The organism is Paenibacillus sp. IITD108 (assembly GCF_036541265.1).
Classification (GTDB): Bacteria; Bacillota; Bacilli; order Paenibacillales; family Paenibacillaceae; genus Pristimantibacillus.
Window position 1 is genome coordinate 57,672 of record NZ_JAZHCT010000006.1, and the last position, 57,671, is coordinate 115,342.

The following is a 57,671-nucleotide window of genomic DNA, read 5'->3' on the forward strand; positions in this document are numbered from 1 at the left end:
GCAGCGATACTGTACCGCTAGTCAACTTACCGAGATTCGCCTTCAACAACTCTGCGCCGTCTTTCGCTTTTGTTGTGCCGTCTGCAATTTTGCCTGCGCCGTCGCTGGCTTGGACAATGCCGTCCGCCGCCGATTCCAGCTTCTCGAATACGGTCCGAGTGTAAACTTCCGTTACTTCCTTGTTCAGCATCGCTTTCATTTGCTCTACAGCCGTGTTGCCGATTTGGGCGGCCAGGAAGTTATAGCTTTCATTCGGAAGAAATAAAAGCTTTGCTGCCTCCGGCTTATCTGATGTCAGCGACGTTGTTTTTTCTGAAAAATCCTCCGGAATTTCAATCGCCATATAATATTTGTTGTCTTTCATACCTTGAACCGCTTCTTCCTTGCTTACAAAGGACCATTGAAACTTCGGATTTTCCTTTAATTTTTCCTCGAAGTCGTCTCCGATATGCATGACTTTGCCTTGAAACTCAGTGCCCTGATCCGAATTTATAACCGCAACAGGCAGCTCTTCCATTTTTGCATATGGATCCCAGAACGCTCCCAAAAACATCGCGGTATACATAACCGGCACGGTCAAAACAGCGATAACCGGAATTAGCACCTTTTTATTGCGTGCAATTGCCGACAATTCTTTGCCAAATTGCCGCAAGCCTTTCATTTTCATAGTTATCCACTCCTTAATATTGTTTGTTTCTTCATCAGCTTGCTTATTCAGTCCGCTCCTCAAAAACGACAATAAAACCGATTGACCAGAACGGACAACTGGTCATTTTAAGCCGTAAAAAAAGGCATCCCGCTTACGCTGGCGCCAATCCTTGTTCCAGATAAAACCTCAGTTTTTCCGCAACCTGGTCTTTTTCCAAAGGCTTATGAATCTTTTGCCACTCGACGGTGAGCGCCATGTACAGCTTTAACATAACAAAAGCCGTCAATTCCGGTTCGCATGGCTTGATTTCGCCTTTATCCACCGAGATTTTCACCAGATTCGCAATATAGCCAACTACGGCCCGCTCCAACTGCTGCAAACCTTCAACCGCCATCGGAGTTCCGATTTCCCGCACTTCCTGGGATAGCTTGAGCGCCAGCTCATGCTCCTCGCGGAAATCAAGCAGCAGTTCCAAGGCCGCGTTCAGATTATCGAAAAACGTTCTGTCCGGATCGATTACTTTCTCCACCAGCCGCTTCACATCGCCGATCATCCGATTCATAATTTCCTGGAACAGCTCTTCCTTGTTCGTAAAAAACGTATATATCGTGCCCTTGCCGACATTCGCGATCTTGGCTACTCCATCCATGGTCGTCGCCTTGTAACCGAACAACGAAAAAGACTTTGCCGCCGCCTCAACGATAAGCTGCCGCCGATCAATGGCCATTTCTAACGCCTCCTTCTTGTGAAAAGTTCGACTTTTTGACCGATTGACCAATATAAGAAAACGGTCAATTCGTTAATGGAAAAATAATATCATGCTGAAATGAAAAGTTCAACCCTATTTTGCTAAATTTTTTTTTGACAATGAAAAATATCATTGCTGCCTATCTGACTAACTCTAAAAAGTCTCTACTTTACACTCTTGCTGCAAAACTCAGGTTGTCGAAAAACTTGTTTGGAAACTTTAACGAATGCTGGTAGCGCGCGCTATTATGCCGAAAAAGCTTGTTTAATATTTGTAACGAATCGTAGTAGGCTTATTAGCTGTAAAACACTGCCAAATAAGCATTTTGTTCACTAATAGCGTCTCTACGATGCGTTAGATTTTCGAAAAGGCCTTTTTCTGCGAAATAGCGCCTTCAGAGAGACTGTCGATTCATTGTGGATAGTTGCAACAAGCAATAGAAAGGGGTATCACTGCAATCAAGATTGGGATTCCGACCGCTGTTGTAGTCTAATTTTTATGAATAAATAAACCCCTGTAAAGGAAAAAATTAGCCTACAAAGGCGGACGCTGCCGCTTCTCCATTCCCATTCTTGCTCTCCGTTTCCCCTTTCTCATTGCTTATCAATAGTTGCCCACAAGTAATCGACAGTCTCTCAGAATTCGATACAAAATCGACATGGTCACACGTTCCGTTATTTGCTTTAAAACCGCCATTTACTTCATTTCTCGGTCACACGTTCCGCTATTCGGCACCAAAAGGGACTTTTTCCTCGATTTGTTGGTCAATAGCGGAACGTGTGTCACTTTGCCACCTCAAAACTGCCATTTCGGACGAAATAACGGAACGGCTGACCAGCTAGAAGCGGTTGGGCCAAGGATTGGGCAACAAGCACCCCATTAGAGAACCTTCGGAACAAACGAAACGGTTGCCAAAGGCAACCGCTGCTCATGTTTATCCAACTATAATGTTTATCCAACTACATTTTAATATCAGCCTCAGCATGCTTGATCCGGTATTCTGATGGCGTCATGCCCGTATATTTCTGGAACACTTTCGTAAAATATCTGCGCTCGATATATCCCACCTGTGTGCCGATTTGCGTAATCGTTTTGTCGCTGTTCATTAACAGCGATTTGGCGATTTCCATACGCTGCCTAGTCAAATATTCAACAAAGGTTTCTCCGAAATGCTGCTTGAACAAAAAGCAAAAATAGCTGCAGCTGATGCCCAAGTGCTGAGCGATATCGTCAATGCCGAAATCTTTGTCCAGCTGCTGCTGGATATAGTTTTCAGCGGAAAACATCAGTACCTCCGAGCTTTTTTTCGTCGACAGCGAGCTGCGCGCCTGTGAAATAAGCGAGAGGACAAGCGCCTGCAGCTCCTTTACATTCATGCTCTCCTGCAGCTGGTTCCATATTTGCTCTTCCTGCTCCTGCCCCAGCATTTGCTGCTCCCGCATTTCACGAAGCAAATAGATAAGCAAATAATGAAGCAGCTTCTCTGTTCTTGCAACACTCAACAGGCATAGCTGCGGCAACCGCTCCTTCATACTGTTGATCACTTGGCCGAGCAGCTCAGCGCTGCCGTTGCGCAAGCCCTTGCTAAGCTCCTCAATCCATTGCCACTTTACATCGACATCAGCATGAACCGTTCGCGCCAGATCAATAGCAGCCTGATCGGCAATGACGATTGCTTCGTCTGAATTATGATAAGTCAGCTGCTGCTGCATTTGTTTGTATACAACCGCCAGTTCCGCCACCGAGCAAGGAATTTGCTTGACGCACATCCGAAAATGCACATGCTCATTCGCACGTTCTTCATCCTGCAGCTGGAACAGCATACGATTCAGCTGTTTGGACTCCATGACGCTTTCATTCGTCGTATTTGGAATGATAATGCACCATTCTCCTTCGCGAATTTGCAGCACAGCTGCCTCTTTTGCCTGCCGTTCTTCAAGCATCGTTTTAAGCTTTTTTCTAATTTTTTTATTCCAATCCTTGCGATCAGCAACAGTCCACTGGACCGAGGCATAGGCGTATTCATTAACATCTACCAAATACATAAAATAGCTGAGCTCATCCACCCATTCTTCATCCTCGCTCCAAAGCGGATGCTCTTCCTTGTAGCTTTGACCCAGCAATGATTGCAATAAGTAATTTTTATTGGCCAAGTAAGCAATGCGGTCAAATTTCTGCTCCTTCGATTGCAGCAGCTGCTTCTCACGAATATTTTTCGCAACTTCCTTAACGGATTGCTCAAGCTCCTCGTAATTAATCGGCTTGCAGATATACTCCTGCACACCATAATGAATAGCAGCCTGCGCATATTCAAACTGCTGATAGCCGGTAAGCAGCAATACCTCGCTTTCCATGCCAAGCTGACGAATTTCTTTCAGCAAAGCCATGCCATCCATGACCGGCATGCGAATATCGGTCAATATCAAGTCAGGCCGATGCTTCTTAGCTGCAGCCAGCGCTTCAACGCCATTGCGGGCCAGGCTAACAATTTCAATATCCATATCATTCCAAGGCAGCACCTTAGATAAATTGTTCAAAATATGAATTTCATCATCAACAAGCATCGCCTTTATTTTCATGCCGTCACCTCAATCCTTGTACGGAATCATACATTGGACAATCGTCCCTTTACCTGGCTCTGAGCAAATAAACAACGCGCCATTGCTGCCATATTGATAGCGCAAACGATGAACGACACTGCGCAGCCCCAAGCCGCGCTGCTCCTGATTGTCATTTTGCTGCTCAATGATATGCTTGGAATAGTCTGCCTCGGTCTGCTGAATACGCAGCAGCTGCTCAGTCGTAAGACCAATCCCATTATCCTCTACCGTAAGCACCATATGATCATTGCTCATGCGGCCCGACACTTTAATCTTTCCTATATAGCTTATCCCTTCAAAGCCATGCTGTATGCTATTTTCAACAAGCGGCTGCAGCGTAAGTTTCAATAAAATACCATTCATCATTTCTTCAGGAATATCGATTTCATATTCAAATAAATCCTCAAATCGGAATTTCTGAATTTCCAAATAGCTGCGCAAATGCTCTACTTCCAGCTTCAATCTAATTTCTTCACTGCCTTGAATGCTGATTCGCAAAATTCTTGCAAGCAGCAGCACCATTTTGCTCACTTTTTTACCTTCATTTTGCACGGCCAAAACGTTAATGGATTCCAATGTATTGAATAAAAAATGCGGCTTAATTTGCGCTTGCAGCACTCTTAGCTCTGCACTTGATTTATTGCGCTGCTCGTGTTTGACTTCCTCGAAAAGTTCATTGATTTTGTTCATCTGATTATTAAAGCCCTGCTGCAGCAATAGGAGCTCATCATCACCTTTTTCCTCCACACGAACAGAGAAGTCACCATCCTCAACCTTGCGCATAAACCTTACAATAATGCCGATCGTTCCCGTAATCCGATTCATAAAGAGCAAGCTAAACATCATTGCAGTTATTAAACATAAGCCAATAATAAGCACAAACCATTTGCCAAAGGTTAACAGCTCTTTAGACAGATAGCTCCATGATGTAACAGAAACAAGACTCCAGGAATAATCCTCAATCCGGTGAATCGAAATAATACTTTCTTCCCCGTTGAATTTTCCTTTAAAGCTAGTGGACGCATCAGCCGGCCTCAAATTGTTGGACATAAACTTTTGAAGCCTTTCACCATCCAGCTCCGATTTGTAATCGTATACAATAAGCCCGTCATCATTTACAAGCAAAAACCGCGTATCTCTCGAGCTGCTTCCAAGCTCCAAGCTGTGGAAGATGCTTTCAAACTCCCAGTCTTTAATTTGAACGACAAGAACACCGACCTTATCAAGCTTGGTTAGCTCTTTAATTAATCGGATTTGAGTAAATACCCGGTTCTTGCCGGTCAATTCAGGGTATTCATACGGAGCTATCCACTTGGGCAATCCATTTCTGGCCATAACCTCGCCATATAACTCATGCTCCTTGAACCGCTCATATGGCATCGCTATAAAATCCTCTTTATTAAATATAGATATAATCCGAGACCGCTCAACATCCTGCAAATTATACAAGAAAGCATATTCGATTGCAGGATGATTGTACAACAACGAACGGAAATGCTTCTGTGTCGCATTCAAAACAAGCTGCGTAGAGCCGGATAAATTTTGCGAATTAGGGTCCTTGGCTTTAAGCGCTTCCTGAAAAACGCCCGTAGCAATCCCGTTATCCGTAACATTATCAATTTCCTTGAACACATTTTTTATGCTATAGCTGATCGCCTTCAGAGAGTATTGCGCCTCCTGGCTATGCTTTTCTTCGATCGATTTGAAGGTTACGGAAAAAGTAATCACTCCAAGAATGATTAACGGCATAATAACAAGCCCTATAAAAGCCAGAAACAGCTTATTTCGCAAATTCATAGTAATGGCAGCTCCTAATAAGCAACTTTCTGCCTAGCCCTTCACACTGCCTGCTGTTACGCCTTCAATAATTTTTTCTTGCAAAATTCCGTATATGATCATAACAGGCAGTATGCTGAATACGATTCCGGCAGACATTTGCGCATAGTTAGTATTATAAGCATCTCTAAAGCCGACCATGCCTACAGGCAATGTTCTAAGCTCTTCGCTGGACAAGAAATAATTCGCAAGCAGGAACTCATTCCAGTTGCCTAAGAAATTGACGATAAAGACCGTTACAATCGCTGGGACAGTAAGAGGGAGTATCATTTTGAAAAATAGCCCCGTCGGTCCTAAGCCGTCCATTACTGCAGCTTCTTCAATCTCTCCAGGCAAAGAACGCATAAAAGCAGCCAATATAATAACCGAAAACGGGATGGCATTGGCAACATACGGAAGAATAAGCGACATATGCGTATCAAGAATGTCCAGTCTTCTCATTATGCCATAAATCGGAAGCAACAAGGAATTATTTGGGATGAGCATGCCAATTAAAATTAATTGGAATACAATCAAGCTGATTTTGTTAAACCGCAATCGAGTAACGGAAAAAGCTAACATGGCAGCAAATAATATAGATAGACAGGCAGCAAGCACGCCAATATATAAGCTGTTCAAAAAATAAGTGCTGATTTTCGCATTTACCCATGCATTCACATAGTTGTCCAGCTGAAAGGAGCTAGGCAAGCCAAACGGATTTGCTGCAATCGCTTGATTATCCGTTTTTACTGAAGAAAATAGCACGAACAGAAATGGATACAAAATGATTAGCAAATAGCCCATTAGAAAAACATGCGGTATCGACTTTTTTAGCGATCTCATCAGTATTCAATCCTTTCGTTGCTTCTTGCAAACAATAGCTGATAGACAAGTGTAATGATCATAGTGAATACAAATATTAATACGGCAATCGTATTGCCGAAGCCATGCTTGAAGCTGGTAATTGCGTAACGGATCATATAGGTCGCCATAACATCAGTTGAACCGGCTGGACCGCCTTTCGTCATAACAAGCACGATATCCGCCGCTTTCATCGCACCTGCAATGGAAAGCATTATAACTACAGAAACGATTGGCTTAATAAGCGGCAGCGTAATACGCATCGCTCTTTGTACGCCTGTTGCCCCATCAATGGCAGCTGCTTCGTCAAGCTCCTTAGGGATGGAGATGATCGCCGCCAGCACCATAATAATGTAGAATCCTGTCCACTGCCAAGCATTCGTGATCAGAATGGAGATCATCGCCCATTTTTTCTCGGACAACCAATAGATCGCATCGATGCCGAACAAGCCCAGCACTTTGTTGAGCAAGCCATAGTCAGGGTTATAAATAAATTGCCACAGAATCCCAATAACAGCTGTGGACATAATTGACGGCATAAAAACCGCTGTTTTGTAAAGCCCTTTAAGCTTTCTCACATTTGCAATCAGCAAAGAAAAAATTACAATTAACGGTACCTGAATCAAACAAGAAAAAAGAATAAAATAAACATTATTTAAAACTGCTCGACCAAAAGCAGGGTCCTTCAATGCAAATTTGTAATTATCCATGCCAATATAATTCATATTCTGTGAAATGCCATTCCAGCTTGTAAAGCTGTTGTTAATTGCCGTAAATATCGGATAAATAAAAAAGGCAAGAAATAATATAAAAGCCGGCAGCACGAATATTAAATAAGTGAGCGGTTTTTTTAGCGCTTTATCCATAGTGACCTCCATTGTTATGCCTTGGTTGCAGGCTCTATCTGCTATGTTACCTGCTCTTTATATATAGAAAGGGCGCTCCTACACCTTATAGCGAAAGAGGCACCCTTTCTTGGAAGGCTGCAATCTATTCATAAATGATTGCAGCCTCATCATTGGATTACTGTTGAATTACTGTTCCATTGCGTTTGCTGCATCTTGCGCTGCTTGAACGCTTTCCAGCATTTTCGCCGGATCAAGGCCTTCGCCGATTACCTGTTGAATACCAATGCTCAGCGCTGTATTTACATCAGCTTGCACTAGCGCATCAAAAGCCGGATATGAAGTTCCGATTTCACTTACCGCTCTGAAAATATCCTGCATTAGCGGATCGTCAGATGTTGTTTTCATTTGCTCCAAATCCATTTTCATTGCTGGCAGCAAACCGTCTTCCTTCAAACCGCGCAGCTGCATTTCGTCTGTCCACATATTTTTGATGAACTCTTTAACAGCCGCATGCTTACGGGGGTCCTTCGCAACCGCACTGGAGAAGCCGTAACCGTTGTTAGCATCCTGCATCACTATAATTGGATCACCTGCATTTACAGGAGGCATATTGAAATACCCGATTTTCCCTACCAGGTCACCTGCTTGAGCAGGATCTCTAAATACGGAGTTAGCCCATGAACCGTCCATCATCATAATCGCTTCGCCAGTGATAACCTGGTTTCTCATGTCTGCATAGTCAAAACCAAGCTCACCTTTTTTGAAATAGCCTTTGTTTACCCAATCTTGATGCTTCGCAACAGCGCTGACCATTTTTTCGTCCGTCCACTTTGTAGCACCCGTTTTGAAGCCGTACGTAATATCTACACCTGCATAGTAGGACCATAGATTGTTAGTCGTCATCAAAGGTATCCAAGCATCTTTGGAGGATTGCGCAAATGGAATTTTACCATCCGCTTTAATAGCGGCTGCGATTTCCTCCAGCTCTGCAATCGTTACAGGAATCTTCAGGTTTTTCTGTTCAAAGTACTCTTTATTGTAAAAATATCCTTCGATTGAACCGCCAATTGGCAATCCGTATATGCCGCCTTCGTACGTGAATGGCGCCAAAATATTAAATTTTTCTTTAATGCCAAGTTCATTTAGAATATCGGTAAGATCAAGCATTAAGCCTTCTTTGGCATAAAGCGCTGCGTCCGGGCTGCCGAATACGTCAAAAATTTCTGGCGGCTTGCCCGCAGCCATCTCGCCTCTAAGCTTTTCTTTACGATTCACTTCGGAATCAACAGGGTCAAGCTTGATTTTTAGTCCAGGTACTGCTGCTTCTGTTTTCTTCACTACTTCTTCCAATAGTGCCAAACGGAATTTTTTTGATTCGCCGACTTGAGTATGTCTGATTGTAATTTCGAAAGGATCATTATTAGGTGTCGGTTCCTGTGATGGCTGAGAAGTGGTTTGAGCTGGCTTTTCAGATTCTTTCCCAGATGCCGGAGGATTGTTGGTTGTCTTGCCGCAGCCTGCTGCAAAAACGGATACGGCCGTGAGTACAGATAAAAATAATGTTAATCTTTTTTTCATCTTTGTTTCCCCTTTCAAAATTTTTATTAACGTTTACATCTTTATTATAAAAGCGCATTCATTTCCTGTAAGGAGCACAAATTTCTAGAAAGGGGATAATATTGTCTAGCTGTAAAAATAAAATATCCCTCTGACAAGCCTTATCCAGTCATAAGCCTGTATAGCATAGTATAATATGTTTTAGAAATATTATGGAGGAATCAGGAGGCGTTGCAAACAGATGAAAACAGAGCTGCGCTATACTGCGCCCAAAACACTGCTTAACAAAGGCACTGGCTTTTTGTCTGGCTACAGCCACTCCCTTAACCCCTATACGGGCTGCACGTTTGGCTGCTCATACTGTTATGTTCGGCAAATGCCGGTTTCACTTTTTCGCGATGCTGATTGGGGGCAATGGGTTGATATTAAAAGGGATGCAGCTGCCATTGTGTCAAAGCAATTAGAACGCGCAAAAAAGAAAGGGCCTGTTACCATATTTATGTCCTCCAGCACAGACCCTTATCAGCCAATTGAATATAAAGAGCGGATTACCCGATCAATATTGGAGGCAATGGTCGATCAACCGCCTGACTTCCTGCTGCTGCAGACGAGAAGTCCGCTAGTTGTTAGAGATATCGACCTGCTGTCACAGCTTGGCAAGAGCGTGCGCGTCAGCATGACGGTGGAGACGGATCGCGAGGATATAAGAAAGCATTTCACGCCTTCAGCCCCTCCTATTCCAGCCAGATTAAAGGCGCTTAAACAATTAAACGAAGCTAATATACCCGCTCAAGCTTCTATTGCCCCGATGCTTCCGAGCAGTGAGCAATTTGCGGCTCTATTGCGCCCGTTAGTTCGAAGAGTATGTATTGATGATTATTTTATGGGCGACGGCAGCGGCGGCAAACGAACGAAAAACTTAAAAATCCAAGCCCTTTATGAAGAGCTTGGATTGGAAGAGTGGTATCAGCCTGGCGCCTACAAAATGGTTTACGAGCGAATGAAAGCTATATTTGCTGAAAATGAACTGTTCATTAGTCAAAAAGGGTTTGAGCCTTAAGAAACAAGCAGCACCTCTTTGCCCATATAGAAACCGAGACCATTGCTCACAAGGATAAACGGCTCCGCCGTCCTTTGGACAGGCGCGTTTACCGATAAAATATAAGAACAGATATAAGGTAGCAATAACTTATACTATCTTTTATATTTTGAAAATAAACGCTGTCTCGGTTATTTTTCAACTATTCTTCTTCCCAGTCAAGCAGAAGGGGCTGACTCTTCTTTTTACGTCGGGGCGTGCCAAGTAAATGCCGGGCTATCGTGTAACCTATAAGGTAAGCTGCTGCAGAAGTATTGCCATCCACCGTAAAAGGAATAATAGAAGCATCAGCTACAATCAAATTTTTCACTCCGTGAACCTTTCCAAAGCGGTCAACAACACCCCCTTTACTTAAAGGGGCCATGCGGAGAAAGCTTTGTTGATGATGGTTGTGATCGAAATTTTCTTTAATAAAAGCTTCAAGCCGTTCCTCATTTTCAATAGTAGCTAAATCTGGCGATACAAGCTGGTACGAGGAATCGATTTTGGCAAGCTCGGCAGCAATATCCTTAATATATATTGTGAAAATATTTTTTACAGCTTCCATATCCTCCAGGTATTGCAGAAATCCTTCATCAGCTAATACAATATTAAGCGGGTCTTTACTCTGGATTACAATATTACCTGCACTTTTCGGCCTTAAGTAAATGACAGCTATGTTCAACTGATCATCAGAACCGATACCAATTAGCTGTACTGCGCGTCTATGCGGGTCTTTACCGGTGGGGTCGGGCAAAAAAGCCCCGCCTGTGTATAAAGCATTTGGATCATCAGCCGGTAACGCACGGTCTTTTTTATTAATAGAAAATGAAGCGGAATTTAATGTGTGATTTTTCAATCTTTTCCCGACGTTTGGATTATTAAATATAAGGGGAATACCGGCTTTTCTTATCGTAAAAGCAGGTCCGATTCCAGAGAGCATCAAAAGTTGAGCGCTGTTTATTCCTGCTGATACAATAACCTTCTTGCGCGCTAATGCTTTAACGCATTTCCCTTCCTCCAAAAATTGTACTCCTATAGCGGATCGATTATCAAAAAGAATTCGGACAACAGTCGTGTTATATAAGACGGTCAGCTTGCGCCCAAAAACACCATGTCCTTTAGGCGTCACGATATCCGAAGAGAGAAATGCTGTTGAGGCACTAACCCTTTGACCGTTTCTTTTTTGATATAATTGCCAACGTGTGAACGGCCCCAGTGGAGTGTCAGGATCATTATAGTCATCAATTTTTGGAAATCCAGTAGCCCGTTCCATAGCAGTGGTTAGCTTTTCAGCCATTGTGGTCGGATTTTTCGGAGCCTGCCTAATGTCTATTCTGCCATGATAACCGCGCGCGCTTTTATTCGTTGTCTCGCCATTATATCTTTCCAATCGTTTGAACCGCTTTGTTTCATTCTCAGGCGACCACAATATACCAAGCAATGTTTCCCAATTTCGCATTACTTCCTGTGTTGGACGTACATATTGTTCCCCATTAATGGAAGAGCCTCCGCCTGCTAGGCGGCCAGTCGTCCATTCAAATGAGCGATCATCAAGCCCAGTTTGCGGTATCCCTTTCCCTTGCCAAAAATATTGGGGAGAAAAGTTTTCCTCGAGTTCAGGAGCAAAGGTCGAATTACTAATCGGTATATCTTTATCATGATTATTACCCGCCTCCAAAACAAGTACAGACGTTCTTTTATTATCAGAAAGCTCCTTAGCAAGAACAGCCCCTGCTGGACCTGTACCGACAATAATGTAGTCAAAAGTCATGTTCGTTTTCATTTAATATCTCCTTTATGATTAACTAATTCAGGGTATTACCTTGCGCGGTCAGTTGTTCCAATTACTTTAGCGACCCAACAGATATTCTGAATTAGACTCATTAAAGGAGCATTTACTTGCGTTACATGCTATTATTTAGCTGCTTTGTTTACGCTTCATGCTTCTAATCAGCTGCTTCGTTTCCTTATCAATTTGCAGCGATTCTATAATTTTTTGCAGCGCCTTGTTGTAAGTGAAATCATCGAGCTTGCTGGACTGCAAATAATGCATTGTCGGCTCAGGAAGCTTTATATAGCAAATAGAAAGCGCCCATGCTGCTGCCATTTTCACATAGTACCCTTTGTGGTCCACCTCATCGATCAGCCGCAGTACACGTTCGATATAGTCAGCTTCAATATAATAGTTGAGCAGCATCACTATTCCAAAGCGTAAATCATATTCTTGATCCGATGCAAAATAGGGAAGCAAAAATCCCCATACATGTTCCTTATTTGCTTTCGTCATTTTTAATCCTGCACAAAAGCTGTCGCACACGGACCAGTTATTTATTTTCGGCACAAAATCAGCTGCTGCTTCCAGCACCTCTTCAATATCAGCTTTCAGATAACCGATAACCATACCCTGCAGCATCACTTCTTCAAAATATTCATTGTCCGCTTTAGCCAAGTACGAACGCCAATCCTGCTTGGCTAGCTGTTGGGCAAGCTTGCGCAGCTTCGGCAGGCGAACACCCAGCATGTTATCGATATTGGGAATTAAAGCTGACGCGAATTTCTTGTAATCCTGGTCTGCCATCTGTATAAGCTGTTCTTTAATTGAGTTGTTCACATCATCACCGCTTTTAATTTGTTTGAATAGAGTCGACTACATGATTTTATTATCAAGAAAGATGCTCTGTTTGTAAACGGACAGCGAAATAAGACAGCAAGATAAAGAATTAGCAGCTATTAGCATCAAAAAGTTCAATTTACGTACAACAGCTGCCCTCCACCCAAACTTGATCGCAGTAACATCTCTTTCGGTTTGCTTGTAGCCCAATCCATGGCCCAACAGCTTCTAGCCGGTCAGTCGTTCCGCTATTACTCCCAAAATCGCAGTTTTGAGGCAGCAAAGTGGCAGACGTTTCGCTATTGATCAATAAATCTCAGAAAAAGTCTCATTTAGAGCCTCATAGCGGAATGTATGTCCGCGAAATTAAAAAAATGGCGGTTTTAGAGCAAATAACGGAACGTGTGGCCATGTCGATTCATTTAGGCATCCTTCGGCAAAGACAGACACTCCGCTATTCATCAAGAAATTACAGAAGCTCCTTCGTCCCCTGCCAGCAGGAAACGAAGGAGCTTCATTTTGAAATCTAGAAGCATCTCTTCTTCTTTTACTTTATGACATTGCGGATGAACTGCTCCAAAGGCTCTACATTTGTAATATTGCTGTTGCAAGCGCTGCTGTCCATACACATGTAATTGCCGATCGCTTTGTAGTAATCCGGTGACGCATTGGCAGGACGCGACTTCGTAATCGCCGTGAATAGCGCTACTTCCTCGTGCCGGTTACACAAGAAGCAGACACCTTTCTTAGCAGGCGTAAATCTGCCTTCAATGCCAACCGTCTCACCCTGCATAGAATAAACGATAAACAGCTTATTTTGCGCAATATCCGTCCAGCCAAGATAGGTTATGCTGTCAAGATCAACAGCAGCTGTGTCAGGCGCCTTCAGCTTCTTCACCTTTGGAAAGAGCTTCACAAGCTGCTTGCCAGTAATTGCTGGAAACGCAAGCAGATAAGGCTTGAATGAAAGCAAATACTGCTCCAGATCCTCTACTGTATCCAGCTCAACGATTCGTACGAGCATTTGCTTTTGCTCTTCAGCAAGCTCTCCAAACGCATCCGTAATTTTAATCAGCGCGCTATGCTTGACAGCCTCAATGATTTTGAGATCAGATACTGTTTTATAGGTGTTCTGCAAATGCTTGACTTGTTTTTTAATTACATTATATTGATGGTTTCTAATAAATGGCGTTGTCATTATTACCCGCTCCTTATTTCATTTAATTAAACATAAGGTGCGAAGCCTCTTATTAGAAACGATATTCTTATTAATTGGGCGAATGTGCTACCTGCTTCATCGGCCCATGCAAAGAATCGCCCTAATCGTGGCTTCGCATGAGCAGGTTCGAGCCTCGGCAAAGTGATTTGCCATTTTTACCAACCCCCATTCATTATGTTTATTATAAAATAATTGATCGCAATATGACAAATGATTATATCTAATTGAAACAGCGGTTTGCAAAATCGTTTACATAATCTTTAAATAAACGGGCTCTTAAACGCTGTCGTTTCGTTTGCAATCTCATATAGCATCCTCCATAATGTTCCTTAAACCGCCTGGCGATCGTTACAAAAAACAAGAATAAGGAGCTTGGATATGGGAAACAATCATACATTCGGAATTGTGGACATTGGCTCCAATTCGATTCGGGTAGCTGTCTATGAAATGACCTCGGCCGGAGAATATCGGCTAATTCATGAAAATAAAGAATCTGCACGGCTTAGTCAAAAAATAAACGCTGATGGCAAGCTGTATCGTGAAGATCTAATAAGCATCATGCCCATCCTGCAGCAATTCCATCATATTTGCCTGCAATATAAATGCCGTGACATACGAGTTGCTGCCACAGCAGCAATACGGAATGCTTCAAATTCGCAAGAAATTGCGAATAGCATCCTTAAGCATACTGGACTGCAAGTACAAATATTATCAGGCGAGCAGGAAGCCTATTACGGATTTCTTGGAGTTGTCAGCAATATAGAGTACGAGGACGGATTTATTATTGATATTGGCGGAGGCAGCACAGAAGTTACTTTATTCCGAGGCAGAAGGCTGCTGCATAGCATTTCCTTGCCGATAGGAGCCGTGAATGGCCATGCCAGCTGCGGCAAATCGCCTGAAGCGTGGACAGAACACGATATTTCAAGCTTAACGAAGAAGTTGGAGCAATTATTGGCTCAGCACAGCTGGATTATGAGCTCGCCCGGCTTGCCCTTGATTGGTTTGGGCGGCACGATCCGCGCGCTAAGCAAATTAGATCAGCACAGGGCAAACTATCCATTAAAAACTGCCCACCATTACAAGCTCGATCCGAATGAGATTCAATATTTTGCGCAGCTGCTGCCTTCCCTGCCTTTGGCAAAACGCAAGCAATTGGATGGGCTGTCAAAATCACGCTCTGATATTATCGCACCAGGAGTCATTATTTTAAATACAATAATGGCATACATACAAGCTTCATCGGTTGTCGTCAGCGGCACTGGTTTACGAGAAGGAATGCTGATTGAGGCTGCCGGACTAGGCGTTCCGGCTGCAGTAGAAGTTATCCCAAGGCAAACGCGCTCTCTGCTTGCCTTTCATTCTACGGCAAGGCTTGATCATCTGCTTCATGTCTACAAGCTTGCGATTCGCTTACTGGATGCATTCGCTCAATATGCAGCGTATCCCCAGGAGTATAAGCAGCAGGCTGAGAAGCTGCTCTATGTATCAGCCATGCTGTATAAAATTGGCGGGAGTATTCACTATCACCAATACGACAAGCATACTTTATATTGGTTGACGAATGCTCCCATTGCTGGTTTAACGCACCGCGAAGCTTTGCTATGCGCTAATATTGCAGCAGCTGCCTTAGGAAAAGCAAAAGCGTCCTCCTTGGCTCCTTACCGCAACCTGCTCGAGCCCGCAGATGCTGAGCTGATTGCCCAAATAGGGTCGCTGCTGCATATTGCCATTGCGCTTAACATTAGCGAGACGGGGGCTGTGGAAGATATTGTTGCAGAAATAAAAGCAGATGCCTTGCAGCTTGAGCTGTTTTGCAGCAAACAAGCCCTGCTGGAAACTAGAGGGCTTGAAGCTGCGGTAAAGCCATTCAAAAAAGCATGGAAACTTGGCTTAAAATGGAATCTGCACCTTTCAAGATAATACTAGCTGCCGATCCTTCGTTTTCTTTTTCCAGGAATGAATGTGCAGCGCTTCGAACTGGCTTCTGCAAGGCGGAAGATCGTTTGTGATCGGCTCGTACTTGCCATTTTGAATAAGCCGCTGCGCCTTTACATTATCCTTAAGCGACAGCATCAAAATTTGAATGAGCGTATCGCGTGTGTCTTGTTTGTAGATGGGACACATAAGCTCCAAGCGGCGTGTTAAATTTCTGGTCATCCAGTCCGCACTCGAGATCCAAACTTCCGGATTGCCGCCATTTTCAAAATAATAAATTCGCGAGTGCTCGAGAAAGCGATCGACGATGCTTCTGACCGTAATTCGCTCGCTAAGTCCTTTAATGCCCGGGCGCAGACAACATATGCCGCGTACAATGAGCTCAATATGCACGCCTGCCTGAGAGGCTGCGTATAGTTCATCGATCATTTCCTGATGCGATAAAGAATTCATCTTGGCGATGATTTTGGAAGGTCGTCCTGCTGCGGCATGCTCCGCCTCCCGGCGGATCAAAGAGAATAATTTATCCTTCATATCAGCCGGAGCAGGTGTAAAGGCACGCCACTTTTCCAGCGAAGAATAGCCGGTTATTAAATTAAACAAATCAGAGGCATCCTCGCCGATTGCGGCATCTGTTGTGAAAAAGCCGATATCCGTATAGAGCCTTGCCGTAATGTCGTTGTAATTCCCCGTCCCGACATGAACGTATCTTTTCAAGTCCGCCCCTTCTTGCCGTACAACAAGCAAAATTTTGGCATGAGTTTTAAGGCCGACGAGCCCATATACAACATGGCAGCCTGCTTTTTCCAGTGTTCTCGCCCATGCAATATTGCGCTCCTCATCAAATCTCGCCTTTAATTCTACTACGACGGTTACCTGTTTGCCTGATTCGGCTGCGTGCGCAAGGGCTTTAATAAGCGGAGAATTGCCGCTCACCCGATACAAAGTCATTTTAATAGCCATAACAGCATGGTCTTGAGAAGCTTGAATAATAAAATCCGTCACGGCTTCAAAGCTTTCGTAAGGGTGATAGACGAGCACATCACGCTGGCTTAAAACATGGAAGAAATTATCGTGCTTTTCGAATTCCATCGGATAGACCGGTTCTATATGAGGATAGCGCAGTTTTGCATTCCCTTTAATGGCCGAGGTAAGCTTCCCTAAAAAGCTAAGATCAATAGGACCATCAATTTCGAAAATGGTCTCTTTAATCTCAAATTCATCCTCTAAAATCTCTAGAGCAAAAGGGTGGAAGCCCTTTTGTATTTCGAGCCTGACCGGAGAGCCCCAGCGGCGCTTGCGCAGCTCCTTCTCAATCTCCTCCAGCAGATCCTCAGCTCCGTCTTCATCAATCATTAAATCTGCATTGCGTGTCAGCCGAAATTCGTCTACAGCAACCGGGGTATATCCGCTAAACAATGTATGGACATGATGCCTGATGACATCTTCAATAAGAATAAAGGATTGCTTCTTGCTATTAGAATGTTGAGGCAAAGCAATAAATCTGGATAAATTAGACGGTATTTGGACAATCGCAAACCGCAGCTCCTCCGAGATGCTTGCCTCACGCTGTAATACGACTGACAAATAGACAAACCCTGTATGAACGAGCGGAAACGGCCTGCTCTGATCAACTGCCATCGGCGTTAAAACAGGAAAAATAATATCGTGATAATAATCCTCCATCGCTTTGCGTTGTTTTAAAGAGAGCTCCTCGTATTTAAGAAACATAATATGCTCCTTGCCCAGCTGCCTGACAAGATCGCGGTACGTGCGATACTGCTCTGATACCATGCCTGATATGCGCGAATGGAGCCTTTTATAAATCCCAGAGGGTGTATAGCCGGTAAAATCCTTCTTGGCATAGCCTGCACGAATCTGGTCTTGAATGCCGGCAAGGCGAACACTAATAAACTCATCCAAATTACTGGATACGATTGATAAAAATTTCACGCGCTCAAGCAGCGGCGTGTTTGGGTCCTTAGCTTCCTGAAGCACCCGCTTGTTAAATTCGACCCAGCTTAAATCCCGATTTAAATATCGCGAACCAATTGTCTCCATATCATGTCATCCTTTAGCCATATTTACCCTTATAGTACCTCTTTCTGCTGCTTCATCATGTTGCTTCATGTAAAAATAACGTAAATTGTATGTAAAATAATTTTGAATACAAAACTTCATTCTGTATGTTTCTTGGTATCATTGTATTAGGGAGTGAGACGATGAAAAGTAGATGGTTCTTTGTAATTAGTGTTTGTTTAATTGTATCGTTTGTTCTAATTGCACTTTTCTCTAACTATAACTATCCTTCAAAAAAAGCAATAAAAAATGGAGATATTGTAGTTACTCATAGTGGTAAATATCATTTAAACAATTTTTTTGAATTTCTTGAAAAGAAGAGAAATGAGATTAGAATAGTCGTTTACACTGACGAGGGCGATCCAATTATCAAAGATCTCACACGTGGTCAAAATGATGAAATCTTTTATAAAATAGATAACTCCAGGGATAAATTTTCTGCTAGGGATATCAAAAAAGGGGTTTGCAGCAATATAAGACAAGAGCCTTTCTCTAATGAAAACATGAATGGAGTATTTTATAAATTAGATGGTTGTGAAGGCAGCCGTTCAAATCATATTCCTTTGATTTTTTTAGAAAATAGTGAAAAATAATAAACAGCTATTAACTCTTATTACCCTTTCTTTTCGCCGATTGCAGCTTGATCCATAAACATAACAACACCGTACGCTAGGAAAGCGTACGGTGCTGTTGTCACATAAAAATCCTAAATTAGCTTTTAGACATCGCGAGCGTAATAATATCATGCGCCTGGATCAAGTCAGTGCTGATGCGAGCCTTTACCAGCTCATGAAGATGCTTATCCTTGTTCAAATCCTTCTTAAATTTATCAATCTCTTTCAGTAATTTATCGAGCTTCGATTTCTTTTTACCTTTATTCCAGTTTTTGTCGACATTTTGCATCATCTTATTCAGCTCTTTTTTATATTTTTCAGCATCCTTTACCCTCATGCCTTGACCTGGAACATACAGACTATCTATTTTGCGAATAATTTCGCTGTAGATTAATTTCACTGCCTTATCCGGTTCACGCCCTATCGTAACAGCGGCGTCTTTAAATACGCCTTCGCGAAGCGCTTCGTCGTAGCCGATTTTAAACAAGGTTTCGTATTCAAAAATAGCTACTCCATTAGCCGGATGTACAAAGCCGTCAGCATCCGCAGCTTCTCGTACCGCATCGATCTGCTCTACCAGCATCTCCTTGGATGAACCGATATAGGCAGCAAGGCCGGTCATAACAGCTGCTTTGCCCTTGGCGAATTTGAGCGCATCAATCGTATCCTTGACCGGCAGCTCCGTGCCCGGATTGTAGGTCATAATGCCAATATTATCAAGGCAACTCCGCTCTATCCAGTTAATGGCATCCTGATAAAGCTCGGACTTGGCACGCGGATAATTCGGCCATACAGCAGCCGAGAACTCTAGATCAGCGTTCCCTTCTTTAACAGCATCTGCGATATTGTACAGCACCTGATTAATTAAATTCACACGGAATTCATTCCATTTTTTATATAAGGGATCATCAGCCGCCAGAACCAGCGGATCTTTTCCAGTTTGCTGCTTGAATAAGTCGCGGCTGATTGACTCATAACCCGGATCCTGCCCTGGATAATACGGGTCTTCAGATGGATAGCGTACATAGTCAACCTGAATACCGTCCACATCATACTTTTCAGCGATTTCACGATAAACACCGGCTAACCAGCTCATCGCTTCCGGATGGGACGGACTTAAGAAATAAAAATGCACGTATGCACTGTCGCGGAACAAATGCTTGCCTTGCTTATTGGCCATTAGCCAGCCGTTCTTATACATATCCCATGTCTCCGCGTAAGATGAATCATCTGTCGCTTCTTGCTCGCGCGGCAGAGCCATATGCTGCGGAGGACGGACAAACAACGTTTTGCCCCAAGCATGAATCTCGATATTCCGCTTCTTCCCTTCCTCAACATACGTTCCCAGCACGTCCAGTCCATTGAAAGCCGGATTTAACGTAACGAGTCCATTGCTGCTTGGAAAAATAAAATGACCATCATAGTCGATTTCAACATATAGCTTATTGATGTTTACGGACAGCAAATCATCCAGAACCTTCTCAATCTCGGCACGCGACTTCTCCACTGGGCGAATCCAAGCAGCCCGATCCTCCACCCGTCGCGATTCAAATGTTCGATAATAAGCAATCTGGCTTGCTGCTTCTGCCTCTCGCAATAGCACCATGCCGGCCCGGAATTGCTTTGCTTCCATCAAACTTGCCGCTACTGAAATTTTCTGCTCAGCTTCTGAAATTTTCTCTCGCACAGCAGCTTTATCCATATCTCTGAACTGCTGATTGGCTGTCTCTAAAGCCTGCTCAGCAGCATGAACGCGGTGCTGTTCCCGTGCAACGAAAGCATCCGGCTTATACTGTACAGTTACGCTGCCGAGCTCGCCATCCCAGTGAGCATACCCTCCGATTTTCCCTAGACGCTGCAGAAAGTCTGCTTTCACGCCATGTCCCGACAGCACAAAGCCATTATCCGGTATGACCGAATTGTTGCCGCCGGCAGACATAATCCGACCGGTATGATCAACGGCAATCTCATAGCCGTATGGGTTCGTGCCAGTAGCAGGCTGGCCATAGGCTGAAGTATATACAATGAGCTGATCAGCACCGCGAAAACCAGGATAGGGGGCATTATTCGCATAATCCCATCCGGAAGGATTGTCTTCGTGCTTCGTTGGATTGACCGCATCCGTAGCGATGCGGCCTGCACCATACATAGGCACATTATCTAGCACGATATCCACGACGCTTTGACTCTCCATCGCTTCCCTGGCAGCCGTACGAACAGCTTGCAAATAGGGGCTGTCAATGTGAATTGAAAGTACTACTCCATTGCTTGGAATTGGCGAATTATTGCCTTGCGGCTGACTTGGATTATAGTCATCAAAACGAGTAATCAGCCCGTCAATGACAGTCAGCTCGATTCCATACGGATTCGTGCCAGTCTCCTTCCACGGAAATTGATTGTTGAACAACGCAACAGCTGCTGCTGTCCGGACAGCAGGATTTACAGCAGTTATAGGAATGGTCACATTTTGAATCGTAAAATATTGCTCTGGATAATAGACAGGCTCATAGCCCGTCAATACTAAAGACTGACCAATGGTGAATGCTTCGAGCTCGGAACGCGCTGAGCCCATAGCAGAAATAACATAGCCATTAGGCGGAATATAGCTGCCGTTAGCATCCTCCTCGACTATATCCACAATCGTTCCATTTGCGACAATCAATTCGAGCAGCTGATCCTCCAAGCCAAAAGGAGCGGTGCTTTCGCCAAAATCTCTGCTGAACAAGCCGATACTTCCATCGGCCCTTGCTTCATTTATATAATCGATGACGATTGATGCTCCGTCCGGCGCGCTTATAACAACTTTATTTTGCTGCGCGTAGCCCTCCATTGACCCTATTAGTGAAAATAGCAATACAAATATCATAGTGAGCGCAATGCTTTTCTTCATCATAAATAAAGCCCCTTTCTAATCTTATAATAACCAATCTTCCAATAAAGTTAATCCTGCTATTTTATTGCTAATACTGGAAATATACAATAGAATGGTAGAAACTACAGATCATAGCTAAAGGTGAGCAGATATATGGAACAAGTGAAATGGAAGGAAACCGATGTTATCTATTATTCTTCTCGCAAATATCTAGATCAAAATGAACACTGTAAACTGTACAAAATCGATCATACCTGGGGCAGCATACAAAATCATATTCATGACTATTTTCAAATTTGGTTTGTTAAAAAAGGCGAATTTATGCATGCGATTGAAAACCAGCCATTATATAAAATGGTAAAAGGAAATATCTTTCTTATTCCTCCCTATACGATGCACCGCGTGGAGATTGAAGCTGGAGGCATATTTGAAATTATCGGCTGTGAATTTATGCCTGAAGCGATTACTGAGCATCAACCAGGTATTGAAAGCGATTACAATATTTCTATGCTTTCCTATTTAAAACCTTTCTGGATGGAGGTTAAGCAGCTAAAGACTAAAATTCCGCTTATTGGAAAATCAGATAAATGGGCTGAAACGATGCTGGAAGAAATGTTCGCAGAATTTGCGGCCAAGCCCCCATTTTACAATGTGTATTTAAAGGGCTGTCTGCTGCAGCTGTTCCCGTGCTGGGTGAAAGAAAGGTTAGCACCATGCCGCAAATGACTACGGTTGAAATAAAATAAGGCAAATAGCTGATGGTTTGCGTGACCTTTTTAAAGGTTAATTGTTTGATCTCATTAAACAGCAGGGCAAGAATGATAGGCACCGGAAAGCCAAAAATAAGACTGTAGATGTTTAGCAGCAGCGTATTTCGCAGAATGCGAGGAAAATAAGGATCATTAAACAGCAGCATGAAGTTTTTAACGCCGACCCAGTCGCTTCCTGCCATTCCTTTGACGATATTGAATTTTTGAAACGCAATTAAAATACCGTACATGGGCCAGTAAGCAAAAATGGCATACCAAATCAGCACTGGAAGAAACATAAGATAAATCCACTTGTTTTTGGAAAGCTCGGCTGCCCTTTCTTTCCATTTGCTCGTCCTGCGCAGCAGATTATTGTTCAAACCAATCCCCCCAAATTGTTATCAGCTAAAGTGAAAGCGGATACATCAATTATAGTAATTGGCTATCTTGAAAAATATTAATTTAGTCCATTCCTATTGGATAATTGTTCAATCGTTCATACCATTAAGTTGTAAGCTGCATAAAAATAAAAAAGGTGACTTTTCATTCTATTCAGAATGAAAAATCTCCTTTTAGCGTCCATTTCCAGTCACTCAATAATTTTCAAAATATCATTTAACTTATAGATTTCATAGGTCGGCTTTATACCAGTATCGTTTTCCTTACGCAGTGGATTGTACCAGCAGGTATCGATTCCATAATTTATACCTCCCTGAATATCAGAAGTTAAAGAATCACCTACAATTAAAACCTTCTCTTTATCTGTTATCTTGAGTTTGGAAAATGCGTAATCAAAAATTCTAGTATCTGGCTTTTGAAAGCCTGCTTCTTCCGATATAATCAACTGCTCAAAAGTGTTATGAAGAGGAGAGCTGCCGATTCTTGCTCTCTGAACATTCGCATATCCATTTGTAATTACAGCAAGCCGGCACCCGGCAAGATTGCCGCATATTTCAACAGCTCCTTGCATCAGATACGCTTGCCTGCCCAAATTTTCAAGGTATGCGCTGCTGAACTTATCAGCATCGATCTCAAGCTTAGACTCAAGAAACAGTCTTCGGAATCTCTCTACGCCCAGTGCAGACAGAGTCGTAAGCCCCTGCTCCAAATCACCCCAAAGCACTTTGCTGATCTCTTTATATTTGGCTTCATAATCCGCCAATCCCGTAGGTATTCCGAACGCTACAAAGGTGTTATGCAAGGCATTTTTTTGTGACATGCTAAAATCGAACAATGTATCATCAACGTCAAACAATATAATTTCGTATTTCATGATTGCCTCCAATTTTTCAAGTTCCGCACAATACTATTTTAGCGTTACCGATGAAATATAGGAACAGACTGCTCAAAATGCTGAATGACGAGCCTGTTGACAAAGAGCGAATATATGTCACGCTTGTGAAAGGGGAATCCGTGGGAAGAAAAGCTTGATCAGCAGGAGGAGAGGCAATCTTCTCTTGTACTGTTATGCTGCGGCAACTCTAAGGTTGCCCAAATGAATCGACATGGTCACACATTCCGCTATTCGGCTCCAAGTAGGGCTTTTTCTGCGATTTATGGATCAATAACGGAACGTCTGTCACTTTACCTCCTCAAAACTGCGATTTTGGACGTATTAGCGGAACGTCTGACCAGCTAGAGAAACAGGCGGCAATCCGAGGCAAGCGTTTAGAACCTTATAGGTCAGCTTTAGCCTAAAACATAAGTTTCACTACATCCAAACAATCAATGGCCAATATTACTCTACAAATTGTAGGTTTCTCTACAAACATTACTCTAAATACACAGGTTTCACTAGAAGAGCCAGCAGCATAGCACCGCCGGCTTCTTAAATTTATAATACCAATGTCTTAAGCACCGGCTCGAGTGCATTAGCCATTCTAAGAAAGCCCAGATCTGTTGGATGCGAGCCGTCTACCGTGCTTTCGAAGAAATCGTCATCACCCAGCGATTTGGAGCCCTCAAAAAAGTAAATATTCAAGTCGCCCTGCTCACGCCGTTCCTTGACGAGCTCCTTCTCGAACTGCATGCGCTCCATTCTCATTTCATTTAAATGAGGAGTGAGCTGTTCACGCGCGTAAGGTATCCGAGAAACGATCAAAATCGGTGTCAACGGATGAGCCTCTCTATAAATTTTTATAAATTCAGGAAGCGTTTGACGAAATAGCTCCGTGCTTACACAGTTCCCCTCGTAGTCAACGACCAAACATGCCGGATTATCAATTTGGGCAATGATTTCTGCTACCTCCGGCTCCCCCTTGCCATTGCCTGAAAAGCCAAGATTGAGAAACTCGAGCGGAATTCTGCGGCTTAGTATGTTGGTGTACATCATTCCAGGCCGTGATGCGCAGCCCCCTTGTGTAATGGACGTGCCATAGACGATTACTTTTTTATCGGAAACATAGCTTGGAGCAGCAAGCAATGTCGCATTTTCATCCAAACCTATTGATATTTCCTCGACTCCTTGATAGAGCGGCAAGCTTAGGCATACGTTACGCATCGTTGCGGTCCAGTTGGAAAAAAAGGCGCACTCATACTCAGTCTGCGTGTGATCATATATGGTTGTATTGCCATATTTTCGTGGAATGATAGTATCCGGGGAATCGACATAGCAATCAACGCCGCATTGCCCTGTCGCTGGCATATGGGCCATATCTGCTTTCCCTGTCAATTTCACTCTTATCGATATGGACGTCGAATCCGTCTGAAAACGAATTTGTCCCCCTGCAGTATGATTAGCCAGATGCTCTACAGCTTCTGGAACTGCGCCAGGCGGCAGCGTCGGCAGTCTGCGATACTTTCTTTCCTGAGCAAACCAGGCAAAGCCTGCAATTTGAAACGGCTCATCCATAGGCGAATACCAGCGAATATTACCTTCCAGCTTTGCTTTCGGACGCATTTTTCTATCATATTGCTGGAGCAATTTCTCTTTCCTTGTTTCCACGTCTCTCATCCTTCCAAAAAATAATAAACCCCACAAATTAATCAATTTAATTGATTAATTGAACGATAATATATCTATAATAGCACAAATATTTGAAATAGTGTTTATTAGACTATATAAAGACATAGAAATTATCGTCAAATTAAATAGTCAATTCATTTTACAATTCAAATATGAAGTATTTAATACAGGCTGGATCGCTTTGAACAATAAAAAGAAGCCTTTCCTTGGCTGAATAAAACTGCGGGCATTCATTCAAGGAAGGCTTCTTCTGTTCTTTTATACTAAGTTCTGCGCATATATGCCCGCACCGTCAGCGGAGCGAATACAGCAACGATAACAGCAGCGCCGATTAATGAAATAACAAGATCGCTGCCGACTGTTCCATTGTTGGCCAGCTCCCTTACTGCAGTGACCAAATGCGAAATTGGGTTAATGTTTACAAACCACTGCAACCATTTCGGCATTGTTTCTACAGGGACGTAAGCATTCGATAAAAAGGTCAACGGGAATAATATGATCATGGATATCCCTTGAACGCTTGATGCTGTTCGCGCAATCACGCCAAAAAAGGCAAAAATCCAGCTGACAGCCCAGGAACAAATGATGACAAGCAGCCCCGATATTGCAACGAAACCAATTCCGCTCTCCGGACGATAGCCCATTACATAGCCCATAACAAGCGTAAGCACTGTTGCAATCGCATAACGGACTGTATCGGCCAGCAATGCTCCGGCTAATGGAGAGATCCGGGCGATCGGCAATGACTTGAATCGGTCAAATACCCCTTTGTCCATATCCTCGCGCAGCTGTACGCCAGTAACGATTGATGTTGTAATAACGGTTTGCACCAAAATGCCGGGAATAATAATCGGCAAGTACGCTTGCACATTTCCGGATATCGCACCGCCAAAAATATACGTAAACATAAGCGTAAAAATGATCGGCTGAAATGTAACGTCAAACAATTGCTCGGGCGTGCGCTTAATTTTGAGCAATCCACGGTAAGCCATCGTAAACGAATTGCGCACTGACTGACTAAAACTTGTTCTTTTTCGTAATGAATATAAGGCTTCTTGCTTCACTGATGAGCTGCTCATACCCGCACCTCCTCTAGGACTGAATGTCCGGACACAGCCGGCTCCTCCTCTTTTACACCCTGGCCTGTAATGGATAAAAACACTTCATCCAGTGTCGGCTTTTGCACACTGATCTCCGCAAGCTGAATGCCCTTCGCACGAAGCGCCACTAGCAGATCAGTAACAAGGTCAGCATCAGCCATTGGCGCAGTAATCCTGCCTGCTTCCGAAGAAACATTTGCACGAACGTTAAGCACCTTCTCTACCAGCTGCCTGGCACCTGCAATATCAAGCGGATTTAATGTTCTTAGATGCAGCGACGAGCTGCCGACCGAGGCTTTCAACTCATCTACCGTGCCTTCAGCCACAACCTTACCGCGATCAATAACGGCTATTCGGTCTGCCAGTTGGTCAGCCTCATCCAAATATTGCGTTGTCAAAAGCACCGTTGATCCTGACTTTACCAGCTTGCGGATTGTTTCCCACATCTGAGCCCGCGTGCGCGGATCAAGCCCTGTCGTCGGTTCGTCCAGAAAAATTAACGGCGGCTGAGCGATTAGACTTGCAGCCAAATCCAACCTGCGGCGCATACCCCCGGAAAAGTTTTTCAATGGACGCTTGGCTGCCTCAGATAAGCCGAATTCCTCCAGCAGATCAGCTGCTTTCCGCTTTGCATCGGTACGGCTAAGTCCAAGTAAACGGGAAAAAATAATTAAATTTTCCGTTGCACTAAGCGACTCGTCAACAGACGCGTATTGCCCAGTTACTCCAATTAACTGGCGCACGATCTGCGCTTCTTTTACAGCATCATATCCAAATATACGGGCTGAGCCGGCATCTGCTCGCAATAAGGTCGCCAGCATGCGAATAGTCGTCGTCTTGCCTGCTCCATTCGGACCAAGCACGCCATAAATCGATCCCGTCCGAACCTGTAAGTCTACACCGTCTACCGCACGGTTATCACCAAAATGTTTAACAAGTCCACGGGCATCAACTGCCCATTCACATCGATCAGCAATTGATTTTCTAAATTTACTGTCCACTTCCATTCCTCCTTACATAGAGATGAACCATAGTACATTCATTTGTATTGTAAATAAATTCAAAATGCGATTAAACCTTCTGAGGAACGGAATCTGTTCCGTCTTGAGACTGAGTAAGCTCCATTTTTAGTGCTAATCTAAAACTTCCTCAATATAATGTATCGATCGATATGTATCTAACGTTATATTTTGGTGCGGATTGTAAAAGGTCAGTCAGTGCAGCCACTATTTTGAGAGGAGACGTTTATCTTGGATAAAATAAATCAATATTTTTTAGATGAGCTAGTAAAAAAGGCAGTTAAAAAGGAAAACATTTGGGGGTTTGTCATTCGCGTTGAAAATACTGATCTTTCATTATCGCTAATGAGCAGCGGCGGAAATATCCAATCGGAGGATTATTACTTTATAGCTAGCGTTACGAAATTGTATGTGACAACTATTATATTGCAGCTGCGTGCTGCTGGCCGGCTCCAGCTTGACTATCCCATTAAGCAGTATCTTTCCTCAGATATTATGAGCGGGCTTCATATTAGAAAAGGTATTGACTATTCCAGCGATATTACGATCAGGCATCTCATGTCGAACACGACAGGCATTCGAAGCTATTTTACATTTGACATTATTGATCAGCTGGCAAGCGGCCATGATCAAATCTGGCCTCTCGAAAAAACACTGGATGCTATTAAACAAACAAAGCCCAGGTTCAAGCCTGGGCAAAAAGGTAGAGCGCTATATTCTGATACGAACTATCAATTGCTCGGAAAAATTATTGAAAATATTACAAATAAGCCTATTGGGGAAATGTTTAAACATAATATATTTGATCCCCTGCAATTGGAGAAAACTTATGTATACGAAAACATGCAAGACACGCGTCCCGTACCTTTATATTTTCAAAACCAGAAGGTCCACATTCCAAAGTATATGACCTCCGTAACCTCGGAAGGAGGCATTGTGTCCACTGCTCGTGATACGATGATATTTCTGAAAGCTTTTTTTAATGGACAGCTATTTTCTAAAAATGATCTTTCAGAATTGACCGCTCGCTGGAATTTGCTATTTGGGCCAGGTCTATTCTTCTATGGAACGGGCATTTCCAAGCAGCCTATTACTGCTTTCGATTTGAAGGACGGTCTGCTTGGCCATTGGGGCCAATCAGGCGCCTTTGCATTTTATCATCCTAAATCGGACTTATATTTTACAGGCACCGTCAATCAATTTTCTGGACATTCAACAGCAGCCCGTATGATGATTAAATTAATTAAGCAACAGCTAACATAACATCGGCGTAGTTGCAAGCTTTTATCTATCGAACAAGACGGTTTTTAACCGCATCCGGCTCCTCCATTTTGGACCAAAACAATTTCAGTTCACTATGCAAATGCTCCAATTCATGGATCGAAATATTCAAATCTTTATAATTCCGAAGCACAGGCAGTATGTCCAAATAACCGTTAAAGCCGGCAGGACGGTGTGCATGCTCCTCTCCTGCCCGCTCTGCCGCCTGCTGATGTGCCGGGATGCTAAGCGTCTGGTTGCTAATAAGCAATTGGCTTTTTTCCGATGCTAGAAAATCTACCAGCAGCTTGGCAGCATCCTTTTGCTTGGAATGCCGGCTGACAGCTAGCCCGGTAGCCAGCACAAAGGTGCTCGGCTCCGATTCATGCGGGATTGGAGCAATGCCATAAGCAAATGCAGCTTCCTTAAGCGCATGAAGAGCATAATAAGACGTAATGATCATCGCTGTTTTTTCATTTAGAAACATTTTCTCCGTATCCAGGTCTGCTTCGCTTAAAAACGCGGGAGACTCCCCCTGATTGTAAAATAAATCGCGAAAAGCCAACAAATGCTCCCACAGTAATTCACCGTTATAGCTATCTTTCGGATCATCCTCAAACGTAAAGCCGTTTTGCAGCAAATATATCGGAAAACGGTTGAGTGATGCAATATCGAGATAAAAACCGAGTGTATCAAGCTTTTTTTTAGTCATTCGCGCCGCATTGGACAAGTCTATCCATGTCCAGCTGCTATCGGGCTCAGCGATGCCGCTTCTAGCAAACATACCCTTGTTATAGCACAAAATGATAGGAGAAAAAATAAACGGCTTTACGTATAATTGCTCTTTTTCGGTAAACAGCGATGTTAAAAAAGAATAATGCTCCAATTGAGAAAACTGCGGTTCAAACAACTCCAGTTCCCCGCTTTCCGCCGCATGCAAAAAATCTTTATTGTTAATTGAAACGGCATCAACCCATCCGTTATGAATAAAATCACGTACTGTTTCCACATAATTGCGGTAAGGAAGCGATAACATTTCCACCTTGATGTGCGGATAGTGGCGGCGAAACAAATCGATTAAATCCAGCAGCGCGGCCTCATTTTCAAGCGAGGGATAATAGCCAAGCCTTATCGTAATGGTTTGAAATTCCTCAACAGCATTGACCATATTGCCAACTCTGGGAACCTTGGTCAGCAGCCCGTCTGCCACTAAAATATCAAGCGCCTTGCGCACTGACTTTCTGCTTATTTGATACTGCTCTGACAACGCAAGCTCTGACGGTATATATTCTCCGGCGGGCCGGATAGAAGTTAGTATCTCATGACGCAATGTGTCCAGCATATCATTATATCGCGTTTGGAAGGTAATGCGATCCGACTTATTACTCATGATTTTACTCCTTATCTAAATTATGTAATGTCCTTAAGAAGTGATTATATCATGATTAGCAAGCCGAAACGACTAGCTTATCACAGCACCTGTTACAGCATCAATATGTCGTTATTTCTGCTATCCCCCAAATGACATGATGTGGAAAATGATAAATTGACACTTCGTAAGAAAGCGGTTACGCTATGTTTGGATACCACAAGGATACCACATCATAAAAGTGTCTGGCTACAACAAAATGAAAGGAGAAGTCATTAGCTCTCTAATAACCTGAATCGAAAGGGGTATATTGCTATGAAATGGATGAAAAAAACAGCTTTTTTTATGTTATGTCTAAGTCTAATCCTGTCTGCCAGCATATTATCAAGCACTGTTCATGCGACAGATGACGCCGTACAGGAAATTGTAGAAGTAGAAACTGGAGAGACACCTGAAACTGAAGCTACAGAATCTGAAGTTATAGAAACTGAACTTATAGAAGCTGAAGTTACAGAAACAGAAACTACAGAAACAAACACTGCGGAATTCTTTTCTGCTGCCATGGAAACCGTCTTTCCTGTACCTAATAGCAGTTTTGAGGATAACGGACCAGGGACTGCTGTGCCAAGCAGCTGGACTCTGGTTACGTCGAGTACTGGAGAAGGGTTTTCATTCGAGGTTAGCGATAAGCAAAAATATGAAGGCAGTCATAGCTTGAAAATTATTGATCATTTTAACAATAAAACAATTGCTCTGCGCAGCAGCCCGGTTCCGATAACACCAGGACAATCATATAACGCTTCTGCGTTCATGTACTTTGAAGATGCCGGCTTTACAAACAACATGGCCAGCATCAGAATTCTTTTTAGTGACGAGAATAAAGTATTAATCAATATGCCTGAACAAGTCACTCACAATGAATCAAAACATGGAATACCCATTGGCGAATGGGTAAAAGTCGCATCGCCATCTATAGCTGCTCCTGCTAATGCAAGATATGCTCACGTACAGCTAAGCACAACAAACAGCGCAACTGCTGTTGTCTATTTTGACAACACTTCCATCGAACTGGCTGAACCTATAGGAACAAGCTTAAGAAACCCAGGCTTTGATCAAGGTATAGTCAATAATAAAATTCCTAATTGGTCTGATATTTCCCTGCCATCCGGAGATGAGCATTATGCTGCTGTTTCCGATAAAAATTATTATTCGGCTCCATACAGCTTGAAGATTTACGACCAGTTAAGAGATAAATCAGTCATAATGATAAGTGACCCTATAACCGTTACGCCTGGCGATTTCTATACAGGTGCCGGCAAGGTCTATCTCAATAACGATAGTACGGCAAGCATTACGGTGCGCTTCTATGATCAAAGCAATACACAACTCGATGTAGGTTCTCCTGAAATACATTATGAAACCGGTAAAGGCTTTCCTGTAGAGAAATGGACAGATATTACGACTCATCAGGTTACTGCGCCGGACAATGCAGCTTATGCAAGGCTGCTTGTGTATACGACTTCTTATGCAATTGCTGAAGCGTACTACGACGATTTGCAAATTTTGCACGCGCCCAACCCTTCACCCGCAAAGCTTATGCTTGCCGCTCCGAGTCAGTTAAATGCTGGAGATAGCTTTACAGTCACTCTCTCAGCCTCAAGAATTAAATCGCTGCAAAAGCTGGATGCAAGCTTGCACTATGACAGCCAGCTTCTGCAATATGAAGGCTTTACGCCGGAGCCTTACTTTGAGACAGAAGGCGCTTCATTAGAGGCTGCTAATTCTCCAGGCAAAGTAAACATATTAGCTTCTGCCAACGCAAGCCAGCCGCTGCCTGCCAGCTCGGATATTGTACAGCTTCAATTCAAGGCCGTTGGCGACACTGGGCAGGCCTGGATGGTGCTGGGTACGGATACGATGATGAATGACGTGCATCCGCTTCTGCAAAGCCAAACAATTCTCGTAAACATCGGCGATATCAGCTCAGGAAAGCTGGACAATAAACGATTCGGCAGCTATGAAGATCTGGGAGCTCCAATTGCAGATACAGTTGGCTTGTTTGACGGACGTACAGGTGTTGAGGATGGCATTAATGTCATGTATACAACGGTAAAAGGCATTCCGCCTATATTCCATGTTATTAATTTGGACAATAACACGCTTATTCGAAGTCTTCCGCTTGAAGGCGGCGGAGATGTTTGGAGTCATACTGTTGCGCCTAACGGTACCGTTTACATTGCTGCTGGCGACCAGCTTTGGGCATACTCTCCGAGCACGAAGCAAGTCGAAAAAGTATTTACGTTTAGCGGAGAAAAAGTATTCTGGGCACTCGATCATGATGAACACGGCAATATTTATATCGCCACCGGTCCCGGCGGCAAAATTATTAAGTATGATCCTGTTAACGATACAAGCCGCGATTATGGCCGATTGATGGGACGCATCAGCGAAGAATATGTACGTTCTATCGCTTATAGCAAAGGCTATATATATGGCGGGACGTCTGTGAACGAAATCCATAAAATAAATGTCGACACTGGCGAAAAGCAAGAGATTGCTGCACCGCTAAACGAAAAGGCTTATGTGTATGATTTAGATATCGTTGATGACAAGTACTTGATTGCCCGCTTCGACACTTCGCAAACGAGATATATTTACGATTTGGATAAGAATAAATGGCTGGATGTTAAAATTGAAAACAGCTCCTCCGGCTTGCATTTAACTAAAACATCTTTAAACGGTAAGATTTATATGCCGGTGAATGGGCAAATCCAAGCCTTCAACCTCAATACGCTTCAATTAGAGGAGCTGGGAACGCCGTACGGAACAGGCTTCCGAGGGGCAGATTGGGTAGAAATTGATGACCCCGACCTGCCTGGAGTCAGTCTTGTTACGATGAATTTCAGCGGCGGCTACACGTACTATAACGTGCAGACAAATAAAGTCAAGCAAATTGCCAACTTCCTTCCGCCTGCCCCGTCCATCACTCATATATTTGCGAAAGGAAACAACGGGAAAATTTATATTACAGGCATGCAGGCTTCAAAAGCAGCAGAATATGATGTTTTCAATCATGCCTTTAAATTAATTCCCATGGGGCAGGCAGGAAGCGTTACGCCATTTGAGGATAAAGTTTATTTTGGCGTTTACCCCCATGCGGAATTCGAAGTGTATGAGCCGGCAAACGGAAATAATCCAAAAAAGCTGTTTAACATCGGCGATGAACAGGATCGTCCGATACGCGGCATCGTTGGGGACGGGAAAATATTCGTTGCAAATATACCGGATTACTTAAAGCTGGGCGGAGCGATGATGGTATACGATCCAAAAGGGGAAGAGCCCGCTCAATCCTTCAAGGTTTATCGTAATATTGTCCAGGATCAGAGTATTATTTCACTCGCCTATAAAAACGGAATTATTTATGGATCCACGAACATTAATGGCGGGCTGAGCTCGCAAACTGTAGCTAAAGAAGCTAAAATCTTCGCTTGGGACGTAGAGAAAGAGCAAAAAATCGCAGAAATCTCCATTAACATTCCCGGGCTGAACAATCCCCCGTCTATTGGCGGGCTTAGTATTGGACCTGACGGCTTGCTTTGGGGCGGCGTGAATGGCTATGTATTTGCGATTGATCCTGCTTCAATGGCAATGGTTAAGTACAAAAATCTGTACCCGAGCGATAGCTCATGGGGACAATGGGGCTCCTTCCATGCAGAATGGTCGGATGGCGTTTTGTATATGCATTTGGGACGGAGACTGACAGCAATTGATCCAGTAACCTTAAATCATGTGAAGCTTGCTGATTCAGAAGCCTTTACGATTGGAGAGGACGGTCATATTTACTTCTCGCCGCATGCCGGTGTAACCCCAACTTCTAATCGTACACTTATGTATCGTATGAAAATTACCGATTTGACTCACCCGGGCAAGCTTAATATAAGCGCGCCGCTAAGCGTGAAGTCAGGCGAAACATTCGAGCTGTCTTTGTATGCCAATCAAGTAGTAAACTTGAATAGCGTAAAAGCTGATTTGAGCTATGATCCTGCCAAGCTGCAATTACTGTCTGTAACAGCAGATGCTCCGTTTTCTGATGAAGCTGCTCATTTTAATGCAGTCAATAATAACGGCTCTATCGCTATCACGGCTTCACTAGCTGAAGGCAATGTCATTACTGCAGATACTATAGTAGCGAAGCTGTCTTTTAAAGCGATTGCTGCCGCGCCTGCGACGAGCATTGTGCTGAAGGAAAGTTCTGCAAGTGCATTTGCCGGCGGTTCGGACATTGCACTTGGTGAAAATAAAGAAATAACAGTAGCCATTCAAGCTTCAACTGGGCCTGTTGATCCCGACCCTGGCAATCCTGATCCTGAAAATCCTAGTACGGCAGCTCCAAACATACCTGTAACTAAAGAGTATATTCAAATCGTTAGCAGCAACGATCTAAAAGCTTCCGGCGGCAAAGCTTCTATAGCGGTCGACGACGATAAAAATGAAGTTTGGCTGCCAGCTAATGCCTATGATCTGATTGGAGATGCCTTTGTCGAGTTAATCAGCAGCGCTATAACGGCCCGCATCGCGCCTGATACGCTCAAACAGCTGCAAGGCAAAATTGCAAATGAGCAGCTTGCTCAAGCACAAATTGCTTTTGCATTTCATCCTTTAGACAAGAAAAGCCAACAGCAAGCTGCAGCCAAAGCAGCAGCTGCCAATCAGAAGCTTAAAGTAAAGGAAGCAGGTCATGCTTATAAAATCGACTTATCTATCGTAACGAAAGATGGAAAACCTGCAGATACAACCGCATTTCATGCACAGCTGCAGCTTAGCTTCCCGATAGACGAACAAAATAACCGCAAATTGCTTGGCGTATATGCCATTGCAGAAGATGGAACATTAACGTACATTGGCGGCAAATTAGAAGGCGATATGATTACTGTTATATCAGTAAGCCAGGAACCTATGGCGTATTTGAATGGGATAAATCGTTCTCAGACATTGCAGCAGGCAGCTGGGCAGAAGCAGCGATCAAGCAAATGGCCGCCAGACATGTCGTTCAAGGCGTGAGCGAAACAAGCTTCGCACCGAACCAATCGATTACGAGAGCAGAATTTGCTGCATGGATCGTACGCGCCTTCCAGCTGCAGGCAACAACCGGCAATCCATTTACAGACGTCGCTCCCGGCGTATGGTATGAATCAGCCGTAACGGCTGCATACGAAGCCGGTATTATTAACGGCAAGGGCAATGGCAAATTTGCTCCAACACAATCAATCTCGAGAGAAGAAATGGCTGTTATGATTATAAGAGCCTACGAGCTGCAGTCTGGACAAAAAGCTGGTTCCAGCGATCATGCCGGCTTCTCGGATCAAGCTTCTATAAGTTCATGGGCAAGCAATTCCGCACGGGCTGCTCATGAGCTTGGATTGCTGCAGGGCCGCGGCAACAATACGTTTGTGCCAAAAGGATTGCTCACTAGAGCAGAGGGCATTCAAGTCATTGCTAATCTTATCAACCATTAAATAATCGATAATGCGAGAAAGGGATTGAGCCTATGCTCAACCCCTTAGCAAGCAAGCTATTCCGGAAATTAAATCTGGAATAGCTTGTTTTTTCAATTAACTTTGTTGTTCTCTTTTTCTAATAATGTCATCTATCTCTGATTTTAACAAAAGGTATCTATGGGTATTTCTATTGATCCGCACCTTCGTTAAATTATTTTTCTCCACAAAAACTTTCATTGAATCTTTGGATAATCCTAATTTTTCTCCAGATTCCTTAACGGTCAATACAACCAATGGGTTTGTGGCGTTAAAGGTTTCCTTTAACTTCAAATTCCAATCAGCAAAATTTTGCATGTATAACAGCCTCTTTTCTTCCATTCAAACGAACTAATTGAATCGGATATAACCATTATACCACAACAAAGCACTTCTCCGGCGTCCTTCATGAGGAATGCGCATAGCCGGATAACAAACCTGGACGGTGCTCGAGAAGTCATTCATTTTTCAACGAATCCTGAAGGCGCTATTTTGCATAAAATGCCCCTTTTGAAATCTAACGCATCACATTAGGATGTCGATTAATTGTGAATAGGGCAATAAGCAATCGCAAGGGATATTACTACAATCAAGTTTGGGATTCCGACCGCTGTTGTAGTCCAATTTTTTGATGAAATAACCCCTGTAAAGGATAAAATTGGCCTACAAAGGCGGTCGCTGCCGCTTCTCCATTCCCAATCTTGCTCTTCGTTCCCCTTCTTTTTGCATGCCAATCTCACAATTAATCGACGCACTTCGTAGAGTCGCTATTTGTGAACAAATGCTCATTTGGGCAGCGTTTTACTACCATTAAGCATGCTACGATTCGTTACAAATTTAAAACAAGCTTTTTTGGCACAATAGCACTACCCGTATTCGTTAGATTTTCCAGACGAGTTTTGCAACCACCTGTTAAAAACATATAGTTTCATCAATAAAAAAAGACGCCTGTGCTCTGCAGAAATGCAAAGCCTGACGTCTTTTATTTTATTTCATCAATTACATGCTAGGCGCGTTCAACGCTTCTTCTGGTACAACGATTTCTTCGATTTCATTGTACTTGCTGATTACACTCTTCATATCCATGTCGATTGTAATTTTTTGTCCTTCTTGCTCCATTTCAGCTGACATCACAACATCAGATCTGGTCGGATAGTAAGTTTCTTTGTTCATCGCCGTTACAACCTTGATGCTAGTAATGTTCATTGCATCCAGCATAGCTGCCATCTCTTCATTTTGGCCGCCTTGATTCATGAACGATTTAGCAAGCTCCTTCACATTGTCGCCAGACAAGCTTGCAGTCAATACATAGTCATTGCCTTCTTCAGTAACAACAGTATCCTTAGCAATTGCTTTGAAGTTTTCAAGTTGTTTTTCTGGCTTGGATGACTCTTCTAGAGTAGCCATCAATTCTTTAGTAGTCTCTTCAGGCATTTTCACCCAGTTGCCTTCAATCTGTGCAAACATGCCATCTTTCGTAATATATTGCACCATTTTTTGGCTGCCTAGCTCTCCCATGTTCATATCTAGATCTTGAAACATTGTCAATGGCTCTTTAACAAAATCAGATGTTGATTTCATTTCTACCTTTTGTTCTTGCTTTTGCTCTCCAGCAGTAATGTTGATATTTTGCTTCATATCTAAAGTCATGGAGAAGCTTTTAAGATCAGCACTTGCTGCAGTAGACTTCTCGATTAGCTCTTCGACGGTAGGTAAAGCATTATTTTGATTATTGCCAGAACCTTGATTTTGTTCAGTTTGGTTTGTTGGCGGCGTGCTGCTGTTTCCACCGTTTGAAGGACCGTTATCCTTCCCTCCACATGCTGTCAAACCTAATGCCAATGCTGCTGATACTACAAAAATTGCCAGTTTTTTCATTTCCTGTTCCCCCTAAAATTTTCAGTCCCTAGTAGGATACCCAAGAACTGTATTGCGGCGACAGAGTACATAGTCCTAAAAAGGCATACAAAAAATTCCATACACATCCTATTTCATTAGGGAAGTATGCCCAGTTTCATGCGAATGCGTTTCCAATGTTACAAAAATTTGAACAATATTGTCAAAAAAGCAGCATGTTTTCACTATTAACTCATGCAGTTTGCATAACTGATTCATTGTTTCTCTGCGATTTTAAGTCTCCCTTGCCAATCTATTTTCCGCAAAACTAGTCGGGTTAGTACTGTAACGAATCGAGCGGGTAACGAACAATTAAATGGAGCGGCACTGGGCACGCTCGATAGCCTCACAACTGTAACGGTTATGAGGAGCGTTATTTAGTGGAAAAAAGAGGTTTTGAAACTGTAACGGTTGTGAGAAGCGTTAAGTGTTAACTTTCATCGCATTTTTGCTGATTTTAAGCAAATAAGGCTTCCTACATCCGTTAGATTTAAAATTGAGCTGATTTCCTTACAATAGCACTTCCTACAACCGTTAAATTCGGAATGAACTGATATGCCGCGACATCCACTACAAAAAAGAGAAGATGCCCAGCCCTCGGAATACTCCTAATTCGAAAGGTTTGTCCACCACTATCTCACCCCATCCCAAATAAAAAGCATCCTTTCCCGGATGCGCAATGTTTTATCCTTTATATATTTTGTTTTCTAGAATAATAATTTGTTCCTCATTAGGGGATATCCCTACTTGTTTAGTATTCTCAACCAACCTATAAATAGTATCGCAGCATTGTTTAGCACCTAAAACCAATAAGGGGACACCTATGAAATCAATTTTTAATCCCCTTGAAAAAAAACCACCAATTGACATAACGAACGGTACAGTTGGCGAGGTATTTGAAAATACTATTTTTTCATGAAAATGGTGTTTACTCTGCAGTAATAGGCTTAAATTTTTTAATGCTGGAACAACAAGTTTTGAGGATTTCCTGCCTATTGTAAATACTGAATCTCCATTTTCATCTACCCCGTGAAAAATAAGTTTTCCAAAATCATCTTTATTCAATTTATTGAAGTAATTTACATTCAATATTTCTTCTTTAGTTAGCTTTCGTTCTGGATGTGTAATTTGTTTCAAGTGATAAGCAGCTGCAAGAGACGTTGTATGCGTCCCCCCATAGTCATTATAGATATAGATCATAAAATCATCCTTTATTATTTTCTATTTCTATTATGGTCATTTCTGCATGTCTTCAATCTATGTTATAGAAAATAGCAATATACAAGCTGATATTCAATAGGCAAAGAACAAACGATGCGATGTTATTTGCGGTGCGGTCATTAATGACCGTTAGACCCAAAAAACAGTCTTTTTGTTGCATATGCGGACACTTATGACCATTAGAAGAACATTCCGTCGAATTTTCTAGTTTTTTTCCCGCTAACGGATATTTCTGTCCGCTAGAAAGTGGAAGTTCGCGAAAAATGAGCGCTAACGGTCATCAGTGTCCGCATCACTAGGATCAATTCGAGCTCAACATACTTAGCTAGATTTAGCTTGTTTGGGCTTAGCGGTTGTCTCATACACATATAAAAAATTATGAATCCATTTTGAAGCGATAACTTCTTCTGTCTTCGGATTGACCATCTGCAATTCAATGAGTTGATGCTCGGGATTAAGGCTCCTATAGAGCTCGCCAATCCCCTTCGTCGCGTGCAAGTTTTCCCCACTTTGAAATACATCGCCTGCTCCAATCTCCATTCCATCATGACCCATCTTTTCATACGAAGTATATTGTTCTAATCCTAAGTAGTCCTGCAAAATTTTATCATGAATCACAACGTTAACATGGAAGGGACCAGTGCTTTCTTTCGTTTGATTAATAATTCGATATTCTATGCTGAGCAAATCCTCATCAAAATACTCATCGTTTAATGATACAAAATTAACACTTGCATCGCCGAATAAAATACGCTCTCTATCATTTCTATCCTTAGAACAACCGATTAGCACTAGCAGAGAAATCAACACGATAATGATTTTATTTAACATATTGTTCAACTTCCTCCTTTACCCGCCTCGTAAAATCGGATATTACCGGACCCCACTCTTTGCCAAAAGCTTGCCTTACATCTATTATAACAAAAAACCACTTATTACTTGTACCACCACCAAATGTAAGACAAATTGGTTGCAGTTCAAAAATAAATGGTTTTTTGAGAGCTTCTTTTTCTATTACTAATTACTGTTTGATTACACGCACATTATCGATTTGCAGCACTGTACCGCCTGGCGAGTCCACATAGAAGCCGACATCTATTACTCCAGAGGTAACATAAATGTTGTCAATACTAATAAACCTCCACTCAGCGTGGTGAGGGATATTGTAATCAAGCCGGCTCCCGCCATACTGATCCACTTCAGCCCTCGCAGTCGTTGCTCCATTGCCGCTTAGTCTAACCCATGCTTCAAACTTGTAGTGACTATTATTAACCGGAACATCAACTAATTGATGAATGCTCTGCTTATAAGCACCCGGTGCATGGAAGTATGCTCGTTTAGAGCCTGTACGCGCAGACTCTGGCGGATTCATGCCATTGCCGCTGTCAATTCCATAAGCAGTCGCATTGCCTGCCGGATGCCACTCTGTCCAGTTGCTGCTTGACGATTGCGATCTTTCAAAATCACCATTATCGAGCAAATTAAGTTCGGATTGAGGCTGCGCAATCGCAGACTTAGACAGTACAAATCGGTCAAGATTTACATTGCCGCTATCCGAGCTGTCATAAGCAAACGCAATCGTATTCAAGCCTGCTTGCAGCGTTAAGCTCTGCGCTGCTTCCATCCAGACATTCCAGTTATTTCCGCTCGAAGACAATATGTTTTGCCTGATTTTAATACCATTTACATAGGTGCTGATCGACTTATTCGACCCGCTTCCGTTCGCATAGCGCAGCGAAGTGCTATATACGCCTGCTTCCCCGACATCTACCGTAAATTCTACCTTGGCTCCTGCAGTCAGCATATTATCTACAAAAGCTGTACCGGAATAGAACCAGTGATTATCGTTTACCGCAGCGCCGCCAGCCAGCTTCCCTCGCTCCAGCTCTACTTTATACTGCACCGGAGTAAAAGGCACTTCTATATAGTCAATATTTACATTGCCGCTGTCATTCGCTTCATCAAAGTAGCGGTACGTAATTATATTGCGGCCCGCCTCTAGCGGCAATCGCTCCTGCTTGTTCCCCCAAGTGCTCCAGCTCGCCATATTTGGAAGATCGGTCGACTTGATTCTCTCGCCATTTACAAAAATACTTAAGCTTTTGCTTGAACCTGTAGCATTGGCATAACGAAGATCGATATCGTAGTCGCCTGCTGACGCTACATCCGCATAGAAAGTAACTGCTGCATTGTTATGGTGCAGCCCTTCAACGAAACCTGTGCCAGAGTAACCGCTATGACCGCTGCTTGCGGTTGCCATTGCTGCTAAAGAAGCGCCCGTTAAAGAGCCCTGCTCTCCTTCATATCTGATGCTATGCTGTACAACCGCACTGGAGCCAATCGCCTGAATATCAGAAAGCGCTGCTAGACCCGCAGCAATCTTAACATAAGTAACCGGGCCATAAATATCCCTTCCTTTGCTCCAGCCGTTGCCGCTGCTTGCTTCCAGCTGTGTCAAAGAAGCATACTCCGTTAGATTAGCGCCATTATGTTTAACCGTCTCTGCGCTCTTATTATGAAGCTTCAATATATACTGGCTGACATCAGCGTTAAAGCTTCCATCTTTGCCATGCACCTGTAAATTATAGCCAGCGCTGCCTTGGTCCTGAGCTGTAATTAGCTGTTTAAAGAAGCTGCCGCTCTCATATTGATAGGATTGGCCGTCATCATCATAGTAAGTAAAGGAAGTCCGCTCTGCTGCTGGAAATATGTCAACTTGAACGGTATCCACTGCCTTTTCATCGACATAATTGAGCACCTCCTGCGAAGGAACAATAGCTCCTTGCTTAATAAAAATAGGCATATCCGTCCACGTGCGATCGTTGAGACTATACGTAATCACTTGACCGCCTGTATACGTATGTCCGCGGAAATAATCTGTCCATAAGCCCGGCGGCAAATAAATGGACTTCGACTTTTGGCCCTTGTCCAAAACGGGAGACACTAATAAATAATCGCCGAACATCCATGAATCCGTAATATTGGCGGCATTAGGATCGCCAGGATAGTCAAAAATCAGCGGTCTTACCAAACCTGCGCCTTGCTCATAAGCTTGCCGCTCATAGCTGTACATATACGGCAGCAAGGAATATCTTAATTGAATGGCGCTTTTGGACACTTCCTCTGCTGTCTGGCCATAATACCAAGGCTGACGCTGCTGATTGTAATTGCCGTGCAGTCTCGCAACCGGTGTCATTGCCGCGAATTGCATCCATCTTGCATACAGCTCAGGCATTGGATTGCTGATCGTTCCATCAGGCTGATTAAAGCCTCCTGCATCCATTCCCCACTTCGCCTGACCCATATTTATAGCCGATAACATAATTGGAGCTTGCTCCTTCATTCCTGTTGCCCAAGAAAATAGCTCTCCCTTATAAAACTGCGAGCCGATATCGCCTGACCATAAAGATGTCGCATAGCGCTGTGTGCCGGGATAATACGTTCGGCCTGTTTGCCATACACGTTCATCACCATTCGTATATTGCCGCTGCCCCTCATACATAGCCTGTGACCAATGCAAAGTCGAATAGTTGCCGAACCAGTATTGAGCCGCTCCAGATGAAACTTTATCCGTTTCGTCATTCCACCAGCCGACAATACCTTTGTTGTATGCATCTATGCTGCTGTTCCATAACCAGCTGCGTACAGCCGCCTGATAAGGATCAACGCTTCGCACGGTTACTGGAATAAAATAATCGGTATACTCCCCATGTCCCGGATACCAATAGCCGCCTGCTTCCGCATCATAATATTGCAAGGTGCGGGCGCCGCCAAAATCTTTTGTTACGATACGCGGCTTTGTGATGCCTATAAGCTTCATCCCTTTGCTGTCCATTTCATTTTTTAATGCAGTCGTAGCGGCACTCGGAAAGTTGGTCGTGTTCCATTGAAATTCACCGTAATTGCTTTCACCGTATTTCTTCCAGTCATAGTCAAGCGCATAAGCGTCGAGCGGGATATTCGATGCGCGATAGCGGTCAACCGATTGCTTTAGCTCACTTTCATTAATGCCCCACTCAAAGTTGCTGAGGCCAAGCGACCATTTTGGCATCATTGGTGCTGCACCTGTTATTTTGGAATAAGCCTGCATAATATTGTAGGGATCTCCTACCATAAGATAAAACTCCACATTGGACTTGGTATAACGGCGCCCCTCTATAGGCGTTCCGCCATAATAAAACTCCAGCTTGCCTGTCGCAGATTCGGTATAAGGATAACCGCCATCACTGTCTACCAATAATCCATAGCCTGCCGTTGACCATATAAACGGACCGCCTGCATCCCCCTGCTGTCCCGCATGAGCCGGATGCTGATTATCACTGCGCAATATGCCCCCAACATCCTCCATCGCATCGAAGCTGCGGATCCCGTACATATTATGATTCTGATCATGCTGGAAACGAACGCCGTCATGGAACATACCGCCGCTTGACGGCTCCCAGAGCAGTGTCGTCCCGTCACTCTTCTTCAACGTCAATCGGACTGGTGTTCGAGTAATTTCCAATCTCAAATCGCTTGTAGTGACCACAATAGGATCACCGGTACTATCGATTGCAGCCCCCACGGAGCTCCACGTCACATCTGGATCAATGATAGGCGTGCTGGCGCTTGATGCAACACCGTTTGGACGATAATTAAACTTCAAAATATTTTGCTCAGCGGCTTTAATTTCCAAAATATCGTCGCCGGGCTCCAGACCATTATCAATCGTTAAAGTAAGTGTATCCGGGGCTGTATCAACATTAATAATATTGCCTAGCGCTGCAGCAAATGCCTTGACAGGGGATGCAGGCAGCATCCCCATTTGAACCATCATGGCAAGCAGCACGAAGCAGCTGACTACTCGCATCCTCACTCGCACAGCTTTACACCTCTTTTTCTAGTAAATGATTAACAGCTCATACCTCTATCTTCTTTAGCGAAGACGAATATAGTCCACATTAATCCCTAGCGTATTGCCGCTATCATACTGCAGCCGGATAATATTATGTCCTGCAGATAGATTTACTGGCAGTGTCACAGTTTGCCAGCTGCTCCAGCTGCTTGTGCCTGGCAATGCCGCAGTGGCGGAATAGACGCCATTCACATACACATTGCGGGAAGCTGCGCCCCCGGCAGAAGTATACGCGATATCCAGTTGATGAGCGCCGCTGTTCGCAGCAAACACATCAAATTCCACGTAATCACCCACCGTTTCAAAACCGTCAACGAATCCTGAGCCTAAGAAGCCTGCATGGTTCGTATTCGTGCTCACTTGATGGTGAGCTGCATATTCTGCTTCATATTCAGCCTTGGCTGTACCGGACAGCTTTACCGTACGCGTACTCGTACCAGCTGCTGCTTTTACATAGACGAACTTATCGGCGGCATCATAATACCAGCCTTGCGCAGCAGCATGTAAAGCAGCCTTGCTGCTATACTCTGTCACGCCTGCATGGTTAATTGTCACACCAGACGGCTTGGATGCAAACACCTGAAGGGTGCTGTGCATATCCATTGGCGGCAGTGTTGCGGTCACTTCTCCCGTTGCATAGCTTTCATTCACTTGAATTTGCTTCACGGATTTGCCTACCGGGCCACCACCAATATCATCCTGCCAATCATATGCGCTACTGCCTGAAGGATAGATTCTGAAAACGAGATTCGTATACTGATCCAAGCTATTGCCTATTGCTCCTGTTAATTGATAGTCAGCATTCAGATTAAGCGGAATAATAGCTCCGGCTTTTACAAACACAGGAATAGAATCAGCATCAGCATAATACGCTATCGTCTGATTGCCCGGCCGCTGCGCGCCATAGAAGAAGTCAATCCATTCTCCTTCAGGCAAATAAACATTTTTAATGTTTGTACCGCCTTCCACAATAGGCGCAACAAGCAGATTGCTGCCAAACATATATTGATATTGCAAGGAATGCGTCTGATTGTCCTGAGGATATTCCAGGCTCATGGCACGCATAAAAGGTACTCCTGTCGCACTTGTAGCAGCTGCTTCACTATAAATATAAGGCAATAAATTCATGCGCAAATTCGTAAACTTTTTAAAGGTATCAATAATAGAAGTGTCATTGCCGTTGCGGGCAGCAGCATTCCAAGGCGTCCGTTCCTCGCTTATTGCAGGATTTGCTTTTTCAGAGTGAATTTGCATAATAGGCGTAAATGCCCCCAGCGCCACAGATCGTTTATATAGCTCCGCGGATGGATAATCTCCTGTAAAGCCGCCGACATCCCAGCTCCAGAAAGGAACGCCCGACAGATTAGCCGATAACCCCGCCTTCAACGCCTGCTGCATCGTATTAAAGGAGGAATCCTGATCGCCAGCCCATAGAGCCGGATACTGCTGAATGCCGGTCGTCCCTGCTCGGCTAAAGGACATGGCATCAGGCTTATAAGATTTGGCAAAATCATAAAATGCTCTTATATATTCATTAGGGAATTGATTTCTCATTTCATCGCCTTTTTTACCGTTATAAAACGTAGTGTCTCTGCCCCAAATAATTTCTCCGCCATCGGTTTTAAAGCCGTCTATATTCATATCCTCCAGCAAATATTTCCGCTTGGAGAGCCACCACTCTTCAGCAGCCGGGTTAGTGAAGTCGGGCACCAGACTGTTGCCAAACCAGCCATTGGCAGGAATACGGTAATCTCCGCCCTGGCCATCCTTCACATTATAATTTTGCGATAGCATATAAGCTGTATCATTATCCTTTTGCTCGTATGCATACGGCGTATATTTCTGCGAAGGATTTTGCCATAATAGCACCTTTAATCCAGCGTCATGAAGACTGTCAATCATCGCCTTTGGATCTGTCCATTTGCCGCTAAAATTAAAATCGGCAGCTGTAAACACCTGATTGCCTGGCTTTGCTGTATAGGTCGCATCATTCCAAATGTAGAAGGTTTCCTCATCGCTCCATTGTTCTAACACGATTGCAGTCGATGGTATCTGATACGTATCCAGCTTTGTTAGCAAATCCAATACTTCGGTTTGGCGGTCCCACTCATTAGCCGACAGCCATAGTCCAAATCCCCATTTGGGCGGAAGCTGAGGCAGCGCCACATTTTGAGCATAATTGGACATCACATCCTTCATATCGCTTCCGGTATAAATCGTGTAGTCTAATAAGGATTGGGGACTGCCGCCCGTATGAACCGAAAAACGGTATTGATCGCTTGGCACTCCGCTTGATGCCATTTCAAATTTTGAATAATACGTGCTATTAACGAGCAAGCCATAGTTTTTTGTGCTCACAAAATATGGAATAGCCATGTAGGTTTTTTCATTCTGATTCAAATATTGATTGAATACATAGTTTTCAATTTCCTGCCCGCGCTTGCCAAGCTCGCTGTAACGCTCTCCAAAGCCATAAAATTGCTCATTGGCAGGGGTGCTGAAATGATCTTGAACCTGATCAATAATGGTAGTGCCATTGGTCAGCCAAGACATGGTGCGGCTTGTTGCCGGAGAGGAATGCTCTGTTAATAAGGTGGTGCCGTCTGCGTCGTAAATGCTCATGCGAAATGGATTTTTTTGAATGCGTACAGTCATGCTGGATGTTTTTATATCGTATTGCGAAGCTGATTCATGGATCGTGTAAACGGCTTGTCCGCTTGCAAAATTTCCCGAGCCATTAGGCGATAGCTGAACTCTAACAGTTTCGCTATTTTCAAATAAGAGGTTTAATTGTGGGGTGAAAATTCCGGTATTTGCTTCTCCTTGAAACTGGATACGATTGCTGAGATTCATATAACTATTAATTTTTGTCAGGCTTTCCCAGTCGGTTACCGTAAATTGATACGGCCCAGCCGATTTCGTATTTGCTCCATTTTGGTTGGCATAGACGGTGTATTCAATGCGGTCTCCTTTATTAAAGCTGCCAAGCGCAGCTTCCCAGTACGTATCGCTGGAGGAATTATATTTCCATGCAGCTCCGATAGGCGTTTGCGGTGTGCCATTACGGCTCCATTCCACCCAAACGGCTTGGCCCGGTTCAATCGGCCATGTATTCATTTTAATAAATACTTGCTCGCCGGCCTTCGGATCACGAGGATACCGTTCTGATTCCTGCACTGTGTACAAATCGTCATCACCATACGGATCATGCCATATACCACCCAATGCCATTGCCGGTACGCTCATGGATGTGAGCAGAAGGATGGTTAAAAAGCTGATCAAACCAGTACGAAAAACTTGCACAGATCATCACTCTCCCAAATTTAAAATGGAATAAAGACACCTGATGCAATTCATGATGTATAGCGGGGAAGAGAGCAGCGCCTCTCCCCCGCCAAGCAGCTAGCAGCATTGTATCGTTTGCCGGCCTAGCTTTAAACGCAGCAGTATATCATTGCCTCTGCGCATAAAACATCCTTCATCTAATTGATCCACTCTCGTAACTTCCAGAAGATTAGTTCCATCTATTGATAAATGACTGCTTGCAGCCGCCTGCTTTAGCCATAATACAGGGCTGCGCGGTCCTGATATATTGGCTTGTATGTGCATCACTGCACCATCTGTCTGTACGGAAAGCTCGGCATGATAAGTTCCTTCTTCGGAAAAAGTATAATTGATTGCTGACATCACGTATGCGATCAGCATAAGCTCATGATCAATTTCTATGCTGTTCCCAACATAACTGGCAAGCTCCAGATCCCCGGATACATGCGCCGGAATAACAGAATCAGCACGAATATAGACCGGAATTTCCTCTAGCGCTGCGGTTACTTCCAGGTATTTCCCGCCGGCTATTGGAGCAGCATCATGATCCATCAAGCTAACCCAATGGCCTGCCGGGAAATACATATTCAGTTCCCTCGCTCCTTCTTCCAGTACAGGGGCTACAAGCAGCGCTTGGCCAAACATATATTGCGTCTCTATGCGGTTTGCGATTGGATCCTGCGGAAAATCAAAACATAGCGCCCGCATTAAAGGCTCGCCTGTAGCAGCGCTTCGCTGCGCTTGCTCATAAATATAAGGCAATAAATTCATGCGAAGATCAGCATATTGCTTATAGATATGAAGTGCCTCAGGAGCATTTCTTCGCTCGGCTATATTCCATGGCGTACGGTCCATATTGTACTGGCCTTTGCTTTCGGCATGGTACTGCATAACCGGACAAAAGGCTGCCATTTGCGCAGATCGTATAAACAGCTCGGCAGATGGGATTTCGCCAGAAAATCCTCCTAAATCCCAGCCCCAAAACGGAAGGCCCGACAAACCGCTGCTCAGCCCGGCAACTATGCTTGCCTTAAACGCGGCAAAGGTCGATTTCTCATCCCCCGCCCAATGCATTGGCGTTGCCTGTGCACCCGAGTATCCTGCCCGGCTGAACGTGATTGCTCCTCCTGGAACGAACTGATTCGCAAATTGATGGAAAGCATTAACGTAGGTGTTAGGATATTCATTACGCATTTCTGCACCGCTGCGTCCATCGTGAAATTGCAGGCTGGTGCCGTATATACATTCGCCGCCATCGGTTTTAAAGCCGTCAATACCGAGCTCATCAAGCAAATACTGGCGTTTTCCAAGCCACCAGCCGGCTCCTGCTTCATTGGTAAAGTCCGGCACCAGACTGCCTCTAAACCACTCAAAGCTTGGAATACGATAAGGCGAACCGTCTGCTTCCTGCACCATATAACCCCGCTCAAGCATAACTGCTTCATCCCTGTCATGCTGCTGATGCACCAGTCCTTCCATATACTTCATAACCGGCGCTTGCCAGAGCAGCAATCTCAGCCCGTCTTCATGAATCCGGTCGACAAGCCCCTTCGGATCAGGCCATCGTCCCCACGCGGGGAAAGTAAAATCATTGTATGTGAAGCGTTCTTCCCCGCCCTTCCCCTCATACTGTGCATCGTTGAAAATATAAAAGGTTGCTTCGTCGCTCCATTGCTCAAGCACGATTACTGTTGCGGCAATTTGGTGTTTTTTATTTTGATCCAGCTGATATCTCGTTTCCTTATCGCTATCCCAGTTATTGCTGCTCATCCAAGGGCCAAAAGCCCATTTGGGCGGCAATTTAGGCAGGGTCGTAATATGGCAATACTGCTTGATCTGCTGAGCAGGCTCGCCAATTAGCCGATGCCAAACCAGTTCTTGCTGCTTGGGGGATATATCCGCTTCTATTTCCAGCTCCGCTGCCTTTTTCGTGCCAAAACGGTAAATCGAATATAAAGAGCTTTGTAAAAAAATACCGAAGCCATCCCCGCCTATTGCAAGCGGTATTGGAATATAGGTTCGATGCCCTTGATCCTTATACTGATTATAAACATAGTTATCCAGCTCGCCTTGCTCGTAGGAAAGCTGTGAGAACCGTTCCCCCAACCCGTACCAGCGAGAGTCTTCGTTTATTTCATAGATCAGCCTAGCTTTCACTGCTTTTCGCTCTCTATTTTGCAAAATAGTTAATTTGGGGAGAGGAGATTGCTGATTGCTGCTAAGCATTAGCAGATCTGAACGCTCTTTTTCTGCCAAACTGTTGGCGCTGCTATGAAAAGTAAGCTCATATTGCACTCCCTTAGCGGGATTGGCAGTAACGCTCAGCCTGGCATAGGTTACCCCATTTGCCGGTGCATAAGAATATACCGTGCTGGCTCCTTGCAGTTGTACATGAAATGGCTGAAAACTTTCCCAGCGATATACCTCGTAGCTATAGTTTTTGGATTCATAAATACCCGATTCATGAGCCGCATCAAAGTAATAGCTGACCTGGCTATATGCGGGCGCGCTCGGAATAACCGCCTGCCAGAATCCCTCCTGCTCCGCTGATGCCGCCGCCACAAAGGACATTTCTACACTCTCATAGGAAGCTCCGTCCAGTGTATAATGAAGGGCAGCTCTGTCCATTTCATAAGGACCGCGAACGATCATTTTTATCGTGACATCATCCTGCTCCAGCACGGTTCGGGGATAGCGTTCATTTTCCTCTGCAAAATAAGGGCATTCGCTGCCTAAAGGCCTATGGTCAAAGCCGATTTCATCACTTTCCCGATAAAGCGTCAGCAAGCACTGAACCGCTTCTACAAATGGGCTGTCCTTGCCAGATTGCGCGGCTTGGCTGTACAGCTGCCCGGCCTTGGCTAGCTTGCCGCATTCCGCGTAATACCAGCTGAATATTGCCGCTTCAACGCCAGACAGCTTCGCATCGTCAATTGCCTCCAGACCCTTTAATAAAGCCAGGTCGCCAGGCGTAAAAAAGCCAAATGGCACGGTTGCAAGCACAATATCCGCTCTAACCTCCGTCGTTCCCTGCTCGCTGACCATAGCGATGCCATTCATGAATGTAGCAAATAGCTGATCTCTCATCTCCTTGCTTGTGCGAAGCGCTGTATCTGATACAAGCATAAAGCCGGCGGATCGCAGCGCGGCGTAGTGAAGCGCCACCTGGCTTAAATATACGCCCTGACGGTCTCCATACATCCAGTGAACAGCAGGCTTGAACCATCCGGCACTTATCGCATCGATACAAGCCATAATCTTATCCTTATAGCGTTCTGCAAGTCTATCATCCTTGGACTGCTGTGTATATTCGCCCAGCAGCCAAAGCCAGCCGGATAAATCCGACAGCAAGCTTTCTTCAGGCTGCAACGACCGCTCCGCTTCCTGCAGCAGGGCGGACGCTTCGCTCCAACGCTCGCATTTGACATCCATATATCCCATTAGCATCTGCTGCCCAATATGTGTAGTCGATTGTTCGTAGCTCATTATTTAACGCCTCCTAGCTGTAATCCCTCTTTAAAAAATTTCTGCGCAAACAGATAAACTAGCAAGATCGGAACCATTGATATTAAGCTTCCTGCCATTAAAATATTGTACTTGCTGGAGAACTGCCCATTTAATTGCGCAAGGGCAAGCGTGAGCGTCATCTTCTCCTTTTCCGACAATACAATTAAAGGCCAGAAATAATCGCCCCAAGTTTCCATAACAATTAGTACAGCAAGTGTCATCACGATCGGCACGCTTAATGGAATAATAATCTTGCGGAACATTTGAAAATGGGACGCTCCATCCATATAAGCGGCATCTAGAAAATCGTCATGAATCGTTTTGATGTGCTGGCGCAGCATAAATATTGCAAACGCATTGAAAATAGAAGGCAAAATCAAGCCTGAATAGGAATTAATTAGCGACAGCTCCTTTAAAACTAAAAAGACAGGAATTGTCGTCACCTGAGCAGGCACCATCATCGTAGCCAGAAATAAAGCAAAAACGATCTCTCGCCCCTTGAACGACACCTTCGCGAAAATATAAGCGGCCATTAAGGAAGATATTAATCGAACTGCTGTAGTCGCCGCTGTAATAAAGGCGCTGTTCAGCACCGCTTTGCCGAATGGAAATAATTCAAACAGCTTCGTATAGGCTGAGAAATTAATCGGATCTGGAATCCACTGAATCGGAATGCTCATTAATGCGCCTTCTGTTTTGAGCGAGGTGCTTAACATCCATAGAAATGGCAATAACGCAAATACAGCTAATATAATGGCAATCACATAGTAAAGGAGTGAGTTGATCGGTTTTCTAACCATCGTAATGCACCCACTTTTTCTGAAGTCTCAATTGAACGAGCGTAAATACAAAAATGATAATGAATAAAATCCAGGAGAAGGAGGATGCATAGCCCATCTTATGATAGTTGAATGAATAGCGGTAAATCCGCTCCACCATAACCTGCGTTGAGCCGTATGGTCCTGCATCAGTCATAATCATGACCTGCGGGAACAATTGAAAGGAACTGATGATGCTGATGATCATGACGAAAAAAAGAATAGGTGTCAGCAATGGAATCGTTATATGCATCAGCTTGCGAAAGGCATTAGCGCCATCGATTTGCGCCGCTTCATAATAGGTTGGATTGATGCCTTGCAAACCGCCTAGCAGAATGAGCGAGAAATAGCCCAAATCCTTCCACACGCTGGCAATGACTATGCCCGGCATCGCCCAGAACGGATCCTGCAGCCACGCAGGGCCGTCAATTCCAACAAAGGAAAGCAGCTGATTGACGGGGCCATAATCTTTGCTAAGCAGCCATTTCCAAATCAATGATGCCGCTACCCATGAGGTAAGCACCGGTATAAAGTAAACGACACGGAAGATGCCAACTCCGCGCTTTTTCTGATTCAAAAGCACAGCCGCGAGGATCGACATGACGATAATAAGCGGAATGTACAAGATGATAAACGTGAATGTGTTGCCTAAAACCTTCCAAAACTCTTCGCTTTTTAATATTTCTACATAATTTTGAATACCTATTAAATTCGGAACCCCTTCATTAAGATTCCATCGATTCAGCCCGTTCCAGTCTGTAAAGCTTATTAGAAAGGAATAAATAATCGGTATAATGCTGAATACGATAAGACCTGCCAGCGAAGGGAGCAGAAAGGCGAATATAATTAACCGTTTTTTTAGCTTCGAGTTACTTTTCATTATGCACCTCTTTATATGCATACGAGCAGCAGGATCCTCTCCTTACTGCCCGTATGAATGCATGAATTATTGAAGCTTGATTTTGCTTTCCAATTCCTTTTGCGCATCAGACAGCGCTTGCTCCGGCGATACTACACCTTGGGCAGCCTTCGATAAATGCTGGGAAAGAATATCGTTCATTTCGTTAAACTGTTCAATCACTGGAGGTGTCATTAAGTAATTCAGCGACTCAAATACCGCTTCGCGATTTTCTGGCGGCGTTATTTTCAAATAGTTTTCTTGTACAGAAGCAAATGTAACTGCCGGCAGCTCCCAGTTTGCATCTACACGGATTTTTGCCGCTTCTTCGCTTGACGACATAAAACTAATCCACTTGAATGCCGCATCTGCAACCTTCGACTCCTTGTTAATAACGTAACCGTTGGAGAAGAAATGCGTAGCTTTTTGTACATTGCCTGGTTCTACCGCGATATCCCAGTTGAAGGATACATTTTCAACAAAGTCCGGGAATGCCCAAATTCCAGTAATAATCATGCCCAAACGGCCGCTTTTAAACAGATCCCAGTCTCCCATTCCGCTTAATTGCGCATCTGAAGCCATAATATTGGATTTATTGATACGATCAGCCAAATGCTGCAATGCTCCGATATTTTCTGGTGAATTGACTGTAAAAGCTGTACCGTCTGCGTTCAGCAAGCCCCCGCCATTTTGCTTTGCGGCTTTAAAAAACTCGAAAAATTGTACGCTTTGGTGTACGCCAAAAATATCATTGCCCAGCGCTCGGATTTTCGCTCCAGCTTCGTCCATATCCTTCCAAGTCCAATCATTTGTAGGATAGCTTACATTGGCTTTATCAAAAAGATCCTTGTTATAAATAAGCACAACATTAGAGAAGCTCGCTGGCAAGCCATATTGGACGCCGTCCGACTGGAACGCATTTAATGCTGTCTCATACAAAGCCGATTTGTCGATAGAAAATTCATCTAATGATTTCAAAACACCTTTCTTGGCATAAGAGAAAAAGTTTTCGAAGTTAAGCTCATAAGCGTCCGGCGCAGTGCCGCCGGCAACCCTTGTTTGCATTTGTGTAAAATACTCATCGTATCCGATTGTTTCGATATCTACTTTAATATCCGGATTCAAGTCTTCAAACTTTACCCTCATAGCCTCCAAAGCGGGTGCCGCATCACCTGCAGCAGAGAAATTTGTAAACTTAACGGTTACCTGCTGTTTCTCTTTGTTTTGGTCAGTCGCTTTGTTTTGGTCAGTCGCTTTGTTTGGCTCACTCGCCACCGGTTTGCTGCCGTTATTATTGCTGCAGCCTACCACCATCGCAAGCACTACTATTACGGATAAAATAAAAACGGACTTCCTGCCTCTCAACATTCTCATCATCGTTAACCCCCTAATAATAATGAAATGATTATTTCAGCCTTTATCATCAAACAGTATGCCTTGACCCCATCAAGGTTAACCGTTTAACTTCGTATTGAAAAAGTTTAGTTATAATTTCCGAACCGTGTTGCGAGAAATAACTTCCAGCGGTACTAAAACCTGTTTTTCTTCCGCAGTCAGCACTTTTTTACGCTTGATTTGATCTAATAGCAGTTGTGCAGCTTGTTGCCCTTTGCTCGCGATATGCTGTCTAACTGTTGTTAGCGGCGGAAAAAACATATGTGCCCAAGATATATCATCAAAGCCAATAACGGAAATATCATCAGGTACGGTCAAACCATTCTCCATTAGACCGCGCATAACACCAAATGCCATCACATCTGCAGTTGCAAAAACGGCTGTAATTTCTGGATAGTCTTTAGCAATCAAGCAGCCCGTATCATGGCCATGCTCAAAGGAAACCGATTCGCCAAAAACGTAATCTGAGCGATAAGGAAGACCTGCTTCCTCTAATGCGCGCTTATACCCGAGAAATCTCTTTTCCACAACACCATCACGCCTAATACTGCCTGTCGCAATCGCAATATGCTTATGTCCATTGTCTATCAAGTGCTTCGTAGCAATGTAGCCGCCATGTTCATCATCAATGCCTACATTGGCAAAGTATTGATCGTGAATATAGCTGTCAACCAGCACGATTGGAATGTTAGCCTGCTTGCACTCTTCGTATAGCTCCTCAGGATAAATTCCGATAAGAATAGCGCCGTCCAAATTTCGCGAGATCGATATATCTAGATACGACTTGCCTTTTTCAACTCCGGCAAGAAGGACATGATATCCGTCACTGCGAACTGCCGCTTCAATATTGCTGATCATTTCACTGTAAAACGGATTTTGAAAAACTAGCTGCTTATGCTCTTCCGTCTGAGGAATGATGACAGCTATAAGCTGCGAAGTATTGTTTACGAGCCCTCTTGCCGAAATGCTAGGAATATAATTTAGCTCCTTAATGGACTTATGTATGAGGGCGACGGTATCGTCGGATACTTTATGCGCTTTGTTGTTAAGCACGTAGGAGACAGCAGCAATGGATACATCTGCATGCTTAGCTACATCTCTGATCGTTATTTTTTTCTTTGACATCTTTCTGCTCCCTTTAGTTAACCGTTTAACTACAATATAAAGGGATTGCATTTTATTGTCAATAACTATTTTTATAGCGCTTTCATTGGAATAAAAAAGAAGGACTGCCCAAACTTGCCGGAACAATCCATCCTGACTATTTTAGCATTCCAAACCCTTTTTCTTTTGGAAACAAGCGTTCAAATATTTGAACCGCTTCATTCCGTGAATGTGCAAGCGCAGCAATTAGTAAATCGTAACGGAAGTGTCAAGCGAATCGGGCTTAAATGATACCTACTTTTTCACCTTTATCTTCAAATGAACATTGGATACCTTAGGTGAATAGATTCCGCTATCTGTATATAAGCCCACGCTGTACTGAATGCGGTCAAAATTCCCTTTCAGCTCTTGTCCATTATCGACCTCCACCCAATCATCCCAACCCTCGTTCCCAGTTGTTTTTCTCCGAATCCACCCTTTTACTTCCGGTGATTCCACAGTGGATGCATCATTCTCCATAACTTGTACGCCTTCTTCCTTCCATGACAGGACAGCAGTTCTTCCGGCGTTTACTTCAATTTCCTGCGACTGGATGTAACCGTGAGGAACGTATGGATTGAATACTTTTTGCGTATAAGTCATTTCACCAGTAAAGGTTTTGCCATCCCAGCCTTCTGGCTTTATAAAGATTGCTTGATGCGTCTTTGCATCTTCAGCTATTACATAAAGCTTGAGCTGCTGAGCAGGCAAATTGCCTAGCTCGCTTTTTTTAATTTGATACTCTATTTCATCTCCAGCCTCATTAAGCTGATACAAAACTTTATCCGTGCCAATCCATTCCCATCCGTTGTTACTGCGCGGATCTTGCGTGTTGCTATCCCATTTGTACAGACCATTATTCGTTAATCTGAACTTTGCACTTGTTGCCGGTGTTTCCCACCAAGAGCCCTTATAGCCTGCCTTGTCATTAACATTCGTATCCAAATAAATATGATAATAATAGTCCTGTTCTACAGACTCATCCGTATTAAAATGAATGCCGCCCGCAACCTTTACTTTGATATACAAGTTATTTTTATCATCCGTCACCCACACACCATTCGTATTTCGCTCATCATATAGTTTGTCACTCTGCTTCCAATCTGTTGTGCTGCCATCAATTGCAATAGCTTGTCCAAAAAAGTAGGACTGCTCTTCTCTATCCAAGGAATAAGTATGCTTGGCTGTATTAATAGAGGCAGTACCACCTGTAAAATAACCCGTTACTGCATCGCCGGCTTCTTCCCGCCTGAGCAGCATGCCTAGCGGTTCTTCCAATATTTCAGGGTAATGAACCGTCTGCATTAAAGGATGAACAAAGTTCCAGCTATACAAACCATGAATAGCTGAGCCTAGAAATGTATTTTTGATTCTATCAAGGTCAGTACTCTCTCCATAACTATGCGTTAGTACTTTAACTGGAGAGCCGTCGCTGCGTGTTTGCTCACGAAGATATCTCAATTGACTGTTGTTATAATTCCAATCGTATGGGTTAGTATCCGCATCCCCATTAGACTCGTCCATATTCCAGTATGGATAATTATAATTGAATGTCAGCCTTACCTGCTCCATCATCAAATCCTTTGCACCGGCGAACTCAAATCTCAGCTTCACATATTTAGAGGTTTGATTGATGCCATTCCAACTTCTTGCCTCGCCCTTCCATAGCTTTGGCAGCTTCGTCCATGAGGACTCATCGAAAGGCAAAGAATTTCCTGTCCATGTCCATATCGATACCGTCTCATCGCTCCCGCCCTGACCAAGCCACTCCAAATAGCCCCATTCATTAGGGTCACTTCTATCTTCAAGCTCTGTCATTTTATCCAAATCCACAATGATCTCCATTGCGCCCTTTTCGCCGCCTATCACTTTACCGTTCTTAACATGTGTAGTACCTTCGAACTTCCAATTGTTAAACCGGCTACCATAGGTTGCTGCTCCATTCGAAGCTAGCTGCCTAGTGAGCGAGGTTGTGCTATCCCATTTGACTTGATTAGTGGACCAATAGCTCAAATAGCTTTCCCATAAAAAATAGTCTCCAAGCTCCGCAAAGGAACGTGTACCATTAATAATACTTTCCATCCCAAGCGAGCGGATATAATCGGTAATTTCTTTTAAGTCCTCATAAAATAGCTGCTGCTTCACCGAATCTTGCAAATCAGAGTTATCCCAATAGGCAACATCACTTTCATCTAGAAAAATCCCATCTGCCAAGCCTTCATCCTTGAATGATTTAATCGTATTTTTCGTGATTTCGAGAAATTCATCTGTATTATCATAACGCGAGCCGAAATAAACATATTGAAATATTTTCGTCCCTTGTGCTCTCACTTTTGCAACTGTTTCTTTGTCGTTATCCAGCACCACCATAAGATCATACACAGAATAGTCGGGAATCCCGCTATACTTTAATTCTCCATAGTAGACGATAAATTGATGAGGTTGTCTATATTTATGATCCAGCTCAAAGACTGCGGAGGATTCTCCTGCAGTACTTTCGGACAATGCCGCCATTTTGATGCCAGGAGCAAGCAAATAATTACTACCGAGCTCAATATCTATTTCTTTAAGCTTCAACTGGTTATACATAATTACTACAACTAGTAGTACAATGATTGCTATAAATAAATAGATCAATTTTTTCATACGCTCCCCCTTACTAGATATTTCCATCAAAAAATATCATACTATCTTATTGATAGCCTATCAATATTAAAAAATAGAAAAGCCTTAATCAGAATTGATTCTGATTAAGGCTTCTTTTGTTTAAAATTTTAGCCGCTAGCTTACCTTTTGCAAAGATTCAATAAATGAACGTAAAGCTGGATAAGGTTTTATTTGTTTGAGCCATTCCTTCAAATCTCCATCATAAAAATACAACTCTAATCCTTTCTGCAATTCCTTCAGATAGGCTTCCTTCGAAGACTCTGCTGATTGCCTAGCTGCTTCTGCCTGCAGCCGCTCAATCAATTGGGACCAATTGAATGACCCGCTCCAACTCGTTCGATCTCGGTATTGCTCTGCTGCCTGCAAAGCCAATTCGAAGGACGTATCATTATAAAGCAGCACTGCCAAATAGTTTCCGAC

Annotated in this window: 37 protein-coding genes (2 of these 37 cut by a window edge); 7 read left to right on the forward strand and 30 right to left on the reverse strand. The window is 43.7% G+C overall.

The window, feature by feature from the left end:
- From V1L65_RS07035 to V1L65_RS07065, 7 genes are all read right to left on the reverse strand, one after another.
- Window positions 1–667, reverse strand: partial view of a YhgE/Pip domain-containing protein gene (locus tag V1L65_RS07035; protein ID WP_331698399.1) — the 5' portion only. Its footprint begins 1,352 nt before the window's first position; the window shows 667 of its 2,019 coding nt (coding positions 1–667); the start codon lies at window positions 665–667; the stop codon falls past the left edge of the window.
- A gap of 133 nt (window positions 668–800) precedes the next feature.
- On the reverse strand, window positions 801–1,376 hold the full coding sequence (locus tag V1L65_RS07040) for a TetR/AcrR family transcriptional regulator (RefSeq protein ID WP_331698400.1): 576 nt from the start codon (window positions 1,374–1,376) through the stop codon (window positions 801–803).
- Between the two features lie 980 nt (window positions 1,377–2,356).
- A complete protein-coding gene (locus V1L65_RS07045) occupies window positions 2,357–3,976 on the reverse strand; it encodes a response regulator transcription factor (protein ID WP_331698401.1) in 1,620 nt (539 codons plus the stop codon).
- A 9-nt stretch (window positions 3,977–3,985) separates the two neighbouring features.
- Window positions 3,986–5,794 (reverse strand): cache domain-containing sensor histidine kinase, encoded by a 1,809-nt coding sequence (locus tag V1L65_RS07050; protein WP_331698402.1) that lies wholly within the window; start codon window positions 5,792–5,794, stop codon window positions 3,986–3,988.
- 33 nt (window positions 5,795–5,827) lie between these two features.
- Window positions 5,828–6,655 (reverse strand): carbohydrate ABC transporter permease, encoded by an 828-nt coding sequence (locus tag V1L65_RS07055; RefSeq protein WP_331698403.1) that lies wholly within the window; start codon window positions 6,653–6,655, stop codon window positions 5,828–5,830.
- A complete protein-coding gene (locus V1L65_RS07060; protein WP_331698404.1) occupies window positions 6,655–7,539 on the reverse strand; it encodes a carbohydrate ABC transporter permease in 885 nt (294 codons plus the stop codon). The genes V1L65_RS07055 and V1L65_RS07060 overlap by 1 nt, the downstream gene beginning before the upstream one ends.
- 168 nt (window positions 7,540–7,707) lie before the next feature.
- Window positions 7,708–9,099 carry an ABC transporter substrate-binding protein gene (locus V1L65_RS07065; RefSeq protein ID WP_331698405.1) on the reverse strand — a complete coding sequence of 464 codons (1,392 nt, stop codon included), beginning with the start codon at window positions 9,097–9,099 and terminating at the stop codon, window positions 7,708–7,710.
- A gap of 220 nt (window positions 9,100–9,319) precedes the next feature.
- Between V1L65_RS07065 and V1L65_RS07070 the strand changes: the two genes are divergently transcribed.
- Window positions 9,320–10,138: an SPL family radical SAM protein gene (locus V1L65_RS07070; RefSeq protein ID WP_331698406.1), complete on the forward strand. Its 819-nt coding sequence runs from the start codon at window positions 9,320–9,322 to the stop codon at window positions 10,136–10,138.
- A 181-nt stretch (window positions 10,139–10,319) separates the two neighbouring features.
- On the opposite strand, the gene V1L65_RS07075 is transcribed toward V1L65_RS07070, so the two are convergent.
- The 3 genes from V1L65_RS07075 to V1L65_RS07085 form a co-directional block, all read right to left on the reverse strand.
- Window positions 10,320–11,942, reverse strand: coding sequence for a GMC family oxidoreductase (locus tag V1L65_RS07075; RefSeq protein ID WP_331698407.1), 1,623 nt, complete (start codon window positions 11,940–11,942; stop codon window positions 10,320–10,322).
- A 135-nt stretch (window positions 11,943–12,077) separates the two neighbouring features.
- Entirely contained in the window at window positions 12,078–12,770 is a 693-nt protein-coding gene (locus V1L65_RS07080; RefSeq protein WP_331698408.1) for a DNA alkylation repair protein, read from the reverse strand.
- Window positions 12,771–13,317: 547 nt separating this feature from the next.
- Window positions 13,318–13,968, reverse strand: coding sequence for a FusB/FusC family EF-G-binding protein (locus V1L65_RS07085; RefSeq protein WP_331698409.1), 651 nt, complete (start codon window positions 13,966–13,968; stop codon window positions 13,318–13,320).
- 399 nt (window positions 13,969–14,367) lie between these two features.
- Here V1L65_RS07085 and V1L65_RS07090 point away from each other — a divergent pair, with 399 nt between their 5' ends.
- Window positions 14,368–15,912 carry a Ppx/GppA phosphatase family protein gene (locus V1L65_RS07090; protein WP_331698410.1) on the forward strand — a complete coding sequence of 515 codons (1,545 nt, stop codon included), beginning with the start codon at window positions 14,368–14,370 and terminating at the stop codon, window positions 15,910–15,912.
- Here V1L65_RS07090 and ppk1 read toward each other — a convergent pair.
- A complete protein-coding gene (gene ppk1, locus V1L65_RS07095) occupies window positions 15,904–17,988 on the reverse strand; it encodes a polyphosphate kinase 1 (RefSeq protein WP_331698411.1) in 2,085 nt (694 codons plus the stop codon). The two genes, V1L65_RS07090 and ppk1, sit on opposite strands and share 9 nt — an antisense overlap.
- A 161-nt stretch (window positions 17,989–18,149) precedes the next feature.
- Here ppk1 and V1L65_RS07100 point away from each other — a divergent pair, with 161 nt between their 5' ends.
- Window positions 18,150–18,599, forward strand: a complete 450-nt coding sequence (locus V1L65_RS07100) for a DUF4362 domain-containing protein (RefSeq protein WP_331698412.1) — start codon at window positions 18,150–18,152, stop codon at window positions 18,597–18,599.
- Between the two features lie 118 nt (window positions 18,600–18,717).
- On the opposite strand, the gene V1L65_RS07105 is transcribed toward V1L65_RS07100, so the two are convergent.
- A complete protein-coding gene (locus V1L65_RS07105; RefSeq protein ID WP_331698413.1) occupies window positions 18,718–21,513 on the reverse strand; it encodes a glycoside hydrolase family 10 protein in 2,796 nt (931 codons plus the stop codon).
- A gap of 132 nt (window positions 21,514–21,645) precedes the next feature.
- Here V1L65_RS07105 and V1L65_RS07110 point away from each other — a divergent pair, with 132 nt between their 5' ends.
- Window positions 21,646–22,218 (forward strand): AraC family ligand binding domain-containing protein, encoded by a 573-nt coding sequence (locus V1L65_RS07110; RefSeq protein WP_331698414.1) that lies wholly within the window; start codon window positions 21,646–21,648, stop codon window positions 22,216–22,218.
- 612 nt (window positions 22,219–22,830) lie between these two features.
- Here the strand turns inward: V1L65_RS07110 and V1L65_RS07115 are convergent.
- The 4 genes from V1L65_RS07115 to V1L65_RS07130 all read right to left on the reverse strand — a co-directional run bounded on the left by V1L65_RS07115 (window position 22,831) and on the right by V1L65_RS07130 (window position 27,307).
- Window positions 22,831–23,514, reverse strand: coding sequence for a YjjG family noncanonical pyrimidine nucleotidase (locus V1L65_RS07115; RefSeq protein ID WP_331698415.1), 684 nt, complete (start codon window positions 23,512–23,514; stop codon window positions 22,831–22,833).
- Between the two features lie 561 nt (window positions 23,515–24,075).
- Window positions 24,076–25,194: an SGNH/GDSL hydrolase family protein gene (locus tag V1L65_RS07120; protein ID WP_442955677.1), complete on the reverse strand. Its 1,119-nt coding sequence runs from the start codon at window positions 25,192–25,194 to the stop codon at window positions 24,076–24,078.
- A gap of 275 nt (window positions 25,195–25,469) precedes the next feature.
- A complete protein-coding gene (locus V1L65_RS07125) occupies window positions 25,470–26,285 on the reverse strand; it encodes an ABC transporter permease (protein WP_331698417.1) in 816 nt (271 codons plus the stop codon).
- Window positions 26,282–27,307 (reverse strand): ATP-binding cassette domain-containing protein, encoded by a 1,026-nt coding sequence (locus V1L65_RS07130; protein ID WP_331698418.1) that lies wholly within the window; start codon window positions 27,305–27,307, stop codon window positions 26,282–26,284. Before V1L65_RS07130 ends, V1L65_RS07125 begins: the two co-directional genes overlap by 4 nt.
- Window positions 27,308–27,556: 249 nt before the next feature.
- Between V1L65_RS07130 and V1L65_RS07135 the strand changes: the two genes are divergently transcribed.
- A complete protein-coding gene (locus V1L65_RS07135; RefSeq protein WP_331698419.1) occupies window positions 27,557–28,588 on the forward strand; it encodes a serine hydrolase domain-containing protein in 1,032 nt (343 codons plus the stop codon).
- 25 nt (window positions 28,589–28,613) lie between these two features.
- Here the strand turns inward: V1L65_RS07135 and V1L65_RS07140 are convergent, their stop codons facing one another.
- Entirely contained in the window at window positions 28,614–29,975 is a 1,362-nt protein-coding gene (locus V1L65_RS07140; protein ID WP_331698420.1) for an extracellular solute-binding protein, read from the reverse strand.
- 294 nt (window positions 29,976–30,269) lie between these two features.
- On the opposite strand from V1L65_RS07140, the gene V1L65_RS07145 reads away from it, so the two are divergent.
- Window positions 30,270–35,015 (forward strand): cohesin domain-containing protein, encoded by a 4,746-nt coding sequence (locus V1L65_RS07145; protein WP_331698421.1) that lies wholly within the window; start codon window positions 30,270–30,272, stop codon window positions 35,013–35,015.
- Complete coding sequence (locus tag V1L65_RS07150; RefSeq protein WP_331698422.1) at window positions 34,985–35,470, forward strand: S-layer homology domain-containing protein; 486 nt, start codon at window positions 34,985–34,987, stop codon at window positions 35,468–35,470. Before V1L65_RS07145 ends, V1L65_RS07150 begins: the two co-directional genes overlap by 31 nt.
- 96 nt (window positions 35,471–35,566) lie before the next feature.
- Here the strand turns inward: V1L65_RS07150 and V1L65_RS07155 are convergent, their stop codons facing one another.
- From V1L65_RS07155 to V1L65_RS07215, 13 genes are all read right to left on the reverse strand, one after another.
- A complete protein-coding gene (locus V1L65_RS07155; protein WP_331698423.1) occupies window positions 35,567–35,806 on the reverse strand; it encodes a DNA-binding protein in 240 nt (79 codons plus the stop codon).
- A gap of 681 nt (window positions 35,807–36,487) precedes the next feature.
- On the reverse strand, window positions 36,488–37,366 hold the full coding sequence (locus tag V1L65_RS07160; RefSeq protein ID WP_331698424.1) for a DUF6612 family protein: 879 nt from the start codon (window positions 37,364–37,366) through the stop codon (window positions 36,488–36,490).
- A 702-nt stretch (window positions 37,367–38,068) separates the two neighbouring features.
- The gene (locus V1L65_RS07165; protein WP_331698425.1) at window positions 38,069–38,584 is read right to left on the reverse strand and encodes a DUF3189 family protein; all 516 of its coding nucleotides are present in this window, start codon (window positions 38,582–38,584) and stop codon (window positions 38,069–38,071) included.
- A 342-nt stretch (window positions 38,585–38,926) separates the two neighbouring features.
- A complete protein-coding gene (locus V1L65_RS07170) occupies window positions 38,927–39,436 on the reverse strand; it encodes a hypothetical protein (protein ID WP_331698426.1) in 510 nt (169 codons plus the stop codon).
- Between the two features lie 190 nt (window positions 39,437–39,626).
- Window positions 39,627–43,466 carry a TIM-barrel domain-containing protein gene (locus tag V1L65_RS07175; RefSeq protein WP_331698427.1) on the reverse strand — a complete coding sequence of 1,280 codons (3,840 nt, stop codon included), beginning with the start codon at window positions 43,464–43,466 and terminating at the stop codon, window positions 39,627–39,629.
- A 54-nt stretch (window positions 43,467–43,520) separates the two neighbouring features.
- Entirely contained in the window at window positions 43,521–46,802 is a 3,282-nt protein-coding gene (locus V1L65_RS07180; protein WP_331698428.1) for a TIM-barrel domain-containing protein, read from the reverse strand.
- A 99-nt stretch (window positions 46,803–46,901) separates the two neighbouring features.
- Window positions 46,902–50,309, reverse strand: coding sequence for a glycoside hydrolase family 31 protein (locus V1L65_RS07185; RefSeq protein WP_331698429.1), 3,408 nt, complete (start codon window positions 50,307–50,309; stop codon window positions 46,902–46,904).
- A complete protein-coding gene (locus tag V1L65_RS07190) occupies window positions 50,309–51,130 on the reverse strand; it encodes a carbohydrate ABC transporter permease (RefSeq protein ID WP_331698430.1) in 822 nt (273 codons plus the stop codon). Before V1L65_RS07190 ends, V1L65_RS07185 begins: the two co-directional genes overlap by 1 nt.
- Window positions 51,123–52,028: a carbohydrate ABC transporter permease gene (locus V1L65_RS07195; RefSeq protein WP_331698431.1), complete on the reverse strand. Its 906-nt coding sequence runs from the start codon at window positions 52,026–52,028 to the stop codon at window positions 51,123–51,125. The genes V1L65_RS07190 and V1L65_RS07195 overlap by 8 nt, the downstream gene beginning before the upstream one ends.
- 66 nt (window positions 52,029–52,094) lie before the next feature.
- Window positions 52,095–53,423, reverse strand: a complete 1,329-nt coding sequence (locus V1L65_RS07200; RefSeq protein ID WP_331698432.1) for an ABC transporter substrate-binding protein — start codon at window positions 53,421–53,423, stop codon at window positions 52,095–52,097.
- Between the two features lie 108 nt (window positions 53,424–53,531).
- Complete coding sequence (locus tag V1L65_RS07205) at window positions 53,532–54,566, reverse strand: LacI family DNA-binding transcriptional regulator (RefSeq protein ID WP_331698433.1); 1,035 nt, start codon at window positions 54,564–54,566, stop codon at window positions 53,532–53,534.
- 273 nt (window positions 54,567–54,839) lie between these two features.
- Window positions 54,840–57,230: a hypothetical protein gene (locus V1L65_RS07210; RefSeq protein ID WP_331698434.1), complete on the reverse strand. Its 2,391-nt coding sequence runs from the start codon at window positions 57,228–57,230 to the stop codon at window positions 54,840–54,842.
- A gap of 135 nt (window positions 57,231–57,365) precedes the next feature.
- Window positions 57,366–57,671 carry the end of a carboxypeptidase regulatory-like domain-containing protein gene (locus V1L65_RS07215; protein ID WP_331698435.1) on the reverse strand. The gene runs 1,983 nt beyond the window's last position, so 306 of the gene's 2,289 nt are visible here — the last part of the coding sequence; the start codon falls outside the window, past its right edge; its stop codon occupies window positions 57,366–57,368.

Bases quoted from the DNA above. Each gene is read 5' to 3' on its own strand.
- V1L65_RS07040 (WP_331698400.1), bottom strand. From the start codon at position 1,376: ATGGCCATTGATCGGCGGCAGCTTATCGTTGAGGCGGCGGCAAAGTCT.
- V1L65_RS07045 (WP_331698401.1), bottom strand. From the start codon at position 3,976: ATGAAAATAAAGGCGATGCTTGTTGATGATGAAATTCATATTTTGAAC.
- V1L65_RS07050 (WP_331698402.1), bottom strand. From the start codon at position 5,794: ATGAATTTGCGAAATAAGCTGTTTCTGGCTTTTATAGGGCTTGTTATT.
- V1L65_RS07055 (WP_331698403.1), bottom strand. From the start codon at position 6,655: ATGAGATCGCTAAAAAAGTCGATACCGCATGTTTTTCTAATGGGCTAT.
- V1L65_RS07060 (WP_331698404.1), bottom strand. From the start codon at position 7,539: ATGGATAAAGCGCTAAAAAAACCGCTCACTTATTTAATATTCGTGCTG.
- V1L65_RS07065 (WP_331698405.1), bottom strand. From the start codon at position 9,099: ATGAAAAAAAGATTAACATTATTTTTATCTGTACTCACGGCCGTATCC.
- V1L65_RS07070 (WP_331698406.1), top strand. From the start codon at position 9,320: ATGAAAACAGAGCTGCGCTATACTGCGCCCAAAACACTGCTTAACAAA.
- V1L65_RS07075 (WP_331698407.1), bottom strand. From the start codon at position 11,942: ATGAAAACGAACATGACTTTTGACTACATTATTGTCGGTACAGGTCCA.
- V1L65_RS07085 (WP_331698409.1), bottom strand. From the start codon at position 13,968: ATGACAACGCCATTTATTAGAAACCATCAATATAATGTAATTAAAAAA.
- V1L65_RS07090 (WP_331698410.1), top strand. From the start codon at position 14,368: ATGGGAAACAATCATACATTCGGAATTGTGGACATTGGCTCCAATTCG.
- ppk1 (WP_331698411.1), bottom strand. From the start codon at position 17,988: ATGGAGACAATTGGTTCGCGATATTTAAATCGGGATTTAAGCTGGGTC.
- V1L65_RS07100 (WP_331698412.1), top strand. From the start codon at position 18,150: ATGAAAAGTAGATGGTTCTTTGTAATTAGTGTTTGTTTAATTGTATCG.
- V1L65_RS07105 (WP_331698413.1), bottom strand. From the start codon at position 21,513: ATGATGAAGAAAAGCATTGCGCTCACTATGATATTTGTATTGCTATTT.
- V1L65_RS07110 (WP_331698414.1), top strand. From the start codon at position 21,646: ATGGAACAAGTGAAATGGAAGGAAACCGATGTTATCTATTATTCTTCT.
- V1L65_RS07115 (WP_331698415.1), bottom strand. From the start codon at position 23,514: ATGAAATACGAAATTATATTGTTTGACGTTGATGATACATTGTTCGAT.
- V1L65_RS07120 (WP_442955677.1), bottom strand. From the start codon at position 25,194: ATGAGAGACGTGGAAACAAGGAAAGAGAAATTGCTCCAGCAATATGAT.
- V1L65_RS07125 (WP_331698417.1), bottom strand. From the start codon at position 26,285: ATGAGCAGCTCATCAGTGAAGCAAGAAGCCTTATATTCATTACGAAAA.
- V1L65_RS07140 (WP_331698420.1), bottom strand. From the start codon at position 29,975: ATGAGTAATAAGTCGGATCGCATTACCTTCCAAACGCGATATAATGAT.
- V1L65_RS07145 (WP_331698421.1), top strand. From the start codon at position 30,270: ATGAAATGGATGAAAAAAACAGCTTTTTTTATGTTATGTCTAAGTCTA.
- V1L65_RS07150 (WP_331698422.1), top strand. From the start codon at position 34,985: ATGGCCGCCAGACATGTCGTTCAAGGCGTGAGCGAAACAAGCTTCGCA.
- V1L65_RS07155 (WP_331698423.1), bottom strand. From the start codon at position 35,806: ATGCAAAATTTTGCTGATTGGAATTTGAAGTTAAAGGAAACCTTTAAC.
- V1L65_RS07160 (WP_331698424.1), bottom strand. From the start codon at position 37,366: ATGAAAAAACTGGCAATTTTTGTAGTATCAGCAGCATTGGCATTAGGT.
- V1L65_RS07165 (WP_331698425.1), bottom strand. From the start codon at position 38,584: ATGATCTATATCTATAATGACTATGGGGGGACGCATACAACGTCTCTT.
- V1L65_RS07170 (WP_331698426.1), bottom strand. From the start codon at position 39,436: ATGTTAAATAAAATCATTATCGTGTTGATTTCTCTGCTAGTGCTAATC.
- V1L65_RS07185 (WP_331698429.1), bottom strand. From the start codon at position 50,309: ATGAGCTACGAACAATCGACTACACATATTGGGCAGCAGATGCTAATG.
- V1L65_RS07190 (WP_331698430.1), bottom strand. From the start codon at position 51,130: ATGGTTAGAAAACCGATCAACTCACTCCTTTACTATGTGATTGCCATT.
- V1L65_RS07195 (WP_331698431.1), bottom strand. From the start codon at position 52,028: ATGAAAAGTAACTCGAAGCTAAAAAAACGGTTAATTATATTCGCCTTT.
- V1L65_RS07200 (WP_331698432.1), bottom strand. From the start codon at position 53,423: ATGATGAGAATGTTGAGAGGCAGGAAGTCCGTTTTTATTTTATCCGTA.
- V1L65_RS07205 (WP_331698433.1), bottom strand. From the start codon at position 54,566: ATGTCAAAGAAAAAAATAACGATCAGAGATGTAGCTAAGCATGCAGAT.
- V1L65_RS07210 (WP_331698434.1), bottom strand. From the start codon at position 57,230: ATGAAAAAATTGATCTATTTATTTATAGCAATCATTGTACTACTAGTT.